This is a genomic window from Citrobacter sp. R-1.5.2 (assembly GCF_035064245.1).
Lineage (GTDB): Bacteria > Pseudomonadota > Gammaproteobacteria > Enterobacterales > Enterobacteriaceae > Citrobacter.
The window spans coordinates 115,343-173,013 of the sequence record NZ_JASEYC010000010.1 but is presented as its reverse complement, the minus strand read 5'-3'; the positions used below and the strand labels follow the sequence as shown (position 1 = coordinate 173,013).

The following is a 57,671-nucleotide window of genomic DNA, read 5'->3' as shown; positions in this document are numbered from 1 at the left end:
TCGGATTGACCGGTACGGAAACCGAATTAGCACAATCATTGACATGGCAAAGTTCGGGGCAGTGCCGGTTTTTTTTCGGTCACGCCCTTCGTAAAAGAACATCCTCCGCCCTGGACTGGAAGATGACCGCTCGTTAGCGGACATAACAAAACGATGAGGTTTTACATGCGTAAAATTAAAGGGTTACGTTGGTACATGATCGCACTGGTGACGCTTGGCACCGTGCTGGGTTACCTGACACGTAACACTGTGGCGGCAGCTGCGCCAACGCTGATGGAAGAGTTACACATCTCCACTCAACAGTACTCCTATATCATCGCAGCGTATTCTGCTGCTTACACCGTAATGCAACCCGTTGCTGGCTACGTGCTGGATGTGCTCGGCACCAAAGTAGGTTACGCGATGTTCGCCGTTCTGTGGGCCGTCTTCTGTGGTGCCACGGCGCTGGCTGGTAGCTGGGGTGGACTGGCACTGGCACGAGGTGCAGTCGGTGCCGCAGAAGCCGCGATGATCCCAGCGGGTCTGAAAGCCAGTTCTGAATGGTTCCCGGCAAAAGAGCGTTCTATTGCTGTCGGTTACTTTAACGTTGGTTCTTCTATCGGCGCGATGATTGCTCCGCCGCTGGTCGTGTGGGCTATCGTCATGCACAGCTGGCAGATGGCGTTCATTATTTCTGGTGCCCTGAGCTTCATCTGGGCGATGTCCTGGCTTGTTTTCTATAAACACCCACGCGACCAGAAAAAACTGTCTGACGAAGAGCGTGATTACATCCTTAACGGTCAGGAATCACAGCATAAAAACAGTACCGCGAAGAAAATGTCGCTTGGCCAGATCCTGCGTAACCGCCAGTTCTGGGGCATCGCGCTGCCGCGTTTCCTGGCAGAGCCGGCCTGGGGTACATTCAACGCCTGGATCCCGCTGTTCATGTTTAAAGTCTACGGCTTTAACCTGAAAGAGATTGCGATGTTCGCGTGGATGCCAATGCTGTTCGCTGACCTCGGCTGTATCATCGGGGGTTACTTACCGCCACTGTTCCAGCGTTGGTTCGGCGTAAACCTGATCGTGTCCCGTAAAATGGTCGTCACCATGGGCGCACTGCTGATGATTGGCCCAGGGATGATTGGTCTGTTCACCAGCCCGTATATTGCTATCGCCCTGCTGTGCGTCGGTGGTTTTGCTCACCAGGCACTGTCTGGCGCGCTGATTACGCTCTCTTCTGACGTATTTGGCCGCAATGAAGTTGCGACCGCTAATGGCCTGACGGGTATGTCAGCCTGGCTGGCGAGTACCCTGTTTGCCCTGGTCGTAGGCGCCCTGGCTGATACCATCGGCTTTAGCCCACTGTTCGCCGTACTGGCAGTATTCGACCTGCTCGGTGCGTTAGTCATCTGGACGGTACTGCAGAACAAGTCGGCAAGCGAGATTGATTCGGGCCCGCAAACCGGCTCTCCCGCTACGCAAAATTAACCTGACGCGAGTCGTCATAGGTATATAATGCAGAGCCGCCAGTTGACTGGCGGCTTTTTTGTCGGTGCGAGTAGAGCCGCCATCGCAAAAGTGGTATAACAAATATAGTCTGCCGTATCATGCCTGGAGTGCATATGGAAATCACTGAACCACGACGTTTGTACCAACAACTTGCTGCCGATCTAAAAGAACGCATCGAGCAAGGCGTCTATCTGGTGGGCGATAAACTTCCCGCCGAGCGCTTTATTGCCGATGAAAAGAACGTCAGCCGTACCGTGGTTCGTGAAGCGATTATCATGCTCGAGGTTGAAGGCTACGTTGAGGTGCGTAAAGGATCGGGTATCCACGTCATCTCTAACCAGCCCAAACATTATGTTGCTCCCGACGAAGGTCTGGAATTCGCCAGCTATGGTCCTTTTGAATTGCTGCAAGCGCGTCAACTTATTGAGAGCAACATCGCCGAGTTTGCCGCCACTCAGGTGACCAAGCAGGACATCATGAAACTGATGGAAATCCAGGAGAAGTCGCGCAACGAAAAAAGCTTTCGTGACTCCGAATGGGACCTGCAGTTCCATGTTCAGGTTGCGCTGGCGACACAAAACTCAGCTCTGGCCGCCATTGTTGAAAAAATGTGGACTCAGCGCGTTCACAACCCCTACTGGAAGAAATTGCACGATCACATTGATCTGCGCACGGTAGACAACTGGTGTGATGACCATGACCAGATCCTGCGGGCATTAATTCGCAAAGATCCGCATGCAGCCAAACTGGCGATGTGGCAGCACCTTGAGAACACGAAACAGATGCTGTTTAACGAAACCAGCGATGATTTCGAGTTCAACGCGGATCGTTACCTTTTCACAGAAAATCCGGTAGTTCATCTGGATACAGCTGCAAACAGCACAAAATAAACGTTCTGACTTTCACAGGCGCGGTAATAGCGCCTGTTTCTGACACTCGGTAAGCATTAGGTATAAAGTGTCAGCCTGTGTAAATCCTCTCGCCTCACTCCATTGCGATAAGCAAAATCAGAGTTCAACCACCGTAATTTATATAACGGACTACGTTGACCTTTGTTACAATTAAAAGCGTTTTGAATTTTTTATGTGTTAGTGCTTGCTTACTTCACAACTTAACAGGGAACAGTTCAGGCCGTGAATTTGTGCAGACCGCGATCCATGCAAAAAACACCAATAAAATCGCGGCATTACAAACTCAAGAACAACGGCGTGACCATAACCGATTCTCCAGGAATACTGAATGGAACTACTGACTCAATTACTGAATGCTTTATGGGCTCAGGATTTTGAAACTCTGGCCAATCCTTCCATGATTGGTATGCTGTATTTTGTACTGTTTACAATTTTGTTTCTGGAAAATGGGTTGCTACCAGCGGCCTTTTTACCTGGCGACAGTTTGCTGGTACTGGTCGGCGTACTTATTGCCAAAGGCGCAATGGGTTTTCCGCAAACGGTACTGCTACTCACCACCGCAGCCAGCCTCGGTTGTTGGCTCAGCTATATTCAGGGCCGATGGCTAGGTAATACCCGCACCGTGCAGAACTGGCTTTCTCATCTTCCGGCTCATTATCACCAACGCGCGCATCATCTTTTCCACAAACATGGCTTATCCGCGCTGTTGGTCGGTCGCTTCATTGCGTTTGTCAGAACATTACTGCCGACCATTGCTGGGCTGTCAGGCCTGAATAATGCGCGTTTTCAGTTCTTCAACTGGATGAGCGGTCTATTGTGGGTACTGATTTTGACAACGCTGGGCTATCTACTGGGCAAAACACCTGTTTTTCTTAAGTATGAAGATCAGCTCATGTCCTGCCTGATGCTGCTTCCTGTCGTATTACTGGTGGTTGGCCTTGCCGGTTCACTGGTTGTACTCTGGAAAAAGAAATACGGGAACCGAGGGTAAATTATGCTGAAATCACGCATAACGCTCCGACGACTGGCCTGGACCACCTCCTTTATGCTGTTTTTGGGCGCGTTAATTCTGACCTGGTCGGTCATTCGCCAGCAGGAATCGACGCTTGCCATTCGCGCCATAAACCAGGGTGCCAGCATGCCAGACGGCTTCTCTATCTGGCATCATCTGGATGCCAACGGCATTCGTTTTAAAAGTATTACTCCGCAAAATGATGCGCTGCTGATCACCTTTGATTCCAGCGCGCAAAGCGCAGCCGCAAAAGCTGTACTGGACAGAACGTTGCCACACGGCTTCGTTATTGCTCAACAGGATGATGACAATCAGGCAGTGCAGTGGTTATCTCGTTTACGGGATACACCGCACCGCTTTGGTTAATCTCCAGGAATCTGAATTAGATCACTCACTTTGGTGATTTCACCGTTTAGTGCCTATGATTAATAAACTGAAGTTATGACCTACAGCTTTATTATTCTGGAGCATCGACCCAAAGCACCGGGTCGAATCACAATGGAAGGTTCAAGAATGAAATACCGCATCGCTTTGGCAATTAGTCTTTTCGCTCTCAGTGCCGGCAGCTACGCTAACTCCCTCTGTCAGGAAAAAGAACAAGATATTCAGCGGGAAATTAGCTATGCCGAAAAGCACAACAATCAGAGCCGCATCAATGGGTTGAACAAAGCGCTTAGTGAAGTTCGGGCAAACTGTACTGACAGCAAACTGCGCGCGAATCACCAGAAAAAAATCGCAGAGCAGAAAAATGAGATAGCCGAACGTCAGCGTGATTTAGCCGAAGCGAAGCAAAAAGGCGATGCGGATAAAATCACAAAACGCGAACGTAAGCTTGCAGAGGCTCAAAAAGAGCTGAAGGAACTTGAGACCCGCGATTACTAAGTACGGTAACTACCCACTCACCTGGAGAAAACTATGTCGAAAGATAACGCTACGGAAAATCTGCGCGCTGAGCTGAAATCCCTTGCGGATACGCTCGAAGAAGTACTGAGCTCCTCTGGCGATAAGTCGAAGGAAGAGATGAGTAAAATTCGCAGCAAAGCTGAACATGCGCTGCGCGAGAGCCGCCATCGCCTGAGCGAGACCAGCGATGTGATTGCTAAGCAAACCCGTGAAGCTGCCGCCAAAGCCGATAACTATGTACGCGAAAACCCATGGACAGGCGTTGGTATTGGCGCTGCGGTCGGTGTGGTGCTTGGTGTACTGCTGTCGCGCCGCTAACAATGGCTGACTCTCAACACGCACAAGGTCCGGGCAAAAGCGTCCTGGGGATTGGACAACGGATCCTCACGATTCTCGTTGAGATCGTAGAGACCCGATTACGGCTGGCCGTCGTTGAGCTGGAAGAGGAAAAAGCTAACCTTGTCCAGATCGTGCTGATGCTGGGACTGACTATGCTCTTTGCGGCATTTGGGCTGATGAGCCTGATGGTGCTTATCATCTGGGCCATTGACCCTCAGTACCGCCTGAACGCGATGATTGCCACCACCGTTGTGCTGTTGCTTTTGGCGCTCGTTGGCGGGATATGGACATTACGTAAAGCCCGTAAATCGACACTCTTACGCCATACGCGCCACGAACTTGCTAATGACAGGCAGGCCCTGGAGGATGATGTCTAATGAGCAGTAAAGTCGAGCGCCAAAAACGTAAGGCACAACTGCTTGGTCAGATCCAGCAGCAACGGCTGGATCTGTCTGCCACCCGCCGCGACTGGCTGGAGGTTACAGACGTATACGATCGTGGCTGGAAAACGCTGCTGAACCTGCACGCCTGGGTGCTGGTCGGCAGCAGTATTATGGCTGTACGGACCATTCGTAATCCTAATCTGCTGGTTCGCTGGGCTAAACGCGGCTTTAGCGTCTGGAGCGCATGGCGTCTGATTAAATCGACAATCAGACAGCAACAATTGCGCGGTTAACCCCTGCCGTATCCCCTATTTTGCGGGTTCCTCAAATTTTTTGAAAATTACTGACAGTTTTCCTTGCTAACAATTGTCATTCAGCACGTCTATGATTCTCTCCATCGACAGCAACGACGCGCTCTGCAGCGTTGATGCACAAAAGACAAAACAATCCGCCTGAGTGGTTTCCTGGAGAGTACGATGAAAAAATTAGAAGATGTTGGTGTACTGGTAGCGCGCATTCTGATGCCAATCCTGTTTATTACTGCAGGTTGGGGAAAGATCACCGGATATGCGGGTACCCAACAGTATATGGAAGCCATGGGCGTCCCTGGTTTTATGTTGCCGCTGGTTATTCTGCTTGAGTTCGGCGGCGGTCTGGCAATCCTGTTTGGTTTCCTGACCCGTACTACGGCGCTGTTCACCGCAGGCTTCACCCTGCTGACCGCGTTCATCTTCCACAGCAACTTTGCGGAAGGGATGAACTCTCTGATGTTCATGAAAAACCTGACCATCGCAGGCGGTTTCCTGCTGCTGGCCATCACGGGTCCAGGCGCATTCAGTATCGACCGCGTACTGAATAAAAAGTGGTAATCAAACTATACCCGTCATTCTTCAAGTTGCAGGTGTGTTGGCTGCACTCAGAAACCCCAGTCACATAGTTATCTATGCTCCTGGGGAATGTCTTCCCTTGCCGCCTTCCTGCAACCCGAATTATTTAGGGTATATACTTATTAAAAGACGAGGGGATTAACTCCTCGTTTTGCTATTCGGGAGAGAGATAATGGGACAACTGATTGACGGCGTCTGGCATGACACCTGGTATGATACCAAATCAACCGGCGGAAAATTCCAACGCTCCGCATCGGCTTTCCGTAACTGGCTTACCGCTGATGGCGCGCCAGGCCCAACTGGCGAAGGTGGTTTTGCCGCCGAAAAAGACCGCTATCATCTGTATGTTTCTCTGGCCTGCCCGTGGGCGCATCGCACGCTGATTATGCGTAAACTCAAAGGTCTGGAACCCTTCATTTCCGTTTCCGTAGTGAATCCGCTGATGCTGGAAAACGGCTGGACGTTTGATAACAACTTTCCGGCAGCAACAGGTGATACGCTTTATCAGCACGAGTTTCTCTATCAACTGTATTTACACGCCGATCCGCACTACAGCGGCCGGGTAACGGTTCCGGTGCTGTGGGATAAAAAAAATCACACCATCGTCAGCAACGAATCGGCAGAAATTATCCGCATGTTTAACACCGCGTTTGATGCGCTGGGCGCAAAAGCCGGGGATTACTATCCACCAGCCCTGCAAAGCAAAATTGACGATCTGAACAGTTGGATTTATGACAACGTCAATAATGGCGTTTATAAAGCTGGTTTTGCTACCAGCCAGGAAGCGTATGACAGCGCAGTCGAAAAAGTCTTTGAATCACTGGCGCGGCTGGAACAGATTCTCGGTCAGCATCGCTACCTGACTGGCGACCAGTTAACAGAGGCTGACATTCGCCTATGGACTACGCTGGTACGTTTTGATCCGGTGTATGTCACCCACTTCAAATGCGACAAGCATCGGATCAGTGACTATCTGAATCTGTACGGTTTTCTGCGTGATATCTACCAGATACCAGGCATTGCGGACACCGTCAATTTCGATCACATCCGCAATCACTATTTCCGCAGTCACAAGACCATTAACCCGACCGGTATTATTTCTGTCGGCCCGTGGCAGGATCTCAACGAACCTCACGGGCGTGACGAGCGTTTCGCGTAATTTACACTGGTCCCCTTTTGGGGTCCAAATAATTCACACCATAAATATTTACCATCATTATATTCGCAGCTATTCTTATTTTGATTGCTTTAAAAACAAGTAATTGAACGCAGAACGAGGCGAAAATGGATTGGTATTTAAACGTATTAAAGAACTACTTTGGTTTTGGTGGTCGTGCACGGCGCAAAGAGTACTGGATGTTTATTTTGGTCAACATCATCTTTACGTTCGTGCTGAGCGTGTTAGACAGGATGTTTGGCTGGCAACGTGCCGGGGGAGAAGGCGTATTAACAACGATTTATGCAATTCTGGTTTTTATACCGTGGTGGGCTGTTCAGTTTCGGCGTTTGCATGACACCGACCGTTCGGCATGGTGGCTGTTAGTATTACTGATCCCCATCATTGGCTGGTTGGTCATCATCCTTTTCAACTGCCAAAACGGCACGCCAGGTAGCAACCGCTTCGGCACTGACCCTAAACAGCTGTCCTGACGTCATACATCCTTTTGTAGGCCGGATAAGGTGCAATTGCACCGCATCCGGCGTAACAGTCAGGCTATTTACCCGCAAACAGTTTCGGGATTTCCCGCAAACACCAGGACTTCGCTTCGCCCATACTGTCCCGACGCCAGGCCATAATGATATCTATTTCATTTGTCGATTCCGGGCTAACCACACGCAGCCGGCCTGCGGCAATATCCTCTTCGACCAACGGATACGGCATGGTCGCTACACCCAGCCCGGCTAACAGCGCTTGACGCTTATCTTCAATAGTACTGACCGTCAGACGCGGTTGTTTATCCAGAAGCTGAACGGTCAACACCGGACGCTCACGGGCTGTATCCGCCACCGCTATTCCCCGGTATTTCACACGGGTGACTTCAGACAACGGTTCCGGCTCCTGGTGGATCGGGTGATCCGGTGCCGCCACATAGACGTTCATCAGCGAGTACAGTTTGCGCGAGTTAATTTCTGATGATGAGCGGAAATGCATATCCGGCGCGATCACGATGTCCGCTCTGCCCTGCTCCAGACGCTCCCACGCCCCGGCCAACACTTCAGTGATGACGGAAAGCTGCGTGTTCGCCTTTCCGGCAAGGCGGTCGATAAGCGGGAAGAATGCCGCCGTTGGCACCAACGCTTCGGTGACAATCGTCAGATGCGTTTCCCAACCACGGGCCAGCGCTTCAGCATCGGTCGTCAGCTTATCCGCAGCCTCCAGCAACACGCGGCCACGTTCAAGCAGCATACGCCCGACGTTGGTAAATTTTGTGCGGTGACCTGAGCGGTCAAACAGCACAACATCCAGCTCTTCTTCCAGTTTCTGCATGGTGTAGCTGAGGGCGGAAGGTACGCGTCCCAGTTCATCTGCCGCGGCGGCGAAGCTGCCGCGCCTGTCTATTGCGTCCATGACGCGTAACGCTTCAAGCGTTAAAGCCCGTTCTTTGGCCATTTCGTTCTCATTCAGGAAATTTGAACATACCGGGCAGAATATCTGGCTAACAATGCAGCGTCTAGCCATTTAACATAAAAGGAAGTAAAGAGAGGTCAAGAACTATGATTACTACCCGTACAGCCAAACAATGCGGGCAAGCAGACTACGGCTGGCTGCAGGCCCGTTATACCTTCTCCTTTGGACACTATTTTGATCCTAAACTGCTGGGTTATGCCTCGCTGCGTGTTCTGAACCAGGAAGTTCTGGCACCGGGGGCCTCTTTCCAGCCTCGTACCTATCCAAAGGTTGATATCGTCAATCTGATCCTCGAAGGGGAAGCAGAGTATCGCGACAGCGAAGGTAACCATATTCAGGCCAAAGCCGGAGAGGTGTTACTGCTCGCTACGCAACCTGGGATCAGCTACAGCGAGCACAATATCAGCAAAGATAAGCCCCTGACCAGAATGCAGCTATGGCTGGATGCCTGCCCGCAGCGTGAAAATACCTGCGTGCAAAAAGCGACGCTGAATGCCGGCAAACATCAACTGCTTGCTTCACCTGACGGTGAACAGGGCAGCCTGCATCTTCGCCAGCAGGTCTGGGTACATCATGTTGAGCTGCAAAAAGGTGAATCACTGAGTTTTCAATTGCATGGACCTCGCGCATATTTGCAGTCGATCCATGGCACGTTCCACGCGGTCACTTCAGGTGCCGAAAAAGAAGCGCTTACCTGCGGTGATGGCGCATTTATTCGTGATGAAACTAACATAACGTTAGTTGCCGATACCCCATTGCGCGCTTTGCTGATAGATTTGCCCGTATAGTCATTGGAATCAAGGGAGTACGACTATTGAGCAAGAAGTCATCAAAAAAACGCCAGCCGCGGGTTGAGGCCAAAAAACAGGAAAGCGTCGTCTTTGGCTACGAGGAGATGCTAACGGAACTGGAAGCAATCGTTGCAGATGCCGAGCTGCGTCTGGAAGAAGAAGAAGCCGCTCTCTGACAGGTAATCGTAGGTCAGACAGCGGCCTGCCGGATGGCGACGCTAATGCGTCTTATCCGGCCTACGGTTTTGTAACGATGCGCCCCCGCAGGCCGGAAATCTGCGCGCCATCAGGCAGTCAGTCGCCAGATTAATGTGCCTTGCTGGCCATAATCTCAATGATCTGCTTGTCGGTTTCCTGCATTGAACGACACGCCAGCGCACACAAGTTAGAGATAGATTGCTCCACGTTATGCGCCACAATGCCTTCATTCCCCGTCACTGCGGTATCATCCAGCGCCATGAGTACCGCTTTCCAGGCTGCTGACGCACTGGTAGAGACTTTCATTGCACAGCTGTTCGAGGCGCCATCACAAATCATCCCACTCACATCGCCAATCATGCTGCTAATAGCCATAGCGATAGTGTCGTAACGACCATCCACCACCCATGCCATACCTGCCGCGGCGCCCATTGCTGCGGTCGTTGCCGCACACAGCGCAGACAAACGCGGAAGCTGATGATGGATGTAGATAGCACTCAGGTGAGATAACATCAGCGCACGTGCCAGTTTCTCTTCATCGGCCCCAAAGTGCTCAGCCACCACCATCACCGGAACGGTGGCAGTAATACCCTGATTGCCGGAACCGGAATTGCTCATTGCGGGCAACGTCGCCCCGCCCATTCGCGCATCCGATGCCGCGCTGGTACGAATAAGAATGGCGGTTGAGAGATCGTTAGCCAACAGACCACGTGCGCACTGTTTCTCAAGCGTGGTGCCGATATGCAAGCCCCAGCTACCGCTTAGTCCTTCCTGAGACAGCGCACCGTTCAGTTTTGCCGCATCAAGAATAAAGCGAATAGCGTCAAACGGCACAGCATTCACAAATGCCACAATCTCTTCCAGCGACGTGTGGGATAACACTGCCAGCGGGGATTCCTGCTCATCAGCCTGAACCTGCTCAGGCTGAGTAAACACCACGCCTTTGTTGGTCTCGATATGCACAATGTTGGTATGGCCGCCGACAATCGTCACGCACGCCCAACCTTCCGAGCTGTATACCTTAGCGCGGGAAAAGAGGATATCCTCGCAAGGCTCCTGCAGCATCACCGCCACCTTCCCGGCGGTCAGCATCGCTTTCGCATCGGCAATCGCTTGTGGCGACGCGTCTTTCAATACTTCTAACCCAGCCCCGGCATTTCCCCCCAAAGCGCCCAGCGCAGCCGCAACGGGAAGACCAACCATCCCGGTCCCCGGCACGGTAACGCCCATGCCGTTCTTCATCAGGTTTGGTGAGACCCACGCATCAATGCGTTCCACCGCGCCGTCCAGCTCAGCAGAAGCGACGGCTGCCGCCAGAGCCAGAGAGATAGGTTCAGTACAACCCAGCGCAGGTTTCACTTCTTCCTGCACCGCGCGAATAAAACTATCCCATAATGGATTCAATGTAGTCTCAAACATAACAACAACCCTTGCTCAGATAACTCAGGAAAATGCCAGGAACGGAGAAACGCACAACAACAGGCCAGTGACGATAATCAGGTACAGAGAGGCGCCTTTGTATTTGTGCAATGCAGGAACTTTGTAGACCAGCCAGGCCGGGATCAAGCAACCCACCATGCCGAAAATTGGGCTACAAATAGAGGTGAAGCTCAGTACTGGCGCATTGAGCACAATCGCACTCCAGGCCAGTAAGATAGCGAAGACCATAATGCCGCGTTGAACCAGAGTTTCGTTGATCTTCTCGGCTGGCATTTTGCGGCGCAGCACATTCATCACGATCCCCTGAGTTGCTTCACGAAAGCCCAGGTAAACACCGAAGAAGGCGGTCATCACGGCGAAAATGTTCAGGATAACGCTGACGATTTTTACCCAACCTGCACCATCACCACTGATAAACTGTGCGGCAATCGCCAGAGCGGAAATATTCTGCTCATAGGCTTTAACCGCTTCGTCGTGGCCCATCGCCAGCGTGAAGGAAACGGCGTAGAAAAAGACGGTAACAAACAGAATACCGAACGCGATGTTCATAGCACGCAGAGCTTTATGGCGTGCCACCTCAATCGACTTCTCACGAGAGCGGTACGAAATAACCATCGGGCTTAGCGTCTGAATAAACAGAATTGAAGTCAGAGTAAACGGCAGCGTGATAATTGCGTTTTTGATCAGCAGCGCCATCGGCGGCAGTGAGCCCGCGTTATACAAATGCCACATCCCCACCATCGAAACACCAAGTGCGGCAACCACCAACAGCTTGGTCAACACCATGCCCGTGGAGATCTTAAACAGCAGTTTTTCTCCGCGTGACGAGATGGCAACGAGGATGCAAATTAGCACCAGGCCGTAGAACGGGCTGTCAGACAGCAACCCTTCAGTGACGCCAAACGTGTGCAGATAAGAGGCGCTATCGTTAGTGATAGCCGTGGAGTAAACGAACATCCAGATAACCAGCATCACAAAATATAATGCACCTAACAGGATGCCCCAGTTTTTACCCAAATAGCCGCTGATTACGCTCGGGTAGTCTTTGCATTCCGGGGATTCCGCCAGCGTGTTGATAAACAGGCGTTGGAATAAATACATCGCAGGATAGCCGATAATCGAGGAGAGCAAGAAAACCCACAGCCCCATCAGCCCTACCTGGACGGGAAGGAAAACAATCCCCGCACCAATTGCCATACCAATACTCATAATGACCCAGCCCGTGTCCGTGCTGTCGAACTTAATGGCTTCCCGCCATTCACTTTCGGTCATTCCCGCCCGACGCGCAGGCGCTGATGCGTCGAGTATTACGCTACTATTCGTTGCCGTTTCCATAATTTCCCGCTTAATGTGTAGGTAGAGGTTTTTTTTATTTTATCGCACTGCTTCAAGGCGATACGCAGTACATGAGATGCAGGCAAGCTATTAGAATGAAGAAATCATACGCGCAGGGTTAGAGAAAAACTTCACAAACAAGCCCCTGTAATTGCTGATAGTTAAGAAATATTTTCTCTTTAATTTATTTAAGGTGTTATTAATTTCTATTTTTGAAGCAGATCACAACAAAAAAGGCGTACTAAAGTACTAATGCTTGTCAGTTAAGCATTATCGAGAACATGTGATTCCGGCTCAGGATTCCGTTCACTTCAGCGGTGTCATTTCTCTGAAGCTCAGATACCCATGAACGTGCAAGGGAGGCTCACCGCCGCCTCCCTTGCAACCCAGGCTCCCGGCGGGAAAATCGTCGCTGCGCGATTCATTCGTCTTATGCCGTCTGCCTGTCGGGTCGGGGCCGAGCCTGCATCCCTGCAGGCCGTCCCCTCTGCCCGCTTCCCTGCGGGCAGACCCGGTCAGCCGTCAACGACTCATCGATTTTCAGCCGGACATGAGTCATCGCTTCAACTCTCTGACTTCCTGTTAAATCTGTTTTGCTGTTCAGATATATTCAAATAAAAATACAGATGGTCAGGCGTGGCTGGTCCGGCTGAAAATTGCCGGGAGCAATTTTGAACAGCGCTTGCGCTGGCCCCGAAGGGGTGAGCCCCAGGGATGGGGCGAATATTCCACGAAGTGGCAATTTTCCGTGCCGGGAGCCGGGATTGTAAAGGGTGCGGCGATAGCACCCTTTACACGTTCACAGGAACCGATACATAAGAGAAGTAATGAACATAAGGTGAACGGAACAATGCCTCAGATTCATCATCCTGGTCAGTGGAGGTTGATTGATTCACTGCCGGATAGCGCCGCTTGCGCCTTATCCGGCCTACAAAAGCATGCAAACCGTAATCACGGCCATTAACCTCAGGTACAAACCACTTTAATTGCCAGGCCTCCACGTGAGGTTTCACGGTATTTGTCGTTCATGTCTTTGCCCGTCTCGTACATGGTCTCGATCACTTTATCGAGTGACACGCGTGGCTCGGACGTCCGGCGTAACGCCATGCGCGCGGCGTTGACGGCTTTCACTGCGTTGATCGCATTACGTTCAATACACGGAATCTGCACCTGTCCGGCCACCGGGTCACAGGTAAGGCCAAGGTTATGCTCCATCGCGATCTCAGCCGCAATGCAGACCTGCGCAGGGCTACCACCAAGCAATTCCGTCAGCCCAGCCGCCGCCATTGAGCAGGCCACACCAATTTCGCCCTGACAGCCGACTTCGGCACCAGAAATCGAGGCGTTCATCTTATACAGCGCGCCTATCGCCCCGGCAGCCAGTAAATAGCGGGCGATGGAATTGGCATTCACCGGACGGCGGAATTTGTCGTAATAAGCCAGCACGGCAGGGATAATCCCGCATGCGCCATTGGTCGGTGCGGTTACAACCCGACACCCGGCGGCGTTTTCTTCGCTCACGGCCAGCGCGAACATGTTGATCCAGTCAATGACGTTCATCGGATCGCTGGACAAGTTATCGCTGGAGACCAGTAACCGGCGCAGTGCCACGGCGCGACGCGGAACATTGAGTGGACCAGGCAGAACGCCTTCGGTGTTCATGCCGCGTTCAATACCGGCGTGCATGACATCCCAGATCGCGGCAAAGCCAGCATCAATCTCTTCTTTGCTGCGCATCGCCAGCTCGTTTTGCATCATCAGACCGGAAACGGAAAGTCCGTTTCGCTCGCACAATTTCAGCAGTTCGCCGGCGGAATGAAAGTTGTAGGGCACGTGTGCTTCAACGTCATGTGCCTGGCCAAATTGCGCCTCTTCAACGATAAAACCACCGCCGACAGAGTAATAGGTTTTGCTTAATAGCGTTTCGGTGCCGTTCCACGCGGTGATACGCATACCATTTTCATGGCGCGGCAGCGTTTCGGTATGAAAGAGAATATTTTCATCTGGGGAGAAATCGACAACATGTGTGCCCTCGGCAACCGGTAAACGCCCGGTACGGGCTACTTCCTGTGTAAAACCAGCGATTGAATCTATGTTAACGTTTTGCGGACTGTTACCTGCCAGTCCCATCATGATGGCGACATCTGTCGCATGACCTTTTCCGGTCAGGGAAAGCGATCCATAAAGATCGACCACAATATGCGTAGCTTTGGGGAGTTCCCCGCTGCTGACCAACAGATCTATAAAGCTTTTACCTGCGTTCATTGGCCCCACGGTATGGGAGCTGGAAGGTCCAATGCCAATCTTAAAAATATCGAATGCGCTAATCATATCCACACCCTCGGATTGCCGTTCAGTGAAGACCAGGTTTCACACTCATTAAAGGATCGGGGCGATCCTCACGACCGCCCCGCAGGGGATTACACCGTGTCGCCACGTACGGCGATGGCTTCGATCTCCAGCTTCACATCCTTCGGTAAGCGGGCGACCTGCACGCAACTGCGCGTGGGGTAGATAGCCTTGTGCTCATCAAAGAACTGCTGGTACACCTGGTTAATGGTGGCGAAGTCATTCAGGTCAGCAACGAAAACGGTGGTTTTCACGATGTCGCTCACTTTCAAACCGGCGGACTCGACAATCGCTTTCACGTTTTCCAGACTCTGACGCGCCTGATCGACCACGTTGTCAGCCACGTCACCGGTCTGTGGGCACACCGGGATTTGACCCGACGTGAACACCATGCTGCCCAGATCCACACCCTGTACGTAAGGACCAATGGCTCCTGGCGCACATTCAGTTGCAATAACTTTTCTCATAGCCCCTCCGGCGTTAAAGCGCCTGGGTGAAAGTACGGGAAATGACATCCTGCTGCTGTTCACGGGTCAACGCATTGAAGCGCACCGCATAACCAGACACACGGATCGTCAGGTTCGGATAGTTTTCCGGGTGCTCAATCGCATCCATCAACATTTCACGATTCATGACGTTAACGTTCAGATGCTGCCCACCTTCCACATGCGCTTCATGATGGAAGTATCCGTCCAGCAGACCAACCAGGTTGGTTTTACGTACGCTGTCCTCTTTGCCCAGCGCTGCCGGCACAATGGAGAAGGTGTACGAGATACCGTCTTTGGCATAAGTGAACGGCAGTTTAGCGACCGAGGTTAACGACGCCACCGCACCTTTACGATCGCGGCCGTGCATCGGGTTCGCCCCTGGTGCAAACGGCGTGCCCGCGCGACGTCCATCCGGCGTGTTACCGGTTTTCTGTCCATACACCACGTTGGAGGTGATGGTCAGAATGGACTGTGTCGGCACCGCGTTACGATAGGTAGGCAACACTTTAATTTTCTTCATAAAGCGTTCGACCAGGTCACAGGCAATGCTGTCTACGCGCTCATCGTTGTTACCGTATTGCGGATAGTCGCCTTCAATTTCGAAATCGACAGCCAGACCATTTTCATCACGAATTGGTTTCACTCGTGCGTACTTAATCGCTGACAGAGAATCCGCCGCTACGGAGAGGCCCGCCATACCACACGCCATCGTGCGATACACGTCACGATCGTGCAGCGCCATCAGCGACGCTTCGTAGCTGTACTTGTCGTGCATGTAGTGGATGATGTTCAGTGCACTGATGTACTGTACGGCCAGCCAGTCCATAAAGTGGTCCAGGCTCTCCATCACCGTGTCGTAATCCAGCACATCATCCATCAGTGGCGCGGTTTTCGGTCCGACCTGGATTTTCAGTTTCTCATCCACACCGCCGTTGATTGCGTACAGCAACGTTTTGGCGAGGTTGGCACGTGCGCCGAAGAACTGCATTTGTTTGCCGATAACCATCGGGCTGACGCAACAGGCAATGGCATAGTCATCGCTGTCAAAGTCTGCACGCATCAGGTCGTCGTTTTCATACTGTAAAGACGAGGTGATGATAGACACCTGGGCGGCATATTTTTTGAAAGCAATCGGTAGTTGCTCAGACCACAGCACCGTCAGGTTCGGCTCAGGTGCCGGTCCCATGGTGTGCAGCGTATGCAGGTAGCGGAACGAGTTTTTCGTCACCAGCGTGCGGCCATCCAGCCCCATCCCACCGATAACTTCGGTCGCCCAAATAGGGTCACCAGAGAACAGGGTGTCGAATTCCGGCGTACGCAGGAAGCGCACCATACGGATCTTCATGATGAAGTGGTCGATCAGTTCCTGCGCCTGCTGCTCGGTTAAGGTACCTGCTTTAAAGTCGCGCTCAATGTAGATATCGAGGAACGATGCGGTACGGCCCAGCGACATAGCGCCGCCATTCTGAGATTTCACCGCAGCCAGGTAAGCAAAGTACACCCACTGTACCGCTTCCTGCGCATTACGCGCCGGACGGGAGATATCGCAGCCGTATTTCGCCGCCATTTCCTGCATTTGCAGCAGGGCACGACGGTGCTCAGACAACTCTTCACGCAGGCGAATCGTGGCTTCAAGATTCTGCCCCCACTCCAGGTTCGACTGAAGATCGGCAAATTGCAGTTCACGTTCACGCACCAGGTAGCGAATACCGTACAGCGCCACGCGGCGGTAGTCACCGATAATGCGGCCACGGCCATAGCCATCCGGCAGACCAGTCAGTACGCCGGATTTACGGCAGCGCAACATATCCGGAGAGTAGGCATCGAACACACCCTGATTATGGGTTTTACGCAGTTCTGTAAACTGATATTCAAAATCAGCGTCCATCTCACGACCATAAGCATCAAAAGAGCTTTTGATCATGTTGATGCCGCCAAACGGATGCAGAGCGCGCTTGAGCGGCTTATCCGTTTGCAGACCGACAATCTTTTCCAGTTCTTGTTCAATATACCCCGCATCGTGTGCGGTAATTGTCGTTGCAATATTGGTATCGAAATCAACCGGCGCGTGCGTTGAGTTTTCAATACGGATGCCCGCCATGACTTTTTCCCACAGCGCAGTGGTCGCAGGCGTAGCTTCGGCGAGGAAAGATTCATCCCCTTCATAAGGCGTATAGTTGTGCTGAATAAAATCACGGACATTAATTTCTTCTTTCCAGTCCGTACCTTTAAAGCCGTTCCAGGCTTCGGCATACAGCATATCGCTGGTATCGATATTTACCTTCATGAAAAATAATCTCTCTGCTGAAAATTAATTATGCAAATTCTACTGGTGTATTAATTTTGCCCAACGCAATGGCATCACGTGCAATCATTTTCTCTTCATTTGTGGGAATTACCGCACAAATAACACGAGCATCTTTATTAGAGATAATTCTTTCGCCATGGGAATTTGGCAGACTATTCATATCGCTGTCGATATTCACCCCTAAAACCGCGAGGTGTTCAATCACCAGGCGGCGAATTAATACTGAATTCTCACCAATTCCACCGGTGAAAATAATCCCATCAAGACGATGCAACGATGCAGCATGTCCGGCGATATGACGCGCAATACGATGCACAAACGTTTTAATCGCCAGTTGTGCGCGTTCGTGTCCTTCGTGCCAGGCTTTTTCCAGTGTACGTAAGTCGGACGACAAACCGGAAATACCCAACAGGCCAGATTCCTTATTCACTACGCGCTCAAGGTCGCTCAGCGTCTGGTTGGTTTCACTGGCGATCCACGCCATCGCACCGAAGTCCACATCACCGCTGCGAGTCCCCATCATCAGGCCTTCCAGCGGCGTCATCCCCATCGAGGTATCCACGCTCTGTCCATTACGAACCGCACAGATAGACGCCCCGTTCCCGAGGTGAGCCACAATCAGGCCAGAATCATCATGCGGTAGCTCAAGCAGCTCATGCGCACGTTGAGAAACATAGCGGTGCGACGTGCCATGGAAGCCATAACGACGAACACCCAGCTCCTCAAAATATTTCCACGGTAAACCGTACATATACGCTTCAGGCGCCATTGTCTGGTGGAAGCTGGTATCAAATACCGCGACCTGCTGCACGCCTGGGAAAAGGTGCTGCGCGGACTCGATCCCACTCAGGTTCGCATAATTATGTAACGGTGCTAAAGGAGAGACCCGGCGAATATTCTCGATAACTTCGTCAGTAATAATTGCTGATTCGGTAAAGATATTTCCGCCGTGGGCAATACGGTGGCCAATTAAGGCCACGCTGTCCATTAAATTACGGTTCTCCAGTTCAACGGCAATAGCCTTTAATGCATCTTCGTAGCTGTGGTGAGCCAGCTTAGCTGGCTCACCTCCATTAATGGCTATGAACGCATTTTCAGAGTTAATACCGTCTGCAATTCCCGCCATTAAAACGTCACAGTTTGCTGCATCCAGCACTGAGAATTTAATGGAAGATGAACCGCAGTTAATAACCAGTACTACCGGAAACTCATTCATTTCACTACTCCGCTCATCCTGAGCTTATGGATTAAAACAGTTTGTAAACGATGTTCAGGATGGTCAGCAAACCAATCACGGTAACAAACACGTTATCCAGACGACCACGGTATTTCGCCAGTGACGGCGCTTTACGGATGGCATACATCGGCAGCAAGCAGAGCAGTGAGGCGATAATTGGCGCACCCATCGCTTCAATCAGGTCCAGAATGTTCGGGTTGGCGTAAGCCACAACCCAGGTGGAGCCCATGATGAAGATCATGCTGATAGTGTTGAGTTTACCGGCGGAAACTTTGGTTTTATCGCCTTTGTAACCAAACTTCAGCACCAGACCGTTCAGACCTTCCAGCGTGCCCAGATAGTGGCCGAAGAAAGATTTGAAGATAGCAACCAGCGCGATGATTGAAGCACCGTATTCCAGAACGGTCGCGAAGGTGGACTTCGTCCCGGACAGTGAAGCGAAGTGGTTCGCCAGATAAGACAGTACTGGAATGTTCTGCGCTTTCGCATCCGCCATGTTTGCCGGAGAGAGTGTGAACAGGCAGCTAAAGGCGAAGAACATTACCACCGCAACCATCAGCATACTGGCGCGGGAGATGATTTTAGAACACTTCTGCTCGGTAAATTCGCGGCCAAAATCTTTCTCATACTCTTCACGTTTAGAGACGACGAAGGAAGAAACAATCGGCGAGAAGTTGAAAGAGAACACCATGATGGAAATACCCAGCCACACAGTGACCAGAATACCGTCATGACCTGTCAGCGCGATATTGCTGAGATCAACCTGCTGGATAACCGCAGAGTTCCAGTAAGGAATCAGGGACAGAGAGATAAGCACCAGGCTGGCAATAAACGGCCACACCAGGTAGCTCATGACTTTAACCATCAGGTCCTTACCAAACCAGATGACGAATGCCATCAGCAGCAGCAGGAACAGGGCGACAAAGCCACGGTTCAGCGCAGGCATCTGCAACTGGTTTTCCCAGAAGGTCATAAAGGTGTTGGTAATGGTGACGCCGTAAATCCACAGCAGCGGACAAATCGCAAAGAAGTAGAGGAACGTGATAACCACACCGCCCGTTTTACCAAAGTGCTCTTCAACCGTTTCTGTGATGTTGCCGGAAGGATTAGAACCGGAAAGACACAGGCGTGCCAGGGCACGGTGGCAATAGAAAGCGATGGGGTATGCTAACACCAGCATCAACAGAATGGGGATCAAGCCGCCAAAACCTGCGCGGATAGGGAAGAACAACACCCCGGCGCCGATGGCTGTACCAAATAAACCCAGTGTCCAGGTGGTGTCCGATTTGCGCCAGGACGATTGTTTTGTCTGGCTGGATACAATGCTATCAGTAGTACTCATATCCTATCCTCAACGAAGTATATTAAGCGTCAACTAAACCAGTAATTTGGGATACACGAGAAAGATCGATATTACCGCCAGAAATAATGCTGACTGTTTTTCTGTTCTGGATATAGCTATCTAATTTCCCGCTTAATAATGCTGCGCATGCCAGCGCGCCGGCACCTTCAGTCACAACTTTATTTCGCTGAATTAATGCCACCATGCTGTTGCGAATTTCATCTTCGCTGACCAGGACAATGTCATCTACCAACTCACGAACGATTTCATACGTTAAAGTACCCGGGCGAGAGACGTCACAACCATCCGCCAGGGTGCCGGTCGTTCGGTGCGTGGTTATTTCTCCAGCGTGGAAAGATGCCGCCATGCCGTGAACGTTTTCAGACTGCACACCAATAATTCTAATTGTTGGGTTGATAGATTTAATTGCTACGGCAATACCCGCAATCAGTCCGCCACCGCCAATTGGCACAATCACGTTATCGACATCGTATAAATCTTCCAGAATTTCCAGACCAATAGTGCCCTGGCCGGCAATCACTTTTGGGTCATCATATGGCGGAATAAAGATACGGCCTTCAGTTTCTACAATCTCGCTGACCTTCGCGATAGTGTCGTTGAAGTTATCGCCGTGCAGCACAACTTCTGCGGAGTAATCGCAGGTTGCCGCTACTTTAGATTTCGGCGCGCCTTTTGGCATCACCACTTTGCCGTCGATACCGAGCATAGCGCAGGAGAGAGAAACGCCCTGCGCATGGTTACCCGCAGAACACGCCACCACACCTTTACGTCTTTCGGCTTCGGTTAATGAACTGAGCTTATTAAAAGCACCACGGATTTTAAATGAGCCGGTACGCTGCATGTTTTCGAATTTGAGGAAAATTTCCCCTTTGCAACGTTCACTAAAATAGTTAGAGCGAGGCATTCCCGTTTTATAAATTTTCCCCGCCAGTCTTTTTTTCGCTTCGAGGATATCTTCAATTGCAACTGGGAGATCGTATGTAATGTGCATTAGAACCTCTTACTAGGGTATTAAAGTAAATAGATAGCCGTGACCATTGTCAGATATAGACAGATGGCGTTTATTTTGTGTTAAAACAAATTCAATCTTTAATCAATTTCAATTAATTGCCTTCGTCTCCGACAATTATATGATGAATATTCTTTGGCTAATTCCACCAAAATAGATGCTGCTTTTTTAATTCGATAATTTTTCGACCATACGGCGGCATAACGCGCGACAGGTAAGGTTTCTTCTACCGGGATAGTAATAAACTGGTTTGAGCCAAACGGTGTGGTCATATCGCAGGGAATTACTGTTAAGAAATCAGCATTGAGAACAAGATTATAAATCGTAACGACAGAGTCTGTTTTAACGATGTTTTCACTGCTGATGCCATTATTTTGTAACGTGGTAAGAAGTTCGCTGTAGTACCCCATATTCGTTTGTGGCAACACCCACTGTTCGTTTTTCAACGCGCTCAGCGAGGTGATGCCGGTGCATGTTCGGGACTTGCTGGCAACCAGGATGAAGTCTGACTCAAAGAGCGGCTCGACGTGCAGATCGTGCAGTTTCATCTCATCACTTAGCGTACCGATGGCGAAGTCCAGACGCCCGTCACGAATCGCCGGTAAGAAGGAGGAGAGCTGAGCTTCATACATAGAAACCTGCGCTTTCGGGAACACTTCTTTGAATTTTTTAATCATGCCGGACATGATGGTAAAGGCAATCAGTGAAGGAAAGCCAAACGACACATCAACGACCGCGTTGCTGGTCATGCTGTTCATCTCATCAACCATATTTTTCATTTCGCGGGTAATGGATTCAGACCATGAAAGCATCACCTGACCTGCCTGGGTCAGCGTCACTCCGGTATTTTTACGTACGACTAACTCAATGCCAAAATAAGCCTCAACATCGTTAATGATTTTGCTGACAGCGGGTTGAGTTAAACCTAATTCTTTTGCAGCCGAGCCGATAGAACCACTTCTAATGACTTCCTGAAAGACCACTAAATGCTGTGTTTTAGGGAGAGTAATAGTATTCATATCGACCTGCGTTAATTACTTTGTTGACGGCAGGAAGTGTACCAAATTAAGCAATCGAGGATATGTGCGACCACTCACAAATCCCCTTCACTTACATTTTGTAAGATTATTATGAAACAATAAAATACTTTGTAATCAATGAATTATAAAAACACAATCTCACTTTAACCTGACTTTAATCAAAAAAAGATGGGGGGATAACGGAATTTTATGGCAATAACACACCTGTTTTTTTCGCTATTTCCAAAAATCGTGAAAGGCTATATTTCAATCAATTACAGAGCAATTATCCGGCAAAATGCTGCTTAAATTTAATAAGCAACTTATCAAATTTAATTATATTTTAATTGTAACCATGAATAAATAACGCCATGCATCACATTTATTCGCCTTATTTGTTTGTAAAGAAACATTGCATTTATTAATATTTAAATTAAACAATACATAAAATTATCATATGCAACATTACATTAACACTGATTTTGTACGATTTATCAGCGAGTAATTTTGTGATGGCGATCGATTGCGTTCATTTATTCTCGAGAAAAACGTATCGCACAGCGTTTTGTGTTGCTTGTCACAAAACGGGAAATATCCACCAGTGCCTTTTGCCAGATAAAGAACGTTATCCCCGTCAATAAAAGGAAGGTCATTGCTCATTGCGCCCTATCGGGTTACATCATTAACGCCATACTTAAATGCGCTGTCACTTCATGAAGGGGGATTTGCACCCAGCAATGGTTTTCTTCATCACAAAAAGTGACCTCATTGTCGCTACCGTCGATAAGCAAAATAAAACGTGCCCCCTGGCGTTGCGCATTCTTCTGCCGGGTTGATAAGCGTAGCATGGAGCAATCATTGACAATGCTCAAATGCGGGAAATTTCGCCTGAGTCGGCGACCAAGCAGTATTGCCTGATCCCGTGCCCGTTCCTGGCTGGGTATGATGACAACATCGACATGCTTAGCGTAATCGCTGCCTTTTTTCGTAGCGGTGAGCAACTGCATAATCGGTTCCAGCATGAAAGCGAAACCGCATGCAGAGACAGGATGCCCAATTAACCTACTGGCGCTATTGTCGTAACGCCCGCCCCGACACAGCAATTTATTATGATGCAATGAATCCGCATACCATTCGAAAAGCTGGTCGTTATAGTCATTTACGGGGAAGAGATTTTTATCGTGGGTAAAAGGGATATTCAGTGCAGTCAGTGAGTCGCAAAGATGCGTAAAACGCTGGCGGGATTGTAATGACAGGCATGCTTCAAGTTGCGGCGCTTTTTCTGCCAGCCGCAGCATCAAATTATCTTTATCACTCAGTAAACGCTCAGGATGTTGCTCCAGGCAAGCTAGTTGCCTGGCATTCAGCAGTGATGCCAGCGGCTGATAGTATTGCTGCAAGTGACGGCGAAATTGAGTGAATTCCTCTACATTGCCTAATGAATTAATTTTGAGTTCGACAAACGGCAACAGTTGTAGCGATTTGAAAAAATCATATTGTAAGGAAATAAGTTCAATCTCAATGCCGATATCTGGATAGCCAAACGCTTCCACACCCAATTGATGAAATTGGCTGATGTTCTGTTGGTTCTGACGACGGAACATTGCCCCCAGATACCATAATCGTGTGCCAATTTGTAAATTCTGATATTGCGATAAAAGCCGTAGACATCCCATCGTTCCATCGCCACGAAATAACGCCTGATGATTAAGCATTAGCTCATCACTTTCACCGGAAAAAGACCTCGTAGCGTTTTCTTCCAACCTTTCAAGAAGCGGCATACGGATCTCCTTGTAGCAATACTGCTGCAATAAATACTCTGCTTTTTTTTCCAGCCACTCCCAGTCCGCGGCGGGGTTCTGGTAATGCTTACGTGGGCGCCCACTTTTCCGTGGCCGCAGATTTCGCTGATATTTTTCTTCCAGTGACTGAGAGTAAGGCGTCGTTGCCAGCAGGCAGTTTTGCACCAGAGATGACTCAATACGCGTAATGACTGCTGGAACAATCATCCCCAGGCAAAAGCGCTGATAGGCACCTGAACGCTGCGCTGCATTTTCTCCGAGGCGCAGGTACTCCTCATGGGGAGTGATCCGCACTTCGGGGGAATCAGCAAAACTATGATGAGGAGTTTCATCTACACAATGGCATTCAACGTATTTTTTTGTCAGCAAAAAATAGGCATTGGGTTCGACGGGGCAGCAATTGTATCGACTATCCCATAGCGTACCATGACGCTGGTGACGGTGGTTGAAGTAGTGGGTGTAACCTTTGGCGATATATTGCATAAAACGCCCGAGGCATTCTTTATCAGGAGCGGACAGAAATAAAAATATTTTCTTTGATGAAAGTGAATACGCATGTAATTTTACTGCATAGATACTCATTGCGGTATCGACGCATTGATAAAAATACTGGTAATCTTCTTCACCTTTAAAAATAGTTTCATCATTATGCCCGCACAATTGCACGAGGTGAGGAATTCCATCGATAAATAATCGGTTTTTTCGTGGCATAGGAATAATGTGTAAATAATCTTTAAGTGGGCTAAATAGTGTTTTTTATTAGTGCATAAGCCACGTCTGTTAATATATTACGATTTCTAAAGAATCTTACAGGAGCTACCAAAAGACAACAAGATACCCTTTTGATAGCCCAGTTCATTTATTTCTGGTTAAGCTCATCAAGTCGTAATGCAATATCTTGAATCGCTAGTAAATTTTGCTGGTTATTTTGTAAATCCCAAAGACGAATTTGTTGATCAGCATTAATGGTCAGAATAAAACGACAACCACTCTTAAGGGCATTTTGATGCTGTCGTTTAAGTTTGGTACCGCTACAATCAGTGAGGACACGTAGACCAGGCAAGTCTCGACGAAGCGCGCAAGCCAGCACTTGCACCTGTATGCCTCCATCCTCCAGCTCACTGGTAATCACAACATCAGGATGGAATTGCCACTGAGGATTCAGGCCGTCATAAACAGTCTGCAGCAGAAGCAACAATCGTTCGATACCTATGGCAAACCCACAGGCGGGCAATTTCTTACCATTAAATAACTCAGCCAGACCATCATAACGACCACCACCGCAGACTGTCCCCTGAGAACCTAAGTCATCGGTAATCCATTCAAAAACAGTGCGTGAATAATAATCCAACCCGCGCACCAGTCGTGGGTTAATGTGATAGGTTATATCGGCATTGTCGAGCAGAGTCCGCAACGTATTGAAATGCCGCTGTGAATCATCTCCCAAAAAATCCAGTAAACGTGGTGCATTTTCTATCATTTCTTGCATTTCAGGGTTTTTACTATCAAGGATACGCAGAGGGTTTACGTCCAGGCGCTTGATGCTGTCTTCGTCCAACACGTCTCTATGTTGAGTAAACCAACTCACCAGTTCCCTGCGATGTGCCTGGCGTTCTTCCGGCGTCCCTAATGAGTTAATTTCCAGCCGGACGTTCTGTGATATGCCTAAATCTTCAAATAGATCGCGCACCATAAAGATCAGTTCAGCATCAACATCGGCACCGGACATTCCGAAGGCTTCGACGCCAAACTGCGTGAACTGGCGTAACCGCCCTTTTTGCGGACGCTCGTAACGAAACATCGGTCCCTGATACCACAAACGCTGTGATTTGTTGTAACACATGTTATTTTCCAGGACCGCCCGCATACATCCGCTGGTTCCTTCCGGACGCAAGGTAATATGCTCGCCGCTTTTATCGGTAAAGTCGTACATTTCTTTTGAGACGATATCGGTCGCTTCACCCACCGCACGTTCAAAGAGCGCAACGGGTTCCAGGAGCGGCAGACGCATTTCCTGGTATCCATAACGAAACGCCATTTGATGAAATTTACGCTCCAGCCACTGCCACATTGGTGTTTCGTCAGGCAGCACATCGCGCATACCTCGTATGGCCTGAATTTTGCTCATGACAACTCCTTGCTTAATAAAGAAAAAGATTGTTCAGTCAAATTGTGCTGCGGGACACCCTTGTTCAGGCGATGGCGCCGGGCAACATAAAGAAGGTAAAGAGGGATGGTAATCATCTGTAAAATAATTCCCCATACCACGGTAGAGGCACTCTCTGTCATTAACGCCAGCGCAATAAAGCTCAACGCAACCAGACTAAGGCAGCAATAAGTCCAGAAACTGGCATCTCCTCCCCGGCGATGAACAACCATCATGACCGGCAGTGATACTGCAGCAAATGCATAGGGGAGTAAGCTGGCAGAGATGGCCAAGGTAATCACGCTCTGGAACTGGTTCTGCAGATTTGGCGACAATGTGAATAGCAGGAGTGCAGTCATCAGCGCTGCAGTAAAAACTAACCCACACCAGGGAACACCATGGCGGTTAGTACGGGCAAAAAAAGCAGGGAGCAAATTATCTTCCGCCGCAGCCCTGGGCACTTCCGTTTGCAGGATTTGCCAACCTGGCATCGCACCGAGGCAAGCGATAACAACCATGGCTGAAATAATCGCCCCAGCCGTACTGCCCCACATGGCTTTCGCGCTATCGGCAAAAGGAGAGGAGGAGTTCATCAGCACATCATGGGGGAGCAGCCCCATCATGACATTGGTTGAACTGGCATAACATAACCCAGCGAGCCCCAACCCTAACAAGGTGGCCAGCGGTATAGTGCGGCGTGGGTTTTTCACTTGGCTAAACGAGACAGATGCAGATTCAATCCCCAGAAAACCCCATAATGAGATGGTGGCCGCGTTAATGATTGCCTGATGATCACTGACGCCACTAAGGTTCCAGGCTGCCTGATAACGAGCAACGTCAAAATGCCCCCAGCCCATGACGCCGATGCTGAGGATCACCAGCACCATGCAACTGCCCGTGAACATTTGCATATAGCCAACCCGTTTTGCGCCACGTAATCCCCAAAGAACAGAGCACCAAAGCAGCACAATGCATGCCGTCGTGCCATAAAGTGGGTTGTGTAATACCGGGAAGAAGAAAGAGAGATATCCCACGCCGGCTAACAGCAGCGCGCAGTTGCCAATCCACGTTGACAACCAATAGAACAATGTCATTTGTAGGCCGATAAAGGGGCCAAAGCTGGCAGTAATACTGGCTATGATGCCGCCATTGCGCGGAAATAACTCACTCATTTTGCAGAAAATGAGTGCCAGGGCAGCAATCGCTAAAAACGCGAGTCCCCATCCCCAGACAGAGATTGAACCTATTCTCGCAAGCGTGGCAGGCAGCATAAACACACCGCTACCCATCATATTTGATGCTGTCATCATGGTCAGCGCAAGCAGGCCCATTTGGTTTGTCTTCGCGCAACATTTATCCATGCCAGTCCTCATTTAATAGATCATGGTGAGATGAACGGGACTTCTCCCGCGCATGTTCAGGGCCAAAGTTTGTCGTTACAACCCATCGGTAAAGCGGTAATCTCGTTGCAGGCTCTGTAAGAACAGAGCCTGACAGACGCAACCGATAATGATTGGTCTCGGCATCGGTTGCGGCGCTCCTGAGGGCAGTGATGATTATCACTGCCCTTTCTTCATGCGGCCTGCTGGTTCAGGTCGGCAATGACATCGTCAATCAGCTCATCAATCTTGCTGGAGTCAAGGTGGTGGGCAGTGGTAATCAGGTGAGCGATATCACCGGAGGTGGCCAGACAGTGCTTCTTCCAGACGGCTTCTGATGGGCAAGGGAAAACCACGGTAATTGAGTTTTTATTGCGCCAGGCATCAATACCCGCAGCCTGTAAGCGATCGACTGCGTACTGCGCCATATTCAGGCTATGTTCAATGCGGCGTTGCCAGTCGCTCCAGGAATGGCTGCGAATCGCTTCCCACATCATTAGCGGTGTGTGGCCGTTACGAGAACCAGAAATGGTTTTATCGTGTGCAGAGATGTAATCAATTTCGACAGAAATCCGGTCAACGTTTTTCCTTTTCGCTACCACAATGCCGCAGGGAATAGGCGAGCCAATCATTTTGTGGCCGGAAACACCGATAGAATCAATACCATCAGCGAAGTTAAAAGGTTGCGGATCGTTCACAAACGGCAAAATCATACCGCTCAGCGCAGCATCAGCGTGTAGATAATAATCGTCACGTTTGATACCCAATTGACCAATCCGTTGTTGGATCTCAGCAATATTATCAATAGCGCCACGAACGGTTGTCCCGATATTTGCAAAAATAATCGGATGTTCTTCGTTATCGCGTTGAATTTTACGAATCAAATCATCATAGTCCATCTCACCATTCGGCTGTGATTCCACCAGACTTGATTTAATGCGCAACAACTTAACAATTTTTGCAACGGAATAATGAGTGTCTTTCGAGTAATAAAGCGTACCTTCTGGAAACAGTTCACGCCCCAGATAGCAGCCGAACATATTACCCTCAGTCCCCCCATTGGTAACATATCCCCAGCTTTCTTCAAATGGGATTTTGAAAATCCTGGCGAAATACTCCATTACTTCTTTTTCAAAATCAAACGAGTTCAGTAAATAATTACAATACTCCCCCCAGTCACCACAGTTATTTATGGAGAAACGCATAAACCGTTCCAGTATCGTGTAATCGAAGTCGGCTGACTCCGGATAACCTATATTAAAATACTGATTTTTTACGCAATATGACCAAAAAGCATCGAGCTTATTCTGATCGACAATAGATAATGTCATTTTAAACTCCCGTGGATAAAACCAATACAGTTGGATACGTTTAGATACGTTTATCTAAATAAAGAATATCCTGACCTTTCTTACTACGTCCGGCGGCAACAAAAGAGAATAATGGAATGGTTACCATCATCATCAAGATGCCCCAGAATATGGAATCGCTGCCAGAACCAAGCAAAGCAAAAATGCAGTAAATCATGCCAATAACAACCAACGTGCAGTAAAACATAAACGATCTTCCACGATTGGCTTTCTTTGAGACAAGGATAATTGGAAGCGAAATCAGGGCATACATATATGGCAGAAGTGAAGCAAACACCGACATTAAGATTACGGCCTGGAATTGCTTCGCCAAATTCGGAGATGCCGTCAAAAGCAAGACAATACTCATTAATACACCGGTAAAAATGAGGCTTTTCATCGGGACATCTTGCTTGTTGGTTTCTTCAAAGAATTTCGGGAAAAGTCCTTGTTGAGCACCTGCGCGCGGGCCTTCTGACTGAAGTATCAGCCAACCTGAAATGGAACCAAAGCAGGCAATGATGCTCAGTGCGGAAGCAATGTTCCCTGCCGTATTACCGAACATATAGCGTGCGGCATCAGCAAAAGGTGCGGCTGAATCTACCAGAACGTTATGTGGTACTAACCCCATAATAACGGTGCAGCTACCGACATAACATACGGAAGCGATTAATAATCCCATAACGGTAGCCCGAGGAACCGTACGTTCAGGATCTTCGACCTGGCCGGTAGAAACGACTGCAGATTCAATACCAAGGAAGCCCCATAGCGCAATCGACGCAGCAGAAATTATTGCTGAGGAATCACTATGACCCGTTCCATTATAAACTTCAGTATAGAGCGACGGGTTAAACCAGAACCACCCAATAAATCCTACGCCTAAAATTACAATTAACCCGCAGGTTGCGGTAAACGATTGTGCCCGCCCTGCAACTTTGGCACCAAAACTAGCAAGGAAAACAAATGCCCACAGAATAATAATTGCGGCAATACAACCGTAAGTTGGATTTTTAAGCTCTGGGAAAAAGAAACTGAGATAGCCGACACCTGCGACCAATAATGCAACGTTACCTACCCATGCACTGATCCAATAGCACATTGTTGTCTGAAACCCAATGAATGGGCCAAAGGCATCACTGGCATAAGCAACGATACCGCCGGTACGAGGTGTAATTAGACTGGTTTTAGCAAAAACTAATGCAAGTGCAATAACGCCGATGATGGTAAATACCCATCCCCATATTGAGATGGAGCCTATTCCTGCGAGATTAGTTGGCAACATAAATACGCCAGACCCCATCATATTTGATGCGGTCACTAACGTTAGGGCAATGACTCCCATTTTATGAGCAGAGCCTGAGCTTACTGTTCCCATAATGGTTTCCTATTAATTTAAAATTTTGCAATAAGTGGAAATTCGTACTGAATTCGTGGGCCATTGTTATGAATAGAAATGTCCATTATTGTGACAACAATCAAAAATAATAATGAATCAATTTTTTTTGAGAGGTACTTTTGCTCATTTTTTAACCATTTTATTAGTAATTGACTCTGTCCCCTTTTATTCGACCTGAATAAAGCAAAGGCGACACTAAAATAATCAGGAAAAAAATCACGACGATCGTTTATTAATAATGTACTTTTTTGTTGATGGTGTTGCTTCAATGTTAACAATTATGAGTAATTTAAAGACACCTATTTATCACGCCAAAAACGGGCATTTCTGATATGGATAAAGTAGAAGGGTGTGATTCAAAAGAGGGAACATAATTTATGTTACAACGGATAGAACGATGCCTTCCTGTGGGCTACGCCTCACAAAGCAAAAACCCCGCCGAGGCGGGGTTCTGTAAAGAGTGAAGCTGACCGATAAGCCGCGTTATTTTGAGCATAGCGTCGTGGACAGTCATTCATTTAGCCTGCCCAGAAAGCAATAACCCCGCCGAGGCGGGGTTCTATAAAGAGTGAAGCTGACTGATAAGCCGCGTTATTTTGAGCATAGCGTCGTGGACAGTCATTCATTTAGCCTGCCCAAAAAGCAAAAACCCCGCCGAAGCGGGGTTTTATAAAGAGTGAAGCTGACCGATAAGGCGGCTTCGTTCAACTGTACGTCAGGCATCTACGGCGCTGGAGTTGTCTTGTGTCGCAGACTGTATCGCACTTTGTGTGGCAGATAAAGCAGGTTAACAGACAAAAGAAAGGCCGGGGCAAAACCCAGCCGTTCAACTCACAGATTGAATTTGCCAAAGCAGGGTTACCCTACCTTTCGACCTTGCCGGAATGCTTCGCGCGCTTCGTTCAAGCTCATGATATTAGCTCCACCAGCATAATCAGGATCACTGCTCTGAACTGAATCATTTTCCCAGTCACAGACAGGGCATAATTCAAAACTTCCCTCTCCGCTAAACTCGAACAGCTCACAACAGGGGCATAACATCTTCGCCTCAAAAATTTGCGACTTATTCATCTCGAAAGCCGGGTTTTCCATTGGCTTTACGCCATTCTTTGACTTCTTGAACAACACCTTCAGGACTATCTTCGCGGTCATCACGGGGATAGTAAATGAGGTCCGATCCGTCAGGGTGTTCAGTCAAGCGCTTAAACTCCAATATGTTTTTAATGTCTTCGCTTTCAGAAGTATTCGCTACATCGAATAACTTACGGACAAATTCCAAAAATTCACTTTCTGTATAGTCGTTAATGCTGCTCACTTACTCACCTCGATGGATCTCAATGTGGCGTTTTGGCGTTACTACGCCCATGTTGTCGACGTCGTACACTTCACCACCTTCACTTATCGGCCTGATATGGTGGATATTGTATTTTATTTTGCCACCAACTTGTTCAGATTCTCTTGGCGCTGGAGCTTTACCTGCCCGAATATTTCCCAAGTTTCCTCGTTTAAATTGTTGGCTCAATTCAGGGTCTTTTGAAACTTCTAGCCAGAACGCTTCCCTGAATCTATCAAAGTTGGAGAATGTACGCCCACGCAGTTTATCGGCAATCTGAGATGGTATCGGTGATCCGTTGCCTTGATTCGCATCAGCTAACCAGGTGCCTGTGACCTTCTGGCCTTTGCCTGTGACTTGTCCCGGATTGTTTCGAATGTAGATATAAATCGGTGGGATATCTGATACCGGAAGGATCAGAATGTAATCCGCAAAATTTTTCTCATCCGGTGCAGGGGTTGTCGTACTGCTGATCTGTGTTCCATCGGGTAACGGATTAACAAGGATGGTTCCCGGTAGCCTTGGCGGTGTCTGGTTGCCTGTGTTTGATGGAGTGTCAACTCCCGAACTGTCCGGGGTCCAGATAAGGGTAACGGGGTTTTCTTCCTCAGTGGTGAAAGTGTAAGCCTCATAGCGGCGGTCCCATTCCATCTTACGGACTCGCACCATATCTTTACCCGGTGGCGTGTGATATCCACGCGGTACGGGATTTCCGTTGGTGTCATTCTCCCACGAATAGCGAACACGCGTAGGGGCTTCCCGCATTTGTGCAAGCCGCATACGGTCGATGAAGTCCTGTTCTCCTTCATTGAGTTTGCCAGGCATCATGCCTACTAAGAATCCGGCAACGGAGGCACCAGCGCCACCAGCGGCAATTTCCGCACCTCGTACAGCCCATGTTCCATATGTAGCAAATCGCCCGGCAACTTGTTCCAGAACGCCAGCACCTGCGGTGGCTGTTTGTGCTCTGGTCGCACTGGCAGCGGCTGCGACTGCGGCCTGATATTGCACCTCTTCTGATTGCCGTTGAGCCACTTATACAGGGCGCTTCGCTTTTTCGGTTTTGGAATATCTTCCGGGGCTTGTGGTTTTTTCTTTGCTGTTTGTGCGTGTTGTGGGGCATCTGAATCTGTTACGGCGTCAACAGCAGGCGCTGCCCGGAAAAGGCCCATCTCTGCAAAATTAGTATGCGGTTCTTGTTGCTTCCCTGCATCAGTATTCCCTGAGCCACGCTCGCGGGATTTAGCGAAGACTGGGACAGGCAGCAGTGCAGCGGGGCTAGCCGCTGGTGATGAACTTGAGGAAACGATTGTCGGCGGTGTGGTTGCTGTTACTGGTGCCGACGTTCTGGAATCACTGCGCGATTCATAGGTTTGTACGGTTATTTGCGGGATGATTTTTGCATTACAGGGGCAACTGCTGAAGCTGTCCAGACTGCCTGCCACAAGGCGACCATCCGTTTTAATCCATCCAATGCCACCGACAATGCGGTAAGTATTGCCATCTTTACCACATGATACCCGGTCACCCATCCGGGCAACAGAAGTCCCATTGGTTCTTCTGTTTGGTGCTCCTTCCAGTACACGACCGCCACAAGTGGTGGGATCGTACATATGAAGAATGTATCCCTTAGCCATAATTCCCTCTACTTACAGTGCATTAATTCACATACAGCACGCATTGTACAAATAACATCCACACGCAGGAAATTGTTTTCACTTAAAGTAAAACTATGTTTTAAATAATTTTCAGAGTGAATATTTCCTGATTTTTGATTCACTTTGTGAAGCATCAAAGGTTTTGCTGTACGGGCAATGCTTCGACCTGGTGGCGTAGGTGAAGGTGTAAATACTGTTGCCACACTGGCCGAATCGCAGCCCAGGGACATGTAAAAAAAGCCACCTGAAGGAAGTCGGAAATGAAGGCAGTAGCGGTTGCCACGCTTCAGGATATTCGGGATGGAACTGCCGTTGGTGTGCCTCGTCTGTGTCACATTTTCACCGATGAAGGCCAGAGAGACACTAATGTAGTGTTTTAGACGAAGTTGAAGCTGACCAATAAGACGCGTTATTTTGAGCATAGCGTCGTGGACAGCCATTCATTTAGCCTGCCCAGAAAGCAAAAACCCCGCCGAAGCGGGGTTTTATAAAGAGTGAAGCTGACCGATAAGCCGGGTTCTGTCGTGGACAGTCATTCATCTAGGCCAGCAATCGCTCACTGGCTCAAGCAGCCTACCCGGGTTCAGTACGGGCCGTACCTTGTGAACCCCTATTTGGCCTTGCTCCGGGTGGAGTTTACCGTGCCACGGACTGTTACCAGCCGCGCGGTGCGCTCTTACCGCACCCTTTCACCCTTACCTGATCCCACTTACGTGGGCCATCGGCGGTTTGCTCTCTGTTGCACTGGTCGTGGGTTTCCCCCCCAGGCGTTACCTGGCACCCTGCCCTATGGAGCCCGGACTTTCCTCCCCTCCGCCCGTCTCCCCCGAAGAGGACGACGACGAAGCGGCGACTGTCTGGTCAGCTTCGGCGCGCAGTATAGAGGGTTCGTGCGTCTTTGTCACCCCGCACTACGCATTCCGATTGCCAGCGTGGCAGCGATATTCCTTGAAGCGCGGTAAATATTATCCGATGCCCCGCGGAAAGCGTCCTCCAGCGTGCCGATCCGGGTTAATACGCTAAACACCGCATCAATACCATATTGATGTACCACGTCCACATCGCGTGTCAGGCTACCGGCAATACCAATTACGGGTTTGTGGTACTTCTTCGCCACATTTGCCACACCAATCGGCACTTTGCCATGCACACTCTGGCTATCGATACGTCCCTCACCGGTGACCACCAGCGTACAATCGTGAATATGTTCTTCCAGATTGAGCGCCTGAATCACAATTTCGATACCACTGCGCAGCTCCGCGCCTAAAAAAGCCATTAACGCGGCCCCCATACCACCAGCAGCTCCTGCGCCAGGCACGTCTTTCACATCCACCCTGAGCGATTTTTTAATGATATCGGCATAGTGGGAGAGATTACGGTCCAGCTCAACAATGTGTTCCTCTGTCGCCCCTTTCTGCGGCCCAAAGATGCGGGATGCGCCAGTATCGCCCGTCAGAGGATTCGTCACATCACAGGCGACACGGATTGAACAGGTTTTTAAGCGCGGATCCAGCCCTGAAACATCGATGGCACTGAGACAATTCAGGCTGCCGCCGCCGTAACCGATTTCAGTACCGTTGGCATCACAGAGTTTTGCCCCCAGCGCCTGCACCATACCCGCACCGCCGTCATTGGTCGCGCTGCCGCCAATGCCGATAATGATACTTTTCGCGCCGCTTTCCAGCGCCTGCAAAATTAACTCTCCGGTACCACAAGATGTTGTCACTAATGGATTGCGTTTCTCAGGAGGAACCAACGCCAGGCCGCTGGCTGCCGCCATTTCAATAAACGCGGTTTTACCGTCACCGGACATGCCCCAGCAGGCATTCACTTTTTCGCCCAGAGGCCCCGTCACCAGGGCTGAACGTTCAGTCCCCTGCGTCGCGGCTATCATCGCTTTCACTGTCCCTTCACCGCCATCAGCAACCGGAACAGAAACATATTGCGCATCAGGAAAAACTTCCCGAAATCCTTTTTCTATTGCCTGAGCTACCTCGGAGGCAGACAGGCTTTCTTTATAAGAGTCTGGGGCAATTACGATTTTCATAGTTATGTAGCCTGACTGTGCCGCGCAAGGCAAGAAATACAGGGCGCGCATCCGCGCCCTTCTTGTTAGCGAGTGACTTCCACTTTCGCCAGTTTTTCGTAGTAACATGCCAACGCACTGTGGTCAGCCGTTCCCAGCCCGTCAGCGCGCAGCGCTTGCATCATTTCCATGACCGCAGCAGTCAGCGGTAGCTGTGCGCCTACGCCATGAGAAGTGTCCAGTGCGTTCGCCAGATCCTTAATATGCAGATCAATACGGAAGCCTGGCTTGAAGTTGCGGTCCATAACCATCGGCGCTTTCGCGTCCAGTACGGTACTTCCTGCCAGACCACCCCGGATCGCCTGATATACCAGATCCGGGTTCACGCCCGCTTTGGTCGCCAGGGTCAGCGCTTCAGACATTGCCGCAATATTCAGCGCCACAATCACCTGGTTCGCCAGCTTGGTGACGTTACCCGCGCCAATTTCGCCGGTATGCACGACAGAGCCCGCCATCGCTTTCAGCAGATCGTAGTACTTGTCGAAAATCGCTTTATCGCCGCCAACCATCACCGACAATGTGCCATCAATGGCTTTCGGTTCACCGCCACTCACCGGTGCATCCAGCATATCCACGCCTTTCGCTTTCAGCGCGTCGCTGATTTCGCGGCTGGCTAATGGTGCGATGGAACTCATATCGATCAGTACGGTGCCCGGTTTCGCCCCTTCAATGATGCCACCTTCACCCAGCGCGACCTCTTTCACATGCGGGGAGTTCGGCAGCATGGTAATAATCACGTCGCACTGCTCGGCAATATCTTTCGCCGTGGCGGCGGTTTCTGCGCCTGCGGCGATGACTTCCGCAATCGCTTGTGGGTTACGGTCAGCAACCACCAGCGAGTAACCTGCCTTGAGGAGGTTTTTACTCATTGGTTTACCCATAATACCGAGGCCAATAAAACCAACTTTCATTGTCATATCTCTATCTCTCTCTACTGTCGATGGTGGTTATTTCTTAAAGGAGTCAGCCAGCTTCTGTGTGGCCGAGCGGAATACGCCAAGATCGCTGCCAACGGCAACAAATGTCGCGCCCCACTCCAGATAACGACGGGCATCCGCCTCTACCGGGGCCAGAATGCCGCTGGGTTTGCCGTGTGCCTTCGCGCGGGCAAAAATGTGCTGGATTGCTTTCTGTACGTCAGGGTGGGAAGCATTCCCGAGATGACCTAATGCTGCAGCCAGATCGCTCGGACCAACAAAAATACCGTCTACGCCGTCGGTCGCAGCGATGGCATCAACGTTATCGACACCCTGCTGGCTTTCGATCTGCACGATAATGGTGATGTTCTTATTCGACTGGGCAAAGTAGTCCGGCACGGTACCGAACATATTGGCGCGGTGGGAAACGGATACACCACGAATCCCCTCCGGCGGATAACGGGTAGATGCTACGGCGTTTACCGCCTCTTCTTCGGTCTCAACAAACGGGATCAGGAAGTTATAAAACCCAATATCCAACAGACGCTTGATAATGACTGGCTCATTAGTCGGAACACGCACAACCGGTGCGCTGATGCTACCTTTCAGTGCCATCAGTTGCGGGATAAACGTCGAGATATCGTTCGGTGCATGCTCACCATCCAGCACCAGCCAGTCAAAGCCTGCCAGGCCTAATACCTCGGTACTGATTGGATTGGCCAGCGCGGACCAGCAGCCAATCTGCACCTGATGCGCCGCGAGGGCCGCTTTAAATTTGTTCGGAAATATCGTGTTATTCATCGCCTATACCTTTGTTTATTTCTGCAATTCCATACGTTTAATGTCACCGACAATAAACAGGTAGCAAACCATCGCCATCAGCGCCGAGCATCCTACAAACATCAGCGCAGCATTAAATGAGTGCAGCTCGCTCACCAGGTAACCAATCACCAGCGGGGTTACGATGGACGCGACGTTGCCAAATACGTTAAATACACCACCACACAGACCGACTATTTCTTTCGGTGCAGTATCGGAAATCACCGGCCAGCCCAGCGCGCCGAAGCCTTTTCCGAAAAACGCCAGCGCCATCAACGCCACCACCAGAGTGGTATTATCGGTGTAGTTACACAGAATGATGGTCGACGCGAGCAGCATCCCGAGCACAATTGGCAGCTTACGCGCCAGAGTAATACTGGAGCCGCGTTTAATCAGATAATCGGAGAACACCCCACCCAACACGCCACCGGCAAATCCGCACAGCGCAGGAATAGAAGCCACCAGACCAACCTTGAGGATCGACATGCCTTTTTCTTGCACCAGATAGATCGGGAACCAGGTCAGAAAGAACCAGGTGATGGTATTGATAAAATACTGTCCGAAGAACACACCCAACATCATGCGATTAGTCAGCAACTGCTTGATATAATGCAGCTTAGGACCACCAGATGCCGCATCGCCCGGCTTCTTGTGATCCATATCCACAACCGCGCCGTTGTCAGAGATAAACTTCAGTTCTTCTTGCGACATACGCGGATGCTCGGTCGGGTTATGGATCAGTTTCACCCACAGCCCGGTCAGTACAAAGCCGATCGCCCCCATCACGGTAAAGACATGCTCCCAGCCCCAGGCAAAAGTTAACCACCCCAACAGCGGGGAAAATAATGCCAGGGAGAAGTACTGCGCGGAGTTAAAAATTGCCGATGCCGTGCCGCGCTCTTTTGTGGGAAACCAGGCGGCCACAATACGTGCGTTAGCCGGGAAAGACGGCGCTTCAGAGAAGCCCAGCATGAAACGCATGATGAACATTGAAATACCCGCCCAGGCCAGCGGAAACATATCCACGAATCCCTGCAGGAAGGTAAACAGCGACCAGAAAAACAGGCTGTAAGTGTAGACTTTCTTCGAGCCGAACTTGTCGAGCAGCCATCCGCCGGGGATTTGCATCAGCAAATAAGCCCAGCCAAAAGCCGAAAAAATGTAACCCATTGATATGGCGCTAAGCTGTAGCTCTTTCGCCACTTCCGTACCGGCAATAGACAACGTCGCACGGTCCGCATAGTTAACGGCCGTAACAATAAAGATTATCAGCAATATTAAATAACGAGTGTGCGTGCCTTTCTTTTTCTCTACAACCGTATCCAGTATCATACTATTTACCTCGGGTTACCTCAGGCACATGTCTTTTATTATTATTTGGCAGGCATTTTAATAATTAATTACCGCCAATAAAAATACGCAATAATTTATCAGGTGCTATGAAACCGTGATTTAGTATAATCAGCGTGACAAGGTTAATCATTGTGCAAATGCTCACTAAAGAAAAGTCATTAGAATATTCTCTTGGGCGGATGCACATAAGCATGGGCGCTAATGCACACATTTACGTATTGCCACCTCTGGCGGCGTGGTGTACCTGAGTTTAAGTGATCATGGTCACATTCTCAGGTTTAATCTCCTGACATTCTTATTTCACAATACCAGGTCTTTATTGCTTTTAATTAGCTTCAATATAACAACACCCATACAATTATTACCACCACCTGGCTGGAGAATACTGGACAATGGCCGACATCGAAATTAGACAAGAATCGCCAACGGCGTTTTATATTAAAGTACACGACACAGATAATGTGGCGATTATTGTCAATGACAATGGTCTGAAAGCCGGGACACGTTTTCCGGATGGACTGACGCTGATAGAGCATATCCCCCAGGGCCATAAAGTGGCACTAACAGATATTCCTGCTCATGGCGAAATCGTCCGCTATGGTGAAGTAATAGGTTTCGCCGTTCGCGATATCCCACGCGGCAGCTGGATCGATGAATCTATGGTTGAACTGCCAAAAGCGCCGCCGCTGGAAACATTGCCGCTGGCAACCAAAGTCCCGGAACCGCTGCCGCCGCTGGAGGGGTATACCTTCGAAGGATACCGCAATGCTGACGGCAGCGTCGGCACCAAGAATCTGCTCGGCATCTCCACCAGCGTGCACTGCGTGGCGGGCGTGGTGGATTATGTCGTGAAAATCATTGAGCGCGATCTGCTGCCCAACTATCCGAACGTCGACGGCGTGGTGGGACTCAATCATCTGTACGGCTGCGGCGTGGCTATCAATGCCCCAGCCGCCATCGTGCCGATTCGTACAATTCACAATATTGCGCTGAACCCAAACTTCGGCGGTGAAGTCATGGTCATCGGCCTTGGCTGCGAAAAACTCCAGCCCGAGCGCCTGCTGGAAGGTACTCACGATGTGAAAAGTATTTCGGTAGACAGCGCCAGTATCGTCAGCCTGCAGGATGAAAAACACGTTGGTTTTAAATCCATGGTAGAAGACATTTTGCAGGTCGCTGAGCGCCACCTGGCAAAGCTCAATCAGCGCCAGCGCGAAACCTGTCCGGCTTCTGAGCTGGTAGTCGGCATGCAATGCGGCGGAAGCGATGCGTTTTCTGGCGTAACGGCCAACCCAGCAGTCGGTTTTGCCTCCGACCTGTTAGTTCGCTGCGGTGCGACCGTGATGTTCTCGGAAGTGACCGAAGTGCGAGATGCCATCCACCTTCTGACCCCGCGGGCAATTAACGAAGAGGTGGGCAAACGCCTGCTCGAAGAGATGGCCTGGTACGACAACTATCTCGATATGGGGAAAACTGACCGCAGCGCTAACCCCTCTCCGGGCAACAAGAAAGGCGGTCTGGCAAACGTGGTGGAAAAAGCGCTGGGCTCCATTGCCAAGTCTGGCAAGAGCGCGATTGTCGAAGTGTTGTCGCCGGGTCAGCGTCCAACCAAACGCGGTCTGATATACGCTGCTACCCCCGCCAGCGATTTTGTCTGTGGAACTCAGCAGGTTGCTTCCGGCATCACCGTACAGGTATTCACCACCGGTCGCGGTACGCCGTACGGTCTGATGGCCGTTCCGGTGATAAAAATGGCGACACGCACTGAACTGGCTAATCGTTGGTTTGATCTGATGGACATCAACGCAGGTACCATCGCGACCGGAGAAGAAACCATCGAAGAGGTAGGTTTGAAGCTATTCGAGTTCATTCTCGACGTGGCCAGCGGGCGTAAGAAAACCTTCTCGGATCAGTGGGGATTACATAACCAGCTGGCGGTATTTAACCCGGCACCGGTAACCTGATTTTTCACTGTTTTTTCTTCAGGAGCATGTCTTCGGGCATGCTCTTTTTTTTGTCATAAACTTTCGCAACCCTCCCATTACTTTCGAAACTTTCATTTTTCAGATCAAAATCACAAAAAAACATTACGAAACCCTATACTTTATTTCGAAGAAAGAAATCGAAAGACTTCGGAGGAAGTATGTTTATCATTTCAAGCAAAACAATGCTGAAGAAGGCTCAACAAGAAGGTTACGCCGTCCCCGCGTTTAACATCCACAATCTCGAGACCTTACAGGTTGTCGTAGAAACGGCTGCCGAGCTACGTTCTCCGTTGATCGTCGCCGGAACGCCAGGTACTTTTAACTACGCTGGTGTCGGTAATATAGTCGCTATCGCCAGCGAGCTGGCCAGAAGCTGGAACCTCCCCCTGGCAATTCATCTCGATCACCATGAAAGCGTCAGCGATATTGAAGCAAAAGTCTCCTCAGGGATTCGCTCTGTCATGATTGACGGCTCCCATTTACCGTTTGCCGATAACATCGCGTTAGTCAAACGCGTGACGGATTACTGCCACCGCTATGACGCCAGCGTTGAAGCAGAACTGGGACGCCTGGGTGGGCAAGAAGATGACCTGATCGTTGATGGCAAGGATGCACTTTATACCCACCCTGAGCAGGCTCGAGAGTTCGTAGAAAAAACAGGTATCGACTCATTGGCAGTCGCCATTGGCACTGCCCACGGCTTGTACACCGCAGAGCCAAAACTGGACTTTGAACGGTTAGAAGAGATTCGTCAATGCGTTGATATTCCTTTGGTTTTACATGGCGCTTCCGGCCTGCCCCCTCAGGATATTAAACGCGCAATCGCCCTCGGGATCTGCAAAGTCAACGTCGCTACCGAACTCAAAATCGCCTTTGCTGACGCACTCAAAAACTACTTGAGCGCCCACACCGATGCGAACGATCCACGGCACTACATGGTGCCAGCAAAAGCGGCGATGAAAGAGGTGGTACGTAAAGTCATCGCCGACTGCGGCTGCGAAGGAAAGCTGTAAGTCCTTCATTAATTTGAATTGCACGGGTGCTGACAAAGGTTTGTTTTTAAAGCTGGATCACGAAAGATGCTTTTACCCTTTGCCTTCAATCCAAAAATATTATGAAGATAAACAAAAGATATCGGAGATAGAAGTGAAAGAAATAATCTCTCGTCATAAAGCGGGTGAATATTTGGGAATTTGTTCTGTTTGTTCAGCCCATCCGCTGGTGATTGAATCCGCATTACGTTTTGATCTCAATACAGACAGTAAAGTGCTGATCGAAGCGACATCAAATCAGGTCAATCAGTTTGGCGGCTATACCGGGATGAAGCCTGCCGATTTCCGTGACTTTGTGTATAACATTGCAGAACAAGTCGGTTTCCCTCGTGAAAGACTGATTCTCGGGGGCGATCACCTCGGTCCTAACTGCTGGCAAAATGAACCGGCAGCAGAGGCGATGGCGAAATCCGTTGATTTAATTAAAGCTTATGTCGCCGCTGGATTCAGTAAAATCCATCTTGATGCCTCTATGTCCTGTGCTGACGATCCCACACCGTTGGATCCGATGATTGTCGCCGAGCGCGCCGCTGTACTGTGCCAGGCCGCAGAAGCAACAGCCACTGAAGAACAGAAACGCCAACTAACTTACGTTATAGGGACAGAAGTTCCTGTACCTGGCGGAGAAGCCAGTACTATTGGTACCGTACATGTTACCCGCGAAGAAGATGCTGCCCGTACCCTGGAAACACACCAGGTCGCTTTTCGCGCATTAGGGCTTGAAGACGCATTAACCCGTGTGATCGCCATTGTCGTCCAGCCAGGCGTGGAGTTTGATCACACACAGATCATTCACTATCAACCACAAGCCGCAGAAGCGCTTTCTGCCTGGATCAAAGAGACGCCGATGGTCTATGAGGCGCACTCCACCGATTATCAAACCCGTCAAGCCTATCGTGACCTGGTACGTGACCACTATGCGATTCTGAAAGTAGGTCCCGCGCTGACTTTCGCCCTTCGCGAAGCTATTTTTGCGCTGGCGCAAATGGAAAATGAGCTGATCTCTCCGGAACAACGGAGCCGGGTGCTGGAGGTGATTGATGAAGTCATGCTGAATGAGCCGGATTACTGGAAAAAATACTATCGCCCAACCTGGAGCCAGGCGATGGTCGATATTCACTTCAGCTTGTCTGACCGTATTCGCTACTACTGGCCTCATCCGCGCATTCGTCAAAGCGTGGAAAAGTTAATTGCCAACCTGAACGGTGTGGCATTACCGCTGGGGTTAATTAGCCAGTTTATGCCCGTGCAGTTTGAGCGCCTGTCAGAAGGTACGCTCACGGCTACACCCCATAATCTGATTATCGACAAAATCCAGGACGTTCTGCGTGCCTATCGCTTTGGCTGCGCACCAGTCATCGCCTGAAATCTGGAGAATATATGAGCCAACTCTTTGTCCGAACCGGAATAAACTTTAGCTCGTGTCAGCATGCGCTGGTACACATTGGGGAGGAGATGCTGGCCAAAGGGGTCGTGCATGAAAGCTACCCGCAGGCCTTAATTGAACGTGAAGCCACATTCCCAACCGGGATAGCGCTGGAACGTCACGCCGTTGCGATCCCGCACTGTGAAGCCATTCATGCAAAATCGCCAGCTATCTATCTGATTCGCCCAGAGACGCCTGTCAACTTTCAGCAGGCAGATGATGATGAAGAGATAGCGGTCTCTTTAATTATTGCCTTAATCGTTGAGAACCCGACGGCTCAGCTAAAGCTGTTACGTCGCCTGTTCAGTGAGCTGCAAAACCCGAACACCATTGAAGCATTATTGAATGCGCCAGAGGCTGAACTGGCAATGCTCTTTCGGGAAAAAATCCTTGAGTCTGAGCCTTGCGCGCAGGCTTGATAACAAACTGATAATAAAAGGAATACCCTATGAAACGTAAAGTAATTGTGGCGTGTGGCGGTGCTGTAGCAACTTCAACAATGGCAGCAGAAGAAATTAAAGAACTGTGTGAAGCCAACAATATCCAACTCGACCTGGTTCAGTGCCGTGTAACGGAAATCGAAACCTATATGGATGGTGCAGATCTTATCTGTACTACCGCCCGTGTTGACCGTACTTTTGGTGATATACCTGTGGTCCACGGCATGCCTTTTGTTTCAGGCGTGGGTATCGAAGCGTTGCAGCAAAAAATACTGACTATCCTCGTGGGGTGACGCCATGTTTAGCGAAATAATGCGTTATATCCTCGACTTAGGTCCGACTGTCATGCTGCCGCTCGTGATCATCATCTTCTCAAAACTATTGGGGATGAAGCTCGGGGATTGTTTTAAATCCGGTCTGCATATTGGGATTGGCTTCGTCGGTATCGGCCTGGTTATTGGCCTGATGCTGGATTCTATCGGGCCTGCCGCAAAAGCAATGGCGGAGCAGTTTCAAATCAATCTGCATGTCATTGATGTTGGCTGGCCGGGTTCATCACCGATGACATGGGCATCACAGATCGCCTTGATTGCTATCCCTGTCGCCATTGGGGTCAATATCCTGATGCTGGTCACCCGAATGACCCGGGTCGTCAATGTCGATATCTGGAACATCTGGCATATGACGTTCACTGGCGCAATGTTACATCTGGCGACGGGCTCATACTGGTTGGGCATCCTGGGCGTTGTCGTTCACGCCGCATTTGTCTACAAACTTGGCGACTGGTTTGCGAAAGACACGCGCGACTTTTTCGGTCTCGAAGGTATTGCCATCCCACACGGCTCATCAGCCTATCTGGGGCCAATAGCGGTATTGGTTGATACGATCATTGAAAAAATCCCAGGCCTTAATCGCATTCATTTCAGTGCTGATGATGTACAGAAACGCTTCGGTCCTTTTGGTGAGCCAGTCACCGTCGGTTTTGTTATGGGCTTAGTGATCGGCTTGTTAGCCGGGTATGACATCAAAGCAGTATTGCAACTGGCGGTAAAAACGGCTGCCGTTATGCTGCTCATGCCACGCGTCATTAAACCGATTATGGATGGCTTAACGCCTATTGCGAAGCATGCACGTAAACGTCTGCAGGCGAAATTTGGCGGCCAGGAGTTCTTAATTGGTCTGGACCCCGCATTGCTGCTCGGCCATACATCGGTGGTTTCCGCCAGCCTGATCTTTATTCCGCTGACCATTCTGATTGCCGTCCTGGTCCCAGGTAATCAGGTTCTGCCCTTCGGTGATCTTGCTACTATTGGGTTTTTCGTAGCAATGGCGGTAGCCGTTCATCAGGGGAACCTGTTCCGCACGCTGATCTCTGGCGTCATCATCATGGGCATCACCTTATGGATCGCCACCCAGACCATCGGCTTACACACTCAGCTTGCCGCCAACGCCGGGGCACTGAAAGCAGGTGGAATGGTCGCCTCTCTGGACCAGGGGGGCTCGCCGATCACCTGGTTACTGATTCAGCTCTTTACCTGGCAAAACGTCGTGGCGTTTGCAGTTATTGCCGTCATTTACTTCGCCGGTGTGCTATTGACCTGGCGCCGGGCACGTAATTTCGTCGCCGCCGAAAAAGCAGCCGCTATCTCAGAAAGCCAGCCCACATCTTAATTTCTGGGGAGCATTTGCTCCCCTTCACATTTCTGGAGACTCTTATGAAATCAGTGGTTATTCACGCTGAGGGAGACGTACGCGTTGAAGAACGTCCCATGCCCCAACTGCAAGCCGATAACGATGTATTGGTCAGGGTGGTTAGTTCAGGGCTTTGCGGTTCTGATATCCCGCGTATTTTTTCTCATGGTGCGCATTACTACCCAATAACGCTGGGTCATGAATTTAGCGGTTATGTTGAATCCTACGGCACCGGTGTGACTGATATGCAACCTGGCGACGCCGTTGCCTGTGTGCCGCTACTCCCCTGCTTCCACTGCCCTCAGTGTGAACGTGGTTACTTTTCGTTATGTAAGCAATATCAGTTTGTCGGTTCGCGTAGCGAAGGGGGCAATGCGGAATATGTGGTCGTAAAACGCGCCAATCTGTTCCGACTGCCATCAGATATGCCGATTGATGACGGGGCATTCATCGAACCCATTACCGTCGGTTTGCATGCCTTCCACCTGGCTCAGGGCTGCGAAGGTAAAAACGTGATTATCGTTGGCGCAGGGACTATCGGTTTGCTGGCGATGCAATGTGCCCGCGAACTCGGTGCAAAAAGTGTCACGGCAATTGATATCAACCCACAAAAATTGACGTTAGCGAAAGAGTTGGGAGCCACTCACGTATTTAATAGCCGGGAGATGAGTGCGGCGGAAATCTATTCCGCACTGGCAGATATGCAGTTCGATCAGTTGGTACTGGAGACAGCAGGAACACCACAAACCGTAGCCCTGTCTGTAGAAATTGCAGGCCCTCGCGCACAGGTGGCGTTAGTGGGTACATTGCACCAGGACCTGACGCTGACTTCCAGTGTATTTGGCCAAATACTGCGTAAGGAATTAACGATTCTCGGCAGTTGGATGAACTACTCCAGCCCATGGCCAGGAGAGGAGTGGGAAACCGCTGCACGCTTGCTGACCGAAAAACGTTTGCAACTGGAGCCGTTAATTGCCCATAGCGGCGACGCGGACAGTTTTGCCAAAGCGGTAACATCACTCAATGGCGCACCGATGCAGGGAAAAATTCTGCTCAAATTTGCCTGACCTCACGAGCCAGCAACCTGCGCTGGCTCACATTTCCTTTCGAAATTTAGCGTTCACCTTTCGCAATCCTTCGATTAAACTAGTGATAGTTAAATTATCAGGTAAATCAATATGAACTCATTTGAGAGAAGGAACAAAATTGTCGACCTGATTAATACGCAAGGCAGCGTACTGGTAATGGACCTTTCGAATACCTTTGGTATTTCTGAAGTGACCATTCGCGCTGACCTGCGGTTATTAGAGGAGAAAGGTCTTGTCACCCGTTTTCACGGCGGAGCGGCAAAACCGGGAAGCCACCTGGCTGAAGGCGACAATCAGGAAGTGATATTGGAAGAGCGGTATCAACTTGCCAGCGATCCGAAAAAAAGGATCGCCCAAGCCGCGACCGCAATGGTCGAAGAAGGTATGACCGTCATTCTGGATAGTGGAAGCACCACCTTGCTTATCGCGGAGGCGTTAAACCGAAAAAGTAATATTACCGTTATTACCAATAGCCTACCCGCCGCATTCACGTTGTCGGAAAACAAAGACATTACGCTGGTCGTCTGCGGTGGAACAGTACGCCATAAAACCCACTCGATGCATGGCACCATCGCCGAACGTTCTCTACAAGGGATCAGTGCTGACCTGATGTTCGTTGGTGCCGATGGGATTGATGCCACAAATGGTATTACGACATTTAACGAAGGCTACTCCATTAGCAGCGTCATGGCAGCTGCCGCACATAAGGTCATCGCTGTGCTGGACGCGACAAAGTTCAATCGCCGTGGCTTTAATCAGGTACTGCCGATGGAGAAGATTAATTGCGTGATAACCGACGATAGCATCAGCAAGCAGGACAAATCAGCGCTCGCTAAAACAGGCGTTGAGTTACTGATCGTTTAGTTTTTTACCCGCCACATCCCGCCTTTCTTCGCGCCAACGCGTTGCAACTTTCCTTTTTGCTGCAACGCTTTCAGATAGCGCTCTACGGTACGGGATGAGATTTCACACTCATCAGCGATACTTTTGGCAGATCTGCCCGGCTGATTCGACAAGATTTGTAGAATACGTTTTTCTATATCCAGTAAATCAGGCGACATTTATTCCGACATTTATTCCGACATTTCTTCCGACATCGTCGGTGCTTGCCCTAATCCCTCTTTCAAAGCAGAGATGATATTTCCCAAAATAAATTCTATGAATGGCGTACAACTACTTTGCCGATCGCATTGCCCTAATACCTGATAATACCGATCCTGCTGGTAATGGATCAGCGTTTCTACCGGCAGCCAAGCCAATTCGGCGCGCCACTCCCGCAGAATTAATGTTTGCCACAACCGCCCCATTCGCCCATTACCATCAGAAAAAGGATGAATAAATTCAAATTCATAGTGGAAAACAGCCCCAGCAATAAGAGGGTGATGTTCTGTCGTTTTTAACCAACCCAACAAGTCATTAACCAAGCGCGGAACTTGTGAGGCAGGAGGGACCATATGGATAAGATGTTTTTCCCTGTAGACACCGACATTCCCAGAACGCAATTGGCCAGGATTGTCGACCAGTCCTAACATCAGGACCTGATGGGCCTGAAGGAGATCGGATAACCGTTCACTTTTCCACTCCGACATTTTTTCATAGGCCAGAATGGCATTTCTGACTTCCTGTATATCTTTAGCTGGCGCCAGAATTCGCTTACCTTCCATCAGAGCGGTGACCTGCTCTGTCGTCAGCGAATTATGTTCAATAGCCAAAGAAGCCTGGATTGTACGAATGCGATTCTCTTTGCGTAAAAGAGGAGATGTTCTACCCGCCATCGCCGCCCAATGCCCCATAAGCTCACCGATCTCAATCACCTGATTGAGTATCAATGGAGTGACAACGAATGGAGGCTGATATCCACCCACTTTTACTCTCCCTGCTGGTCCAGCGCATACTTATACAGCGCATTCTTTTTCACGCCGTGGATTTCTGCGGCCAGCGCAGCAGCCTTTTTCAGCGGCAATTCTGCCTGTAATAAGGCCAGCGTACGCAGCGCATCAGCCGGAAGGTCGTCTTCTTGTGCTTTATGCCCTTCGACAATCAACACCATTTCACCTTTACGGCGATTTTCGTCTTCTTTGACCCACGCCAGCAACTCACCCACTGGCGCACCATGAATGGTTTCCCAGGTTTTGGTCAGTTCACGCGCCAGCACGACATAACGAGATTCGCCCCAGACCGCTACCATATCTTCCAGGCTGTCCAGCAAGCGGTGAGTGGATTCATAAAAAATAAGCGTACGTGGTTCTGCTTCGATGGCTTTCATCGCATCACGACGCCCTTTAGATTTGGCTGGCAGGAAACCCTCATAGCAAAAACGATCTGATGGCAAACCTGCAGCACTCAACGCGGCAATCGCCGCACAAGGGCCTGGCAGAGGTACCACGCGGATCCCCGCTTCGCGACAGGTGCGCACCAGGTGATAACCAGGATCGTTAATCAACGGTGTTCCGGCATCGGAAACCAGCGCAATGTTTTGCCCTTCTTTCAGTTTCAATACCAGCGTTTCGGCTTTTTGCTGCTCATTATGGTCATGCAACGCAAACAAACGGGCGTTTATCGCGAAGTGTTGCAACAACAATCCTGTATGGCGGGTATCTTCAGCGGCAATTAAATCAACGGCTTGTAAAACTTCGAGCGCTCGTTGGGTAATATCAGCCAAATTTCCGATAGGAGTAGGTACAATAAAGAGTTGGCCTTGAGAATTATCCGCCGATTCGTGTTGTTTCATTGTGTCGTCCGTATTGCCGATTTAATATTGAGCATTGCGTAAAAAATATCACTGGATACAGTATGGTACCCTCAACATTTTCTCGTTTGAAAGCTGCACGCGCGCTGCCTGTCATTCTGGCAGCATTGATTTTCGCAGGCTGTGGCACCCAGGCGCCAGACCAGAGTGCTGCCCATATGCAGGGCACAGCACAAGCTGATTCCGGCTTTTATCTGCAGCAAATGCAGCAAAGCTCAGATGATAGCAAGACCAACTGGCAATTACTCGCCATTCGTGCACTGCTGAAAGAAGGCAAGAGCCAGCAGGCGGTCGAATTGTTCAACCAGTTGCCGCAGCAACTGAACGATACCCAACGTCTTGAACAGTCACTGCTGGCTGTTGAAATCAAACTTGCGCAGAAAGATATCGCTGGCGCACAGGCTCTACTGGGCCAGTTAAAACCAGCCGATTTCTCGCAAAACCAGCAAGCACGTTACTGGCAGGCGCAAATTGACGCCAACCAGGGACGCCCGTCGCTCACGCTGCTACGCGCGCTGATCGCGCAGGAACCGCTGTTGGCCGCCAACGATAAGCAGAAAAATATTGATGCAACCTGGCAGGCCCTGTCGTCAATGACGCCAGAACAAGCGCAAACGCTGGTCATCAACGCTGATGAAAACGTTCTACAAGGCTGGCTGGATCTCCAGCGTGTCTGGTTCGATAACCGTAACGATCCAAACATGATGAAAGCGGGTATTGCCGACTGGCAAAAACGTTACCCGCAAAATCCTGGGGCGAAACTGTTGCCTACGCAGCTCGTCAACGTCCAGAGCTTTAAGCCCGCCTCCACCAGCAAAATTGCCCTGCTACTGCCTCTGAATGGCCAAGCCGCTGTTTTTGGGCGAACCATTCAGCAGGGCTTTGAAGCGGCAAAAAATATGGGTACTCAACCGGTCTCTGCACCTGTTGCCGCCGCACCTGCAGCTAACACTGGTGCTGATGCAACAACGGCACAACCACAGACGACTGACGGCGTCGCCAGTCCCGCTCAGGCTTCTGTCAGCGATCTGACCAACGATACGCCAGCACAACCAGAAGCTGCAGCTGTGCAGCCAACCGCGCCTGCACAGCCAGCGACCGCCAGCGCGCCGGCGAATCCGTCCGCAGAGCTGAAAATCTACGACACGTCATCACAGCCGCTGAATCAGATCCTGGCTCAGGTACAGCAGGATGGCGCCAGCATCGTTGTCGGCCCGCTGTTGAAGAACAATGTCGAAGAGCTGATGAAAAGCAATACACCGCTCAACGTACTGGCGCTAAACCAGCCAGAGTCGGTGAAGAATCTGGCGAATGTTTGCTACTTCGCACTATCACCAGAAGATGAAGCGCGCGATGCCGCACGCCACATTCATGAACAAGGCAAGCAAGCACCACTGCTGTTAATCCCGCGTAGCGCGTTAGGCGATCGCGTGGCTAATGCCTTTGCTCAGGAATGGCAAAAACTGGGCGGCGGCGTAGTGCTGCAGCAGAAGTTCGGGTCGACCGCTGAGCTTAAAATGGGTGTCAACGGCGGCGCGGGTATTTCCCTGACGGGCAGCCCGGTAGCCTCTTCTGTACCTGCGCAACCTGGCGTGACGATTGGCGGTCTGACGATACCGGCAGCACCTACCGATGCCCAAATCACTGGCGGCAGCGGTCGTGTTGATGCCGTGTATATTCTGGCAACGCCGGAAGAAATTGCGTTTATTAAACCAATGATCGCCATGCGTAACGGCAGCCAGAGCGGTGCGACGCTATACGCCAGCTCCCGCAGCGCGCAGGGTACCGCTGGTCCTGATTTCCGTCTGGAGATGGAAGGTCTGCAGTACAGCGAAATTCCCATGCTGGCGGGCGGCAACGAGCCGCTCATGCAGCAAGCGCTGAGTGCAGTACGCAATGACTACTCGCTTGCGCGCATGTATGCAATGGGAGTTGATGCCTGGTCGCTCGCTAATCATTTCTCGCAAATGCGTCAGGTGCAGGGCTTCGAAATTAACGGCAACACCGGCGCGTTGACCGCAACGCAGGATTGCGTGATTAACAGGAAGTTATCATGGCTCAAATACCAGCAAGGACAGGTCGTCCCCGCCAGTTAACGAGCAAACAGACCGGTGATACGTGGGAAACGACTGCGCGTCACTGGCTGGAAAGCAAAGGACTGCGTTTTATCGCCGCCAACGTACGTGAACGTGGCGGCGAAATCGACCTGATAATGCGTGAAGGCAGGACCACCGTCTTTGTCGAGGTCCGCTACCGGCGGTCCACCCAATTTGGCGGCGCGGCGGCGAGTGTGACCCGGAGCAAACAACACAAATTATTACAGACCGCCCGCTTGTGGCTTGCGCGCCACAATGGGAGTTTTGATACTGTGGATTGCCGGTTCGATGTGTTAGCCTTCACCGGAAATGATGTTGAGTGGTTTAAGAACGCGTTCAACGACCGCTCATATAGTTGAATCAGAACCTGCCCATCAGGCAAATAAAATAACCTGACGTGCCTGGTACTTAAGGATTAGCGTGTTAGACAGAATCAAAGTCTGCTTTACAGAAAGCATTCAAACTCAGATAGCTGCGGCTGAAGCACTCCCGGATGCGATCTCCCGTGCAGCCATGACGCTGGTTCAGTCCCTGCTCAATGGCAACAAAATTCTCTGTTGTGGTAATGGGACGTCCGCTGCCAACGCACAGCATTTTGCTGCCAGCATGATCAACCGTTTTGAAACAGAGCGACCCAGTTTACCTGCGATTGCACTAAATACTGATAATGTGGTCTTAACTGCGATTGCCAACGATCGCCTGCACGACGAAGTTTATGCAAAACAAGTCCGTGCGCTGGGACATGCAGGTGATGTTCTGTTGGCAATTTCTACGCGTGGTAATAGCCGCGATATCGTAAAAGCCGTTGAAGCAGCCGTTACACGCGACATGACGATCGTTGCGTTGACCGGTTATGACGGAGGGGAACTGGCCGGATTGTTGGGGCCACAGGACGTTGAAATCCGCATCCCTTCACACCACAGCGCCCGCGTTCAGGAAATGCATATGCTGACGGTCAATTGCCTTTGCGATCTCATTGATAACACGCTTTTCCCTCACCAGGATGATTAAGGAGTACACATGAAGGCATTTTCGCCGCTCGCCGTCGTTCTCTCAGCGTTGCTGTTGCAAGGCTGTGTAGCTGCCGCCGTTGTCGGAACAGCAGCTGTTGGGACGAAAGCAGCAACGGATCCTCGCAGTGTCGGCACCCAGGTAGATGATGGGACCCTGGAATTACGCGTCAATACGGCGTTGTCGAAAGATGCCCAGATAAAGAAAGAAGCACGCATCAACGTGAGCGCATATCAGGGTAAAGTCCTGCTGGTCGGCCAGTCGCCGAATAGCGAACTTTCTGCACGAGCAAAACAAATTGCGATGGGTGTAGAGGGCACAACGGAGGTCTTTAATGAGATCCGTCAGGGCCAACCTATCGGCCTGGGCGATGCGTCCAACGATACCTGGATCACCACCAAAGTGCGCTCTCAGCTCCTGACCAGCGATCAGGTGAAATCCTCCAACGTGAAAGTGACGACCGAAAATGGGGAAGTATTCCTGCTGGGCCTGGTCACTGAACGCGAAGCGAAGGCTGCGGCGGATATCGCCAGCCGGGTAAGCGGCGTGAAACGCGTCACTACCGCCTTTACCTTTATTAAGTAATACAGATGCCGGATAGCGACGCACAGGCGTCTTATCCGGCCTACAGGACGTAATCGTTTGTAGGTCGGATAAGCTCAGCCGACATCCGGCATGTTATTTCGCCCTTTCGCGTAGCTCGGAAGAGGTCAGGATCGAAACCCCTTCATGTTCAGGTGCCAGCGCCTCCATCAGCATGGCTTGCGCGACATCACGTGCCTTAATCGATTTCCAGTTTCCTGGCAGCAACCGGAACAACGGTGCCAAAAACATTTCATTTGCGCGTTGCTTCTCCCGTTCCCCCAGCAACATCGAAGGCCGGACAATCGTTAGCCGTGGCCATTTCTGAGCGATCAGCGCCTGCTCCATTTCCCCTTTCACCCGGTTATAAAAAAATGGCGAATGTGCATTGGCTCCCATCGAACTCACCACCAGCATATGCTGGGCACCAAGCCGGCGGCCCGTCAGAGCGGTGTCCACCACCAGCGTATAATCCGCGTGGATAAACGCCTCTTTGCTACCCGCTTCACGTCGGGTCGTACCCAGGCAGCAAAACACAATATCGACCGGGTCAGAAACTTGCGCCAGCGCATCGCTTAACTGTGGATCGTGAGGATTATAGACCCCGACCGTATCTGCCAATGGTCGTCGTGTCGGTGCGGTGATAGCGTGGATTCGGGGTTCATTCAGCAACATCCGCAGCAAATTTCCGCCCACCAGCCCTGTGGCACCTGTTATTAACACCTGGCTCATTGCTTTTCCATCCCCGCATCCTCAATCGATCTTCTAACTATAGATCACGCAGCCAGAGCATCTTCTTGCCAAAGCCCAGCGTATTGTCAGTGAACTTGATTTCATCCAGCCGAATCTCCCACACGGGCGCCGACAGCATCCTGGCGACAGGGAAACGATGGTTATACGCTTTACGCGCAGCTTCGCTCTCTTCTCCCTCCAGGCGGCGGATTTCCCCTTTAAACTGAACGCCGCGAATCAACGCGACCGTTTTAGGCTGACCGTTTACCGTTCCGGCGACGCACGCACGCGGGCCAGACATCTGTGCATGGCGGGTCTTCTCTTCGGTGAGCACATAGAACGCAACCTTTTGCGCATCAAACAGATAAAACGCATTGGCGCACCACAATTCACCGTCATGGTGTACACACCAGGTCACAACGTGCTGCTTTGCCAACCAACGAGTCACCGCAGTCAGTGTTTCCATTTCTGTTCTCTTTTATACTGTAGGACTGAAAATTATCATGTCGATGGTAACAATGACACCCTGGTATCTGTATCTGATCCGTACCGCAGACAATGCTCTGTACACCGGAATAACCACCGATGTACAACGCCGCTATCAGCAGCATCAGAGCGGAAAAGGTGCGAAAGCGCTACGCGGGAAGGGAGAGCTCACTCTGGCATTTGCGGCGCAAGTCGGCGATCGCTCGCTGGCCCTGCGCATAGAGTATCGGGTCAAGCAGCTTACAAAACGCCAGAAAGAGCGCCTTGTGGAAGGTGAAGGGTTTGAGACTCTGCTGAGCAGTCTGCAAACCCCCGACACTTAAAAGCGATTGAAATGGTCGTGATATTCCACCAGGCCAGATACGCCCTCCAGCGCATCTTCCGCCAGGCGATGCACCTGGAATGCACTTTCTGTACCCGGCCAGCGGCAGCGCAGGTCATGATGGGCCGCCAGTTCGAAGCCCAGGCGACTGTACAATGCCGGATCGCCCAGGGTGACCACCGCGGCGTAGCCAAACTCGTTAAGAGAATCCAGCCCTTCATAAACCAACTGACGCGCCAGGCCTTGCCCACGGTAATTTTCATCTACCGCTAACGGTGCCATGCCGACCCACTGCAGATCTTCACCCTGCACATCAACAGGGCTGAATGCGACGTAGCCCACTACCTGACCTTCATCATCGGTAGCAACCAGACCCAACGTTAAGAAGCCGTCTTCGCGCAGGTCGTGCACTAACTTCGCTTCCGCATCGCTTTCAAATGAACGACGCAGCAGCGCATCAATACCTGGGGCATCAATGGGAATTTCAACTCGAATCAGCATGCTTCACCTACCGAGGTCTGTTTGGTTTCTGGCGACGTTTTCATACCCGCCTCAACAAAATCCGCCAACTGCAGCAGCATGACACGTAACGCTTTCGGCATCTGCTCCAGTTCGATGGCGTCCATCAGATTTTTAACATACAGCCCTAATTCTGTATCGCCTTCGATCACCAGGCGACGCTGGAAGAAAAGCGTATCTGGATCCTGCTTACGCGCCACGATCATCAGGAGATCGCTGGCATCGGCGCTAAAACTCACATCAGCATCTGCGCTCTCACTGACGATAAGCTTGTCGTTCTCTACTGAGGTATACCATCTGAGACCAATATCGCGCACATGAATGCTCAGCCAGCGGCCGTTGAGAAACTCCAGCTCCCCATCGGCCAGCGCCTGACTAAACTGCCAGCTCAGGACCTGTTCCAGAACCTGGCGCTTCAGCGCAAAGGGCGTCAGTTTAACCGGTACACTCATCAGAGAAGGACCTAAATGTACTAAGCGTGAACGCAGTTTATCCAACACGAGCTTTACTCCCTGTTTCAATAGTCCTGCTATTTTGCCATATCAAATAAACGACATAGCGGCATAAATCAACAATTCGATGCGAAATTGTTACCTCTTTATTGGTGTCACCAATACGACTTTAACTGCCTCAAATCAAAAATTGTCTCAGCAAGGTTAACTAAAATCCCTCTTCGTTAACATTTTTGCGTCCTCAGGCGCAACTTTCAGGATAAATTATGGAGCTGCTCTGCCCTGCCGGAAATCTCCCGGCGCTTAAGGCGGCCATCGAGAACGGCGCTGATGCTGTCTACATCGGGCTGAAAGATGATACCAACGCCCGTCATTTCGCCGGCCTTAATTTTACCGAGAAAAAATTGCAGGAAGCGGTGAGTTTCGTTCATCAACATCGCCGTAAGCTGCACATTGCGATTAACACTTTTGCCCATCCAGATGGGTACGTACGCTGGCAACGTGCCGTGGATATGGCGGCACAACTGGGTGCGGATGCCCTGATCCTCGCCGATCTCGCCATGCTTGAGTATGCCGCAGAGCGCTATCCCCATATTGAGCGCCATGTCTCCGTTCAGGCATCTGCGACTAACGAAGAGGCAATTAATTTCTACCATCGCAACTTTGACGTTGCGCGGGTCGTACTACCACGCGTGCTGTCGATTCATCAGGTGAAGCAATTAGCCCGCGTCACCCCAGTTCCGTTAGAGGTATTTGCCTTCGGTAGTCTGTGCATTATGGCGGAAGGTCGTTGTTACTTATCTTCTTATCTGACAGGGGAATCGCCAAACACCGTGGGCGCCTGCTCCCCTGCTCGCTTTGTGCGCTGGCAGCAGACCCCGCAGGGACTGGAGTCACGCTTAAACGAAGTACTGATCGACCGCTATCAGGACGGCGAAAACGCAGGTTACCCAACGCTGTGTAAAGGCCGCTATCTGGTCGATGGTGAACGCTACCATGCACTGGAAGAGCCAACCAGTCTGAACACACTGGAGCTGCTGCCCGACTTACTGGCCGCCAATATTGCGTCGGTCAAAATCGAGGGCCGTCAACGTAGCCCGGCCTATGTCAGCCAGGTCGCAAAAGTATGGCGTCAGGCGATCGACCGCTGCAAAGCCTCCCCGCAGAACTTCGTTCCGCAGCCTGAATGGATGGAAACACTGGGCTCCATGTCCGAAGGCACGCAGACCACGCTTGGTGCGTATCACCGTAAATGGCAGTGAGAAAAGCAATGAAATATTCCTTAGGGCCCGTGCTTTACTACTGGCCGAAAGAGACGCTGGAAGATTTTTATCAGCAGGCCGCAACCAGCCAGGCCGACGTTATCTATCTGGGTGAAGCCGTGTGCAGCAAGCGCCGTGCTACGAAAGTGGGTGACTGGATCGATATGGCGAAATCACTCGCCGGCAGCGGCAAACAGGTGGTGCTCTCTACACTGGCGCTGGTGCAGGCCTCCTCTGAACTGGGAGAACTGAAGCGCTATGTGGAAAACGGCGACTTCCTGGTGGAAGCCAGCGACCTCGGTGTGGTTAACATGTGCGCCGAGCGCAAACTACCGTTTGTCGCAGGACATGCGCTCAACTGCTACAACGCGGTCACGCTGCGTATGCTGCTTAAACAGGGCATGGTGCGCTGGTGTATGCCGGTTGAACTGTCCCGTGACTGGTTGGTAAATCTGCTCAATCAGTGCGAAGAACTGGGTATTCGCAATCAGTTTGAAACCGAAGTCCTCAGCTACGGGCATCTGCCGCTGGCGTACTCTGCCCGCTGCTTTACCGCACGTTCCGAAGATCGACCAAAAGACGAATGTGAAACCTGCTGCATCAAATACCCCAACGGGCGTGATGTGCTGTCGCAGGAAAATCAGCAGGTCTTTGTCCTCAACGGGATCCAGACCATGAGCGGCTATGTCTACAATCTCGGCAACGAGTTGACATCGATGCAGGGGCTGGTTGATATCGTTCGTCTATCACCATTGGGGACGGAAACAATCGCGATGCTTGATGCTTTCCGCGCGAATGAAAACGGCAACGCCCCACTACCGCTTGCCGCCCACAGCGACTGCAACGGTTACTGGAAGCGACTGGCAGGTCTGGAGCTGCAGGCCTAGCCGGATGGCGGCAAAAGTGCCTTATCCGGCCGACAAATAGCGCTCCCGTAGGTCCGATAAGCGCAGCGCCATCGGGGATTGTTTTTGCCGTCAGCCTCATAAAGCTCACTTTGTTAACAACATTCACTAATCTTTAATGCAGTATTAAAAGATTAACCGGTAACAAAGTGAGCCGTTATGACTGACAAAACTATTCCGTTCTCGGTGCTGGATCTGGCGCCGATCCCTCAGGGTTCCTCCGCGCGAGAAGCCTTTTCCCATTCGCTCGATCTCGCACTGCTCGCTGAAAAACGCGGCTACCGCCGCTACTGGCTGGCAGAACATCACAACATGGCCGGTATCGCCAGCGCCGCAACGTCAGTACTGATTGGCTATCTGGCTGCCCATACCACCACGCTACATCTGGGTTCTGGCGGCGTGATGCTACCCAACCATTCCCCGCTGGTGATCGCTGAGCAGTTCGGCACGCTAAACACACTGTATCCGGGGCGGATTGATCTCGGGCTTGGCCGCGCGCCAGGGAGCGATCAACCCACAATGCGCGCCTTGCGTCGCCATATGAG

General features: G+C 50.5%; 58 protein-coding genes, 1 other RNA gene and 1 pseudogene (1 of these 60 cut by a window edge). 29 read left to right on the top strand and 31 right to left on the bottom strand.

The genetic code is table 11. The features are described 5' to 3' along the window. The first annotated feature begins 165 nt into the window (after positions 1–165). The 11 genes from exuT (at position 166) to QMN38_RS17930 (ending at position 7,573) form a co-directional block, all read left to right on the top strand. Positions 166–1,467 carry a hexuronate transporter ExuT gene (exuT, locus tag QMN38_RS17980; RefSeq protein WP_048213342.1) on the top strand — a complete coding sequence of 434 codons (1,302 nt, stop codon included), beginning with the start codon at positions 166–168 and terminating at the stop codon, positions 1,465–1,467. Positions 1,468–1,601: 134 nt separating this feature from the next. Continuing rightward, on the top strand, positions 1,602–2,378 hold the full coding sequence (gene exuR, locus QMN38_RS17975; protein WP_005131459.1) for a transcriptional regulator ExuR: 777 nt from the start codon (positions 1,602–1,604) through the stop codon (positions 2,376–2,378). Between the two features lie 349 nt (positions 2,379–2,727). After that, positions 2,728–3,390 carry a DedA family general envelope maintenance protein YqjA gene (gene yqjA, locus QMN38_RS17970; RefSeq protein WP_005131462.1) on the top strand — a complete coding sequence of 221 codons (663 nt, stop codon included), beginning with the start codon at positions 2,728–2,730 and terminating at the stop codon, positions 3,388–3,390. 3 nt (positions 3,391–3,393) lie between these two features. Continuing rightward, positions 3,394–3,777, top strand: coding sequence for an EnvZ/OmpR regulon moderator MzrA (mzrA, locus tag QMN38_RS17965; protein ID WP_137382502.1), 384 nt, complete (start codon positions 3,394–3,396; stop codon positions 3,775–3,777). Positions 3,778–3,924: 147 nt separating this feature from the next. Further along, the gene (locus QMN38_RS17960; protein WP_323605522.1) at positions 3,925–4,293 is read left to right on the top strand and encodes a DUF1090 domain-containing protein; all 369 of its coding nucleotides are present in this window, start codon (positions 3,925–3,927) and stop codon (positions 4,291–4,293) included. A gap of 33 nt (positions 4,294–4,326) precedes the next feature. After that, on the top strand, positions 4,327–4,632 hold the full coding sequence (locus QMN38_RS17955; protein WP_003024832.1) for an ElaB/YgaM/YqjD family protein: 306 nt from the start codon (positions 4,327–4,329) through the stop codon (positions 4,630–4,632). Positions 4,633–4,634: 2 nt separating this feature from the next. Beyond that, positions 4,635–5,030: a phage holin family protein gene (locus QMN38_RS17950; protein ID WP_271442083.1), complete on the top strand. Its 396-nt coding sequence runs from the start codon at positions 4,635–4,637 to the stop codon at positions 5,028–5,030. Beyond that, on the top strand, positions 5,030–5,329 hold the full coding sequence (locus QMN38_RS17945; protein ID WP_323605506.1) for a YqjK-like family protein: 300 nt from the start codon (positions 5,030–5,032) through the stop codon (positions 5,327–5,329). The genes QMN38_RS17950 and QMN38_RS17945 overlap by 1 nt, the downstream gene beginning before the upstream one ends. Positions 5,330–5,512: 183 nt before the next feature. Next, positions 5,513–5,905 (top strand): DoxX family protein, encoded by a 393-nt coding sequence (locus tag QMN38_RS17940; protein WP_137382498.1) that lies wholly within the window; start codon positions 5,513–5,515, stop codon positions 5,903–5,905. Between the two features lie 190 nt (positions 5,906–6,095). Continuing rightward, entirely contained in the window at positions 6,096–7,082 is a 987-nt protein-coding gene (gene yqjG, locus QMN38_RS17935) for a glutathionyl-hydroquinone reductase YqjG (RefSeq protein ID WP_271456262.1), read from the top strand. A 125-nt stretch (positions 7,083–7,207) separates the two neighbouring features. Beyond that, positions 7,208–7,573 (top strand): DUF805 domain-containing protein, encoded by a 366-nt coding sequence (locus QMN38_RS17930; RefSeq protein WP_271442080.1) that lies wholly within the window; start codon positions 7,208–7,210, stop codon positions 7,571–7,573. Positions 7,574–7,637: 64 nt separating this feature from the next. Here QMN38_RS17930 and yhaJ read toward each other — a convergent pair whose 3' ends face one another. Further along, entirely contained in the window at positions 7,638–8,534 is an 897-nt protein-coding gene (gene yhaJ, locus QMN38_RS17925; protein ID WP_271442079.1) for a DNA-binding transcriptional regulator YhaJ, read from the bottom strand. 104 nt (positions 8,535–8,638) lie between these two features. Between yhaJ and QMN38_RS17920 the strand changes: the two genes are divergently transcribed. Both QMN38_RS17920 and QMN38_RS17915 read left to right on the top strand, forming a co-directional pair. Beyond that, complete coding sequence (locus QMN38_RS17920) at positions 8,639–9,340, top strand: pirin family protein (RefSeq protein WP_101742427.1); 702 nt, start codon at positions 8,639–8,641, stop codon at positions 9,338–9,340. A gap of 26 nt (positions 9,341–9,366) precedes the next feature. Next, complete coding sequence (locus QMN38_RS17915) at positions 9,367–9,519, top strand: hypothetical protein (RefSeq protein WP_271442077.1); 153 nt, start codon at positions 9,367–9,369, stop codon at positions 9,517–9,519. Positions 9,520–9,649: 130 nt separating this feature from the next. On the opposite strand, the gene QMN38_RS17910 is transcribed toward QMN38_RS17915, so the two are convergent. The 24 genes from QMN38_RS17910 to garP form a co-directional block, all read right to left on the bottom strand. Continuing rightward, positions 9,650–10,960 carry an L-cysteine desulfidase family protein gene (locus tag QMN38_RS17910; protein ID WP_323605503.1) on the bottom strand — a complete coding sequence of 437 codons (1,311 nt, stop codon included), beginning with the start codon at positions 10,958–10,960 and terminating at the stop codon, positions 9,650–9,652. A 24-nt stretch (positions 10,961–10,984) separates the two neighbouring features. Beyond that, positions 10,985–12,316: an SLC5/6 family protein gene (locus QMN38_RS17905; protein WP_040230536.1), complete on the bottom strand. Its 1,332-nt coding sequence runs from the start codon at positions 12,314–12,316 to the stop codon at positions 10,985–10,987. 966 nt (positions 12,317–13,282) lie between these two features. After that, positions 13,283–14,647 carry an L-serine ammonia-lyase gene (gene tdcG / locus QMN38_RS17900; RefSeq protein ID WP_271449048.1) on the bottom strand — a complete coding sequence of 455 codons (1,365 nt, stop codon included), beginning with the start codon at positions 14,645–14,647 and terminating at the stop codon, positions 13,283–13,285. Positions 14,648–14,736: 89 nt separating this feature from the next. Beyond that, the gene (locus tag QMN38_RS17895; protein WP_137382490.1) at positions 14,737–15,132 is read right to left on the bottom strand and encodes an enamine/imine deaminase; all 396 of its coding nucleotides are present in this window, start codon (positions 15,130–15,132) and stop codon (positions 14,737–14,739) included. A gap of 13 nt (positions 15,133–15,145) precedes the next feature. Then, entirely contained in the window at positions 15,146–17,440 is a 2,295-nt protein-coding gene (gene pflB, locus QMN38_RS17890) for a formate C-acetyltransferase (protein ID WP_271449047.1), read from the bottom strand. A 28-nt stretch (positions 17,441–17,468) separates the two neighbouring features. After that, positions 17,469–18,677, bottom strand: coding sequence for a propionate kinase (gene tdcD, locus QMN38_RS17885; RefSeq protein WP_323605497.1), 1,209 nt, complete (start codon positions 18,675–18,677; stop codon positions 17,469–17,471). 31 nt (positions 18,678–18,708) lie between these two features. Beyond that, positions 18,709–20,040 (bottom strand): threonine/serine transporter TdcC, encoded by a 1,332-nt coding sequence (gene tdcC / locus QMN38_RS17880; RefSeq protein ID WP_271442072.1) that lies wholly within the window; start codon positions 20,038–20,040, stop codon positions 18,709–18,711. A 22-nt stretch (positions 20,041–20,062) separates the two neighbouring features. Next, a complete protein-coding gene (gene tdcB, locus QMN38_RS17875) occupies positions 20,063–21,052 on the bottom strand; it encodes a bifunctional threonine ammonia-lyase/L-serine ammonia-lyase TdcB (RefSeq protein WP_137382486.1) in 990 nt (329 codons plus the stop codon). 98 nt (positions 21,053–21,150) lie between these two features. Continuing rightward, the gene (gene tdcA, locus QMN38_RS17870) at positions 21,151–22,089 is read right to left on the bottom strand and encodes a transcriptional regulator TdcA (protein ID WP_003828596.1); all 939 of its coding nucleotides are present in this window, start codon (positions 22,087–22,089) and stop codon (positions 21,151–21,153) included. Between the two features lie 674 nt (positions 22,090–22,763). Next, positions 22,764–24,602 (bottom strand): ATP phosphoribosyltransferase regulatory subunit, encoded by a 1,839-nt coding sequence (locus QMN38_RS17865; RefSeq protein ID WP_323605493.1) that lies wholly within the window; start codon positions 24,600–24,602, stop codon positions 22,764–22,766. Between the two features lie 148 nt (positions 24,603–24,750). Then, positions 24,751–26,019 (bottom strand): histidine--tRNA ligase, encoded by a 1,269-nt coding sequence (hisS, locus tag QMN38_RS17860; RefSeq protein ID WP_202037669.1) that lies wholly within the window; start codon positions 26,017–26,019, stop codon positions 24,751–24,753. Then, positions 26,016–27,398, bottom strand: a complete 1,383-nt coding sequence (locus QMN38_RS17855; protein ID WP_323605491.1) for an amino acid permease — start codon at positions 27,396–27,398, stop codon at positions 26,016–26,018. The genes hisS and QMN38_RS17855 overlap by 4 nt, the downstream gene beginning before the upstream one ends. 212 nt (positions 27,399–27,610) lie before the next feature. Beyond that, positions 27,611–28,747, bottom strand: a complete 1,137-nt coding sequence (locus tag QMN38_RS17850; RefSeq protein WP_005131724.1) for a histidine decarboxylase — start codon at positions 28,745–28,747, stop codon at positions 27,611–27,613. 40 nt (positions 28,748–28,787) lie between these two features. Further along, on the bottom strand, positions 28,788–30,140 hold the full coding sequence (gene hdcC / locus QMN38_RS17845) for a histidine-histamine antiporter (RefSeq protein ID WP_005131726.1): 1,353 nt from the start codon (positions 30,138–30,140) through the stop codon (positions 28,788–28,790). Positions 30,141–31,019: 879 nt separating this feature from the next. Beyond that, positions 31,020–31,232 carry a CPCC family cysteine-rich protein gene (locus tag QMN38_RS17840; protein ID WP_271440714.1) on the bottom strand — a complete coding sequence of 71 codons (213 nt, stop codon included), beginning with the start codon at positions 31,230–31,232 and terminating at the stop codon, positions 31,020–31,022. Then, positions 31,225–31,476: a bacteriocin immunity protein gene (locus QMN38_RS17835; RefSeq protein ID WP_149608060.1), complete on the bottom strand. Its 252-nt coding sequence runs from the start codon at positions 31,474–31,476 to the stop codon at positions 31,225–31,227. The genes QMN38_RS17840 and QMN38_RS17835 overlap by 8 nt, the downstream gene beginning before the upstream one ends. Continuing rightward, positions 31,477–32,322 (bottom strand): S-type pyocin domain-containing protein, encoded by an 846-nt coding sequence (locus tag QMN38_RS17830; protein ID WP_323605490.1) that lies wholly within the window; start codon positions 32,320–32,322, stop codon positions 31,477–31,479. 5 nt (positions 32,323–32,327) lie between these two features. After that, on the bottom strand, positions 32,328–33,131 hold the full coding sequence (locus QMN38_RS17825) for a PAAR domain-containing protein (protein ID WP_323605489.1): 804 nt from the start codon (positions 33,129–33,131) through the stop codon (positions 32,328–32,330). A gap of 8 nt (positions 33,132–33,139) precedes the next feature. Continuing rightward, positions 33,140–33,592, bottom strand: a complete 453-nt coding sequence (locus tag QMN38_RS17820; RefSeq protein ID WP_323605488.1) for a hypothetical protein — start codon at positions 33,590–33,592, stop codon at positions 33,140–33,142. A gap of 52 nt (positions 33,593–33,644) precedes the next feature. Continuing rightward, positions 33,645–34,021, bottom strand: an RNA gene (gene rnpB, locus QMN38_RS17815) — RNase P RNA component class A. A 32-nt stretch (positions 34,022–34,053) separates the two neighbouring features. Beyond that, positions 34,054–35,199 carry a glycerate 2-kinase gene (gene garK, locus QMN38_RS17810; RefSeq protein WP_323605487.1) on the bottom strand — a complete coding sequence of 382 codons (1,146 nt, stop codon included), beginning with the start codon at positions 35,197–35,199 and terminating at the stop codon, positions 34,054–34,056. 65 nt (positions 35,200–35,264) lie between these two features. Continuing rightward, positions 35,265–36,155, bottom strand: a complete 891-nt coding sequence (garR, locus tag QMN38_RS17805) for a 2-hydroxy-3-oxopropionate reductase (RefSeq protein ID WP_271456270.1) — start codon at positions 36,153–36,155, stop codon at positions 35,265–35,267. 30 nt (positions 36,156–36,185) lie between these two features. Continuing rightward, positions 36,186–36,956 (bottom strand): 2-dehydro-3-deoxyglucarate aldolase, encoded by a 771-nt coding sequence (garL, locus tag QMN38_RS17800; protein WP_271454111.1) that lies wholly within the window; start codon positions 36,954–36,956, stop codon positions 36,186–36,188. Positions 36,957–36,971: 15 nt separating this feature from the next. Continuing rightward, a complete protein-coding gene (gene garP, locus QMN38_RS17795) occupies positions 36,972–38,306 on the bottom strand; it encodes a galactarate/glucarate/glycerate transporter GarP (protein WP_271449041.1) in 1,335 nt (444 codons plus the stop codon). A gap of 413 nt (positions 38,307–38,719) precedes the next feature. Between garP and garD the strand changes: the two genes are divergently transcribed. From garD to QMN38_RS17755, 8 genes are all read left to right on the top strand, one after another. After that, the gene (gene garD / locus QMN38_RS17790; RefSeq protein WP_271440721.1) at positions 38,720–40,291 is read left to right on the top strand and encodes a galactarate dehydratase; all 1,572 of its coding nucleotides are present in this window, start codon (positions 38,720–38,722) and stop codon (positions 40,289–40,291) included. A gap of 179 nt (positions 40,292–40,470) precedes the next feature. Further along, positions 40,471–41,325 carry a tagatose bisphosphate family class II aldolase gene (locus tag QMN38_RS17785; protein WP_271456272.1) on the top strand — a complete coding sequence of 285 codons (855 nt, stop codon included), beginning with the start codon at positions 40,471–40,473 and terminating at the stop codon, positions 41,323–41,325. Between the two features lie 133 nt (positions 41,326–41,458). Further along, the gene (gene gatZ / locus QMN38_RS17780) at positions 41,459–42,730 is read left to right on the top strand and encodes a tagatose-bisphosphate aldolase subunit GatZ (RefSeq protein WP_323605485.1); all 1,272 of its coding nucleotides are present in this window, start codon (positions 41,459–41,461) and stop codon (positions 42,728–42,730) included. Between the two features lie 14 nt (positions 42,731–42,744). Next, on the top strand, positions 42,745–43,209 hold the full coding sequence (gene gatA / locus QMN38_RS17775) for a PTS galactitol transporter subunit IIA (RefSeq protein WP_323605484.1): 465 nt from the start codon (positions 42,745–42,747) through the stop codon (positions 43,207–43,209). Positions 43,210–43,238: 29 nt separating this feature from the next. Continuing rightward, a complete protein-coding gene (gene gatB, locus QMN38_RS17770; protein WP_003828616.1) occupies positions 43,239–43,523 on the top strand; it encodes a PTS galactitol transporter subunit IIB in 285 nt (94 codons plus the stop codon). 4 nt (positions 43,524–43,527) lie between these two features. After that, positions 43,528–44,901, top strand: a complete 1,374-nt coding sequence (locus tag QMN38_RS17765) for a galactitol-specific PTS transporter subunit IIC (protein WP_202037659.1) — start codon at positions 43,528–43,530, stop codon at positions 44,899–44,901. 44 nt (positions 44,902–44,945) lie between these two features. Continuing rightward, positions 44,946–45,989: a galactitol-1-phosphate 5-dehydrogenase gene (gene gatD, locus QMN38_RS17760; RefSeq protein WP_271440726.1), complete on the top strand. Its 1,044-nt coding sequence runs from the start codon at positions 44,946–44,948 to the stop codon at positions 45,987–45,989. A 111-nt stretch (positions 45,990–46,100) separates the two neighbouring features. Continuing rightward, positions 46,101–46,874 carry a DeoR/GlpR family DNA-binding transcription regulator gene (locus tag QMN38_RS17755; RefSeq protein WP_048213375.1) on the top strand — a complete coding sequence of 258 codons (774 nt, stop codon included), beginning with the start codon at positions 46,101–46,103 and terminating at the stop codon, positions 46,872–46,874. On the opposite strand, the pseudogene QMN38_RS17750 reads toward QMN38_RS17755, so the two are convergent. Beyond that, positions 46,871–47,875: pseudogene (locus QMN38_RS17750) on the bottom strand (Fic family protein). The gene QMN38_RS17755 and the pseudogene QMN38_RS17750 sit on opposite strands and share 4 nt — an antisense overlap. A 2-nt stretch (positions 47,876–47,877) precedes the next feature. Continuing rightward, entirely contained in the window at positions 47,878–48,741 is an 864-nt protein-coding gene (gene rsmI / locus QMN38_RS17745) for a 16S rRNA (cytidine(1402)-2'-O)-methyltransferase (protein WP_202037656.1), read from the bottom strand. A gap of 62 nt (positions 48,742–48,803) precedes the next feature. Between rsmI and QMN38_RS17740 the strand changes: the two genes are divergently transcribed. The 4 genes from QMN38_RS17740 to dolP all read left to right on the top strand — a co-directional run bounded on the left by QMN38_RS17740 (position 48,804) and on the right by dolP (position 52,451). Then, a complete protein-coding gene (locus QMN38_RS17740) occupies positions 48,804–50,855 on the top strand; it encodes a penicillin-binding protein activator (RefSeq protein WP_323605482.1) in 2,052 nt (683 codons plus the stop codon). After that, a complete protein-coding gene (locus QMN38_RS17735) occupies positions 50,813–51,214 on the top strand; it encodes a YraN family protein (RefSeq protein ID WP_323605480.1) in 402 nt (133 codons plus the stop codon). The genes QMN38_RS17740 and QMN38_RS17735 overlap by 43 nt, the downstream gene beginning before the upstream one ends. A 61-nt stretch (positions 51,215–51,275) precedes the next feature. After that, complete coding sequence (gene diaA / locus QMN38_RS17730; RefSeq protein WP_003024948.1) at positions 51,276–51,866, top strand: DnaA initiator-associating protein DiaA; 591 nt, start codon at positions 51,276–51,278, stop codon at positions 51,864–51,866. Positions 51,867–51,875: 9 nt separating this feature from the next. Continuing rightward, entirely contained in the window at positions 51,876–52,451 is a 576-nt protein-coding gene (gene dolP, locus QMN38_RS17725) for a division/outer membrane stress-associated lipid-binding lipoprotein (RefSeq protein ID WP_048213381.1), read from the top strand. A 93-nt stretch (positions 52,452–52,544) separates the two neighbouring features. Here the strand turns inward: dolP and QMN38_RS17720 are convergent, their stop codons facing one another. Together QMN38_RS17720 and QMN38_RS17715 are read right to left on the bottom strand one after the other, a co-directional pair. Then, on the bottom strand, positions 52,545–53,180 hold the full coding sequence (locus QMN38_RS17720) for an NAD(P)H-binding protein (protein ID WP_323605479.1): 636 nt from the start codon (positions 53,178–53,180) through the stop codon (positions 52,545–52,547). A gap of 37 nt (positions 53,181–53,217) precedes the next feature. Beyond that, complete coding sequence (locus tag QMN38_RS17715; RefSeq protein ID WP_271440732.1) at positions 53,218–53,646, bottom strand: YhbP family protein; 429 nt, start codon at positions 53,644–53,646, stop codon at positions 53,218–53,220. 37 nt (positions 53,647–53,683) lie between these two features. On the opposite strand from QMN38_RS17715, the gene QMN38_RS17710 reads away from it, so the two are divergent. Then, positions 53,684–53,989: a GIY-YIG nuclease family protein gene (locus QMN38_RS17710; RefSeq protein ID WP_271440733.1), complete on the top strand. Its 306-nt coding sequence runs from the start codon at positions 53,684–53,686 to the stop codon at positions 53,987–53,989. Here QMN38_RS17710 and QMN38_RS17705 read toward each other — a convergent pair. Then, on the bottom strand, positions 53,986–54,489 hold the full coding sequence (locus QMN38_RS17705) for a GNAT family N-acetyltransferase (RefSeq protein WP_137382408.1): 504 nt from the start codon (positions 54,487–54,489) through the stop codon (positions 53,986–53,988). The genes QMN38_RS17710 and QMN38_RS17705 overlap by 4 nt on opposite strands. After that, positions 54,483–55,007 (bottom strand): ubiquinone anaerobic biosynthesis accessory factor UbiT, encoded by a 525-nt coding sequence (gene ubiT, locus QMN38_RS17700; protein ID WP_271440734.1) that lies wholly within the window; start codon positions 55,005–55,007, stop codon positions 54,483–54,485. The genes QMN38_RS17705 and ubiT overlap by 7 nt, the downstream gene beginning before the upstream one ends. A gap of 218 nt (positions 55,008–55,225) precedes the next feature. On the opposite strand from ubiT, the gene ubiU reads away from it, so the two are divergent. The 3 genes from ubiU to QMN38_RS17685 all read left to right on the top strand — a co-directional run. Beyond that, positions 55,226–56,221 carry a ubiquinone anaerobic biosynthesis protein UbiU gene (ubiU, locus tag QMN38_RS17695; protein WP_137382410.1) on the top strand — a complete coding sequence of 332 codons (996 nt, stop codon included), beginning with the start codon at positions 55,226–55,228 and terminating at the stop codon, positions 56,219–56,221. 8 nt (positions 56,222–56,229) lie between these two features. Next, complete coding sequence (locus QMN38_RS17690; RefSeq protein ID WP_271440735.1) at positions 56,230–57,108, top strand: U32 family peptidase; 879 nt, start codon at positions 56,230–56,232, stop codon at positions 57,106–57,108. Positions 57,109–57,285: 177 nt separating this feature from the next. Continuing rightward, positions 57,286–57,671 carry the 5' portion of a luciferase-like monooxygenase gene (locus QMN38_RS17685; RefSeq protein ID WP_323605477.1) on the top strand. It continues 622 nt past the right edge of the window, so the window shows 386 of its 1,008 coding nt (coding positions 1–386); its start codon is at positions 57,286–57,288; the stop codon falls past the right edge of the window.

Bases quoted from the DNA above. Each gene is read 5' to 3' on its own strand.
- exuT (WP_048213342.1), top strand. From the start codon at position 166: ATGCGTAAAATTAAAGGGTTACGTTGGTACATGATCGCACTGGTGACG.
- exuR (WP_005131459.1), top strand. From the start codon at position 1,602: ATGGAAATCACTGAACCACGACGTTTGTACCAACAACTTGCTGCCGAT.
- yqjA (WP_005131462.1), top strand. From the start codon at position 2,728: ATGGAACTACTGACTCAATTACTGAATGCTTTATGGGCTCAGGATTTT.
- mzrA (WP_137382502.1), top strand. From the start codon at position 3,394: ATGCTGAAATCACGCATAACGCTCCGACGACTGGCCTGGACCACCTCC.
- QMN38_RS17960 (WP_323605522.1), top strand. From the start codon at position 3,925: ATGAAATACCGCATCGCTTTGGCAATTAGTCTTTTCGCTCTCAGTGCC.
- QMN38_RS17955 (WP_003024832.1), top strand. From the start codon at position 4,327: ATGTCGAAAGATAACGCTACGGAAAATCTGCGCGCTGAGCTGAAATCC.
- QMN38_RS17950 (WP_271442083.1), top strand. From the start codon at position 4,635: ATGGCTGACTCTCAACACGCACAAGGTCCGGGCAAAAGCGTCCTGGGG.
- QMN38_RS17945 (WP_323605506.1), top strand. From the start codon at position 5,030: ATGAGCAGTAAAGTCGAGCGCCAAAAACGTAAGGCACAACTGCTTGGT.
- QMN38_RS17940 (WP_137382498.1), top strand. From the start codon at position 5,513: ATGAAAAAATTAGAAGATGTTGGTGTACTGGTAGCGCGCATTCTGATG.
- yqjG (WP_271456262.1), top strand. From the start codon at position 6,096: ATGGGACAACTGATTGACGGCGTCTGGCATGACACCTGGTATGATACC.
- QMN38_RS17930 (WP_271442080.1), top strand. From the start codon at position 7,208: ATGGATTGGTATTTAAACGTATTAAAGAACTACTTTGGTTTTGGTGGT.
- yhaJ (WP_271442079.1), bottom strand. From the start codon at position 8,534: ATGGCCAAAGAACGGGCTTTAACGCTTGAAGCGTTACGCGTCATGGAC.
- QMN38_RS17920 (WP_101742427.1), top strand. From the start codon at position 8,639: ATGATTACTACCCGTACAGCCAAACAATGCGGGCAAGCAGACTACGGC.
- QMN38_RS17910 (WP_323605503.1), bottom strand. From the start codon at position 10,960: ATGTTTGAGACTACATTGAATCCATTATGGGATAGTTTTATTCGCGCG.
- QMN38_RS17905 (WP_040230536.1), bottom strand. From the start codon at position 12,316: ATGGAAACGGCAACGAATAGTAGCGTAATACTCGACGCATCAGCGCCT.
- tdcG (WP_271449048.1), bottom strand. From the start codon at position 14,647: ATGATTAGCGCATTCGATATTTTTAAGATTGGCATTGGACCTTCCAGC.
- QMN38_RS17895 (WP_137382490.1), bottom strand. From the start codon at position 15,132: ATGAGAAAAGTTATTGCAACTGAATGTGCGCCAGGAGCCATTGGTCCT.
- pflB (WP_271449047.1), bottom strand. From the start codon at position 17,440: ATGAAGGTAAATATCGATACCAGCGATATGCTGTATGCCGAAGCCTGG.
- tdcD (WP_323605497.1), bottom strand. From the start codon at position 18,677: ATGAATGAGTTTCCGGTAGTACTGGTTATTAACTGCGGTTCATCTTCC.
- tdcC (WP_271442072.1), bottom strand. From the start codon at position 20,040: ATGAGTACTACTGATAGCATTGTATCCAGCCAGACAAAACAATCGTCC.
- tdcB (WP_137382486.1), bottom strand. From the start codon at position 21,052: ATGCACATTACATACGATCTCCCAGTTGCAATTGAAGATATCCTCGAA.
- tdcA (WP_003828596.1), bottom strand. From the start codon at position 22,089: ATGAATACTATTACTCTCCCTAAAACACAGCATTTAGTGGTCTTTCAG.
- QMN38_RS17865 (WP_323605493.1), bottom strand. From the start codon at position 24,602: ATGCCACGAAAAAACCGATTATTTATCGATGGAATTCCTCACCTCGTG.
- hisS (WP_202037669.1), bottom strand. From the start codon at position 26,019: ATGAGCAAAATTCAGGCCATACGAGGTATGCGCGATGTGCTGCCTGAC.
- QMN38_RS17855 (WP_323605491.1), bottom strand. From the start codon at position 27,398: ATGGATAAATGTTGCGCGAAGACAAACCAAATGGGCCTGCTTGCGCTG.
- QMN38_RS17850 (WP_005131724.1), bottom strand. From the start codon at position 28,747: ATGACATTATCTATTGTCGATCAGAATAAGCTCGATGCTTTTTGGTCA.
- hdcC (WP_005131726.1), bottom strand. From the start codon at position 30,140: ATGGGAACAGTAAGCTCAGGCTCTGCTCATAAAATGGGAGTCATTGCC.
- QMN38_RS17840 (WP_271440714.1), bottom strand. From the start codon at position 31,232: ATGAATAAGTCGCAAATTTTTGAGGCGAAGATGTTATGCCCCTGTTGT.
- QMN38_RS17830 (WP_323605490.1), bottom strand. From the start codon at position 32,322: ATGATGCCTGGCAAACTCAATGAAGGAGAACAGGACTTCATCGACCGT.
- QMN38_RS17825 (WP_323605489.1), bottom strand. From the start codon at position 33,131: ATGGCTAAGGGATACATTCTTCATATGTACGATCCCACCACTTGTGGC.
- QMN38_RS17820 (WP_323605488.1), bottom strand. From the start codon at position 33,592: ATGGCTGTCCACGACGCTATGCTCAAAATAACGCGTCTTATTGGTCAG.
- garK (WP_323605487.1), bottom strand. From the start codon at position 35,199: ATGAAAATCGTAATTGCCCCAGACTCTTATAAAGAAAGCCTGTCTGCC.
- garR (WP_271456270.1), bottom strand. From the start codon at position 36,155: ATGACAATGAAAGTTGGTTTTATTGGCCTCGGTATTATGGGTAAACCA.
- garL (WP_271454111.1), bottom strand. From the start codon at position 36,956: ATGAATAACACGATATTTCCGAACAAATTTAAAGCGGCCCTCGCGGCG.
- garP (WP_271449041.1), bottom strand. From the start codon at position 38,306: ATGATACTGGATACGGTTGTAGAGAAAAAGAAAGGCACGCACACTCGT.
- garD (WP_271440721.1), top strand. From the start codon at position 38,720: ATGGCCGACATCGAAATTAGACAAGAATCGCCAACGGCGTTTTATATT.
- QMN38_RS17785 (WP_271456272.1), top strand. From the start codon at position 40,471: ATGTTTATCATTTCAAGCAAAACAATGCTGAAGAAGGCTCAACAAGAA.
- gatA (WP_323605484.1), top strand. From the start codon at position 42,745: ATGAGCCAACTCTTTGTCCGAACCGGAATAAACTTTAGCTCGTGTCAG.
- gatB (WP_003828616.1), top strand. From the start codon at position 43,239: ATGAAACGTAAAGTAATTGTGGCGTGTGGCGGTGCTGTAGCAACTTCA.
- QMN38_RS17765 (WP_202037659.1), top strand. From the start codon at position 43,528: ATGTTTAGCGAAATAATGCGTTATATCCTCGACTTAGGTCCGACTGTC.
- gatD (WP_271440726.1), top strand. From the start codon at position 44,946: ATGAAATCAGTGGTTATTCACGCTGAGGGAGACGTACGCGTTGAAGAA.
- QMN38_RS17755 (WP_048213375.1), top strand. From the start codon at position 46,101: ATGAACTCATTTGAGAGAAGGAACAAAATTGTCGACCTGATTAATACG.
- rsmI (WP_202037656.1), bottom strand. From the start codon at position 48,741: ATGAAACAACACGAATCGGCGGATAATTCTCAAGGCCAACTCTTTATT.
- QMN38_RS17740 (WP_323605482.1), top strand. From the start codon at position 48,804: ATGGTACCCTCAACATTTTCTCGTTTGAAAGCTGCACGCGCGCTGCCT.
- QMN38_RS17735 (WP_323605480.1), top strand. From the start codon at position 50,813: ATGGCTCAAATACCAGCAAGGACAGGTCGTCCCCGCCAGTTAACGAGC.
- dolP (WP_048213381.1), top strand. From the start codon at position 51,876: ATGAAGGCATTTTCGCCGCTCGCCGTCGTTCTCTCAGCGTTGCTGTTG.
- QMN38_RS17720 (WP_323605479.1), bottom strand. From the start codon at position 53,180: ATGAGCCAGGTGTTAATAACAGGTGCCACAGGGCTGGTGGGCGGAAAT.
- QMN38_RS17715 (WP_271440732.1), bottom strand. From the start codon at position 53,646: ATGGAAACACTGACTGCGGTGACTCGTTGGTTGGCAAAGCAGCACGTT.
- QMN38_RS17710 (WP_271440733.1), top strand. From the start codon at position 53,684: ATGTCGATGGTAACAATGACACCCTGGTATCTGTATCTGATCCGTACC.
- QMN38_RS17705 (WP_137382408.1), bottom strand. From the start codon at position 54,489: ATGCTGATTCGAGTTGAAATTCCCATTGATGCCCCAGGTATTGATGCG.
- ubiU (WP_137382410.1), top strand. From the start codon at position 55,226: ATGGAGCTGCTCTGCCCTGCCGGAAATCTCCCGGCGCTTAAGGCGGCC.
- QMN38_RS17690 (WP_271440735.1), top strand. From the start codon at position 56,230: ATGAAATATTCCTTAGGGCCCGTGCTTTACTACTGGCCGAAAGAGACG.